This window comes from Alcanivorax hongdengensis A-11-3 (assembly GCF_000300995.1).
Lineage (GTDB): Bacteria > Pseudomonadota > Gammaproteobacteria > Pseudomonadales > Alcanivoracaceae > Alcanivorax > Alcanivorax hongdengensis.
The window spans coordinates 1-57357 of sequence record NZ_AMRJ01000006.1 but is presented as its reverse complement, the minus strand read 5'-3'; the positions used below and the strand labels follow the sequence as shown (position 1 = coordinate 57357).

Annotated in this window: 52 protein-coding genes and 1 tRNA gene (1 of these 53 only partly in view); 23 read left to right on the top strand and 30 right to left on the bottom strand. The window is 61.1% G+C overall.

All coding sequences use genetic code 11. The features are described from left to right. From A11A3_RS05935 to A11A3_RS05925, 3 genes are all read left to right on the top strand, one after another. Positions 1 to 266, top strand: partial view of a roadblock/LC7 domain-containing protein gene (locus A11A3_RS05935; protein ID WP_008928368.1) — the 3' portion only. It extends 139 nt beyond the left edge of the window; the window shows 266 of its 405 coding nt (coding positions 140-405); the start codon falls outside the window, past its left edge; the stop codon is at positions 264 to 266. A 73-nt stretch (positions 267 to 339) separates the two neighbouring features. Then, entirely contained in the window at positions 340 to 699 is a 360-nt protein-coding gene (locus A11A3_RS05930; protein WP_008928367.1) for a hypothetical protein, read from the top strand. A gap of 195 nt (positions 700 to 894) precedes the next feature. After that, positions 895 to 2358: a DUF3336 domain-containing protein gene (locus tag A11A3_RS05925; RefSeq protein WP_008928366.1), complete on the top strand. Its 1464-nt coding sequence runs from the start codon at positions 895 to 897 to the stop codon at positions 2356 to 2358. A 332-nt stretch (positions 2359 to 2690) separates the two neighbouring features. On the opposite strand, the gene A11A3_RS05920 is transcribed toward A11A3_RS05925, so the two are convergent. The 4 genes from A11A3_RS05920 to A11A3_RS05905 all read right to left on the bottom strand — a co-directional run bounded on the left by A11A3_RS05920 (position 2691) and on the right by A11A3_RS05905 (position 6225). After that, positions 2691 to 3119 (bottom strand): organic hydroperoxide resistance protein, encoded by a 429-nt coding sequence (locus tag A11A3_RS05920; protein WP_008928365.1) that lies wholly within the window; start codon positions 3117 to 3119, stop codon positions 2691 to 2693. A gap of 89 nt (positions 3120 to 3208) precedes the next feature. Next, a complete protein-coding gene (locus tag A11A3_RS05915; protein ID WP_008928364.1) occupies positions 3209 to 3667 on the bottom strand; it encodes a MarR family winged helix-turn-helix transcriptional regulator in 459 nt (152 codons plus the stop codon). 87 nt (positions 3668 to 3754) lie between these two features. Further along, positions 3755 to 4924, bottom strand: a complete 1170-nt coding sequence (locus A11A3_RS05910) for an acyl-CoA dehydrogenase (RefSeq protein ID WP_008928363.1) — start codon at positions 4922 to 4924, stop codon at positions 3755 to 3757. Positions 4925 to 5022: 98 nt separating this feature from the next. After that, positions 5023 to 6225 (bottom strand): 3-oxoadipyl-CoA thiolase, encoded by a 1203-nt coding sequence (locus A11A3_RS05905; RefSeq protein ID WP_008928362.1) that lies wholly within the window; start codon positions 6223 to 6225, stop codon positions 5023 to 5025. 190 nt (positions 6226 to 6415) lie between these two features. On the opposite strand from A11A3_RS05905, the gene A11A3_RS05900 reads away from it, so the two are divergent. After that, positions 6416 to 7573, top strand: a complete 1158-nt coding sequence (locus tag A11A3_RS05900; protein ID WP_008928361.1) for an acyl-CoA dehydrogenase family protein — start codon at positions 6416 to 6418, stop codon at positions 7571 to 7573. A 102-nt stretch (positions 7574 to 7675) separates the two neighbouring features. Further along, the gene (locus A11A3_RS05895) at positions 7676 to 9073 is read left to right on the top strand and encodes a hypothetical protein (RefSeq protein WP_237738832.1); all 1398 of its coding nucleotides are present in this window, start codon (positions 7676 to 7678) and stop codon (positions 9071 to 9073) included. Here A11A3_RS05895 and A11A3_RS05890 read toward each other — a convergent pair. Further along, positions 9070 to 10089: an MBL fold metallo-hydrolase gene (locus A11A3_RS05890; RefSeq protein WP_008928359.1), complete on the bottom strand. Its 1020-nt coding sequence runs from the start codon at positions 10087 to 10089 to the stop codon at positions 9070 to 9072. The two genes, A11A3_RS05895 and A11A3_RS05890, sit on opposite strands and share 4 nt — an antisense overlap. 157 nt (positions 10090 to 10246) lie before the next feature. On the opposite strand from A11A3_RS05890, the gene A11A3_RS05885 reads away from it, so the two are divergent. Further along, positions 10247 to 11227, top strand: coding sequence for an NAD(P)H-quinone oxidoreductase (locus tag A11A3_RS05885; protein WP_008928358.1), 981 nt, complete (start codon positions 10247 to 10249; stop codon positions 11225 to 11227). 109 nt (positions 11228 to 11336) lie between these two features. On the opposite strand, the gene A11A3_RS05880 is transcribed toward A11A3_RS05885, so the two are convergent. The 13 genes from A11A3_RS05880 to A11A3_RS05820 form a co-directional block, all read right to left on the bottom strand. Continuing rightward, the gene (locus tag A11A3_RS05880) at positions 11337 to 12257 is read right to left on the bottom strand and encodes a ketopantoate reductase family protein (protein ID WP_008928357.1); all 921 of its coding nucleotides are present in this window, start codon (positions 12255 to 12257) and stop codon (positions 11337 to 11339) included. Beyond that, the gene (locus A11A3_RS05875; protein ID WP_008928356.1) at positions 12250 to 13704 is read right to left on the bottom strand and encodes a DHA2 family efflux MFS transporter permease subunit; all 1455 of its coding nucleotides are present in this window, start codon (positions 13702 to 13704) and stop codon (positions 12250 to 12252) included. Before A11A3_RS05875 ends, A11A3_RS05880 begins: the two co-directional genes overlap by 8 nt. After that, positions 13704 to 14732 carry an NADPH-dependent curcumin/dihydrocurcumin reductase gene (gene curA / locus A11A3_RS05870; protein ID WP_008928355.1) on the bottom strand — a complete coding sequence of 343 codons (1029 nt, stop codon included), beginning with the start codon at positions 14730 to 14732 and terminating at the stop codon, positions 13704 to 13706. The genes A11A3_RS05875 and curA overlap by 1 nt, the downstream gene beginning before the upstream one ends. 167 nt (positions 14733 to 14899) lie before the next feature. Beyond that, entirely contained in the window at positions 14900 to 16042 is a 1143-nt protein-coding gene (locus tag A11A3_RS05865; protein ID WP_008928354.1) for an acyl-CoA dehydrogenase family protein, read from the bottom strand. 10 nt (positions 16043 to 16052) lie between these two features. Further along, on the bottom strand, positions 16053 to 17249 hold the full coding sequence (locus tag A11A3_RS05860; RefSeq protein WP_008928353.1) for an acyl-CoA dehydrogenase family protein: 1197 nt from the start codon (positions 17247 to 17249) through the stop codon (positions 16053 to 16055). 11 nt (positions 17250 to 17260) lie between these two features. Continuing rightward, positions 17261 to 19351, bottom strand: coding sequence for a 3-hydroxyacyl-CoA dehydrogenase NAD-binding domain-containing protein (locus A11A3_RS05855; protein WP_008928352.1), 2091 nt, complete (start codon positions 19349 to 19351; stop codon positions 17261 to 17263). Positions 19352 to 19552: 201 nt separating this feature from the next. Beyond that, positions 19553 to 20734, bottom strand: a complete 1182-nt coding sequence (locus tag A11A3_RS05850; RefSeq protein ID WP_008928351.1) for an ABC transporter substrate-binding protein — start codon at positions 20732 to 20734, stop codon at positions 19553 to 19555. A gap of 60 nt (positions 20735 to 20794) precedes the next feature. Beyond that, positions 20795 to 21502 carry an ABC transporter ATP-binding protein gene (locus A11A3_RS05845; RefSeq protein WP_008928350.1) on the bottom strand — a complete coding sequence of 236 codons (708 nt, stop codon included), beginning with the start codon at positions 21500 to 21502 and terminating at the stop codon, positions 20795 to 20797. Further along, positions 21489 to 22256, bottom strand: a complete 768-nt coding sequence (locus A11A3_RS05840) for an ABC transporter ATP-binding protein (protein ID WP_008928349.1) — start codon at positions 22254 to 22256, stop codon at positions 21489 to 21491. The genes A11A3_RS05845 and A11A3_RS05840 overlap by 14 nt, the downstream gene beginning before the upstream one ends. Further along, complete coding sequence (locus A11A3_RS05835; RefSeq protein ID WP_008928348.1) at positions 22249 to 23310, bottom strand: branched-chain amino acid ABC transporter permease; 1062 nt, start codon at positions 23308 to 23310, stop codon at positions 22249 to 22251. Before A11A3_RS05835 ends, A11A3_RS05840 begins: the two co-directional genes overlap by 8 nt. After that, complete coding sequence (locus A11A3_RS05830) at positions 23310 to 24173, bottom strand: branched-chain amino acid ABC transporter permease (RefSeq protein ID WP_008928347.1); 864 nt, start codon at positions 24171 to 24173, stop codon at positions 23310 to 23312. The genes A11A3_RS05835 and A11A3_RS05830 overlap by 1 nt, the downstream gene beginning before the upstream one ends. Positions 24174 to 24306: 133 nt before the next feature. Then, positions 24307 to 25983 (bottom strand): long-chain fatty acid--CoA ligase, encoded by a 1677-nt coding sequence (locus A11A3_RS05825; RefSeq protein WP_008928346.1) that lies wholly within the window; start codon positions 25981 to 25983, stop codon positions 24307 to 24309. 321 nt (positions 25984 to 26304) lie between these two features. After that, on the bottom strand, positions 26305 to 26943 hold the full coding sequence (locus A11A3_RS05820; protein ID WP_008928345.1) for a TetR family transcriptional regulator: 639 nt from the start codon (positions 26941 to 26943) through the stop codon (positions 26305 to 26307). A gap of 183 nt (positions 26944 to 27126) precedes the next feature. Between A11A3_RS05820 and A11A3_RS05815 the strand changes: the two genes are divergently transcribed. Beyond that, positions 27127 to 28317 (top strand): efflux RND transporter periplasmic adaptor subunit, encoded by a 1191-nt coding sequence (locus A11A3_RS05815; protein WP_008928344.1) that lies wholly within the window; start codon positions 27127 to 27129, stop codon positions 28315 to 28317. A gap of 12 nt (positions 28318 to 28329) precedes the next feature. Next, the gene (locus A11A3_RS05810; protein ID WP_008928343.1) at positions 28330 to 31458 is read left to right on the top strand and encodes an efflux RND transporter permease subunit; all 3129 of its coding nucleotides are present in this window, start codon (positions 28330 to 28332) and stop codon (positions 31456 to 31458) included. Between the two features lie 81 nt (positions 31459 to 31539). Here the strand turns inward: A11A3_RS05810 and A11A3_RS05805 are convergent, their stop codons facing one another. Then, a complete protein-coding gene (locus A11A3_RS05805) occupies positions 31540 to 32004 on the bottom strand; it encodes a PaaI family thioesterase (protein WP_008928342.1) in 465 nt (154 codons plus the stop codon). Between the two features lie 25 nt (positions 32005 to 32029). After that, a complete protein-coding gene (locus A11A3_RS05800; RefSeq protein ID WP_008928341.1) occupies positions 32030 to 32833 on the bottom strand; it encodes an IclR family transcriptional regulator in 804 nt (267 codons plus the stop codon). Between the two features lie 276 nt (positions 32834 to 33109). On the opposite strand from A11A3_RS05800, the gene A11A3_RS05795 reads away from it, so the two are divergent. Next, the gene (locus A11A3_RS05795; RefSeq protein WP_008928340.1) at positions 33110 to 34525 is read left to right on the top strand and encodes an aldehyde dehydrogenase family protein; all 1416 of its coding nucleotides are present in this window, start codon (positions 33110 to 33112) and stop codon (positions 34523 to 34525) included. Positions 34526 to 34697: 172 nt separating this feature from the next. Continuing rightward, positions 34698 to 35633, top strand: coding sequence for a metal-dependent hydrolase (locus tag A11A3_RS05790; protein WP_008928339.1), 936 nt, complete (start codon positions 34698 to 34700; stop codon positions 35631 to 35633). Between the two features lie 74 nt (positions 35634 to 35707). Here the strand turns inward: A11A3_RS05790 and A11A3_RS05785 are convergent, their stop codons facing one another. From A11A3_RS05785 to A11A3_RS05765, 5 genes are all read right to left on the bottom strand, one after another. Next, positions 35708 to 36478, bottom strand: coding sequence for an SDR family NAD(P)-dependent oxidoreductase (locus A11A3_RS05785; RefSeq protein WP_008928338.1), 771 nt, complete (start codon positions 36476 to 36478; stop codon positions 35708 to 35710). A 22-nt stretch (positions 36479 to 36500) separates the two neighbouring features. After that, positions 36501 to 37265, bottom strand: a complete 765-nt coding sequence (locus A11A3_RS05780) for an SDR family oxidoreductase (RefSeq protein WP_008928337.1) — start codon at positions 37263 to 37265, stop codon at positions 36501 to 36503. Positions 37266 to 37349: 84 nt separating this feature from the next. Further along, positions 37350 to 38396: a phosphotransferase family protein gene (locus A11A3_RS05775; RefSeq protein WP_008928336.1), complete on the bottom strand. Its 1047-nt coding sequence runs from the start codon at positions 38394 to 38396 to the stop codon at positions 37350 to 37352. Positions 38397 to 38480: 84 nt separating this feature from the next. Next, complete coding sequence (locus A11A3_RS05770) at positions 38481 to 39689, bottom strand: acyl-CoA dehydrogenase family protein (RefSeq protein WP_008928335.1); 1209 nt, start codon at positions 39687 to 39689, stop codon at positions 38481 to 38483. Positions 39690 to 39743: 54 nt separating this feature from the next. Beyond that, positions 39744 to 40421: a histidine phosphatase family protein gene (locus tag A11A3_RS05765; protein ID WP_008928334.1), complete on the bottom strand. Its 678-nt coding sequence runs from the start codon at positions 40419 to 40421 to the stop codon at positions 39744 to 39746. Positions 40422 to 40597: 176 nt separating this feature from the next. Between A11A3_RS05765 and A11A3_RS05760 the strand changes: the two genes are divergently transcribed. Further along, positions 40598 to 41368 carry an enoyl-CoA hydratase/isomerase family protein gene (locus A11A3_RS05760; protein ID WP_008928333.1) on the top strand — a complete coding sequence of 257 codons (771 nt, stop codon included), beginning with the start codon at positions 40598 to 40600 and terminating at the stop codon, positions 41366 to 41368. A gap of 88 nt (positions 41369 to 41456) precedes the next feature. Here A11A3_RS05760 and A11A3_RS05755 read toward each other — a convergent pair whose 3' ends face one another. Next, positions 41457 to 42080 carry a TetR/AcrR family transcriptional regulator gene (locus A11A3_RS05755; RefSeq protein ID WP_008928332.1) on the bottom strand — a complete coding sequence of 208 codons (624 nt, stop codon included), beginning with the start codon at positions 42078 to 42080 and terminating at the stop codon, positions 41457 to 41459. Between the two features lie 226 nt (positions 42081 to 42306). Between A11A3_RS05755 and A11A3_RS05750 the strand changes: the two genes are divergently transcribed. The 11 genes from A11A3_RS05750 (at position 42307) to A11A3_RS05700 (ending at position 53672) form a co-directional block, all read left to right on the top strand. Further along, complete coding sequence (locus A11A3_RS05750; protein WP_008928331.1) at positions 42307 to 42777, top strand: MaoC family dehydratase; 471 nt, start codon at positions 42307 to 42309, stop codon at positions 42775 to 42777. Between the two features lie 52 nt (positions 42778 to 42829). Continuing rightward, positions 42830 to 43750 (top strand): SDR family oxidoreductase, encoded by a 921-nt coding sequence (locus A11A3_RS05745; RefSeq protein ID WP_008928330.1) that lies wholly within the window; start codon positions 42830 to 42832, stop codon positions 43748 to 43750. Positions 43751 to 43875: 125 nt separating this feature from the next. Beyond that, a complete protein-coding gene (locus tag A11A3_RS05740; RefSeq protein WP_008928329.1) occupies positions 43876 to 45078 on the top strand; it encodes an acetyl-CoA C-acyltransferase in 1203 nt (400 codons plus the stop codon). Positions 45079 to 45520: 442 nt separating this feature from the next. Next, complete coding sequence (locus tag A11A3_RS05735; protein ID WP_008928328.1) at positions 45521 to 47263, top strand: DUF1302 domain-containing protein; 1743 nt, start codon at positions 45521 to 45523, stop codon at positions 47261 to 47263. A gap of 55 nt (positions 47264 to 47318) precedes the next feature. After that, positions 47319 to 47939 carry a hypothetical protein gene (locus A11A3_RS05730; RefSeq protein ID WP_008928327.1) on the top strand — a complete coding sequence of 207 codons (621 nt, stop codon included), beginning with the start codon at positions 47319 to 47321 and terminating at the stop codon, positions 47937 to 47939. Positions 47940 to 48200: 261 nt separating this feature from the next. Further along, on the top strand, positions 48201 to 48392 hold the full coding sequence (gene cydP / locus A11A3_RS05725; protein ID WP_008928326.1) for a cytochrome oxidase putative small subunit CydP: 192 nt from the start codon (positions 48201 to 48203) through the stop codon (positions 48390 to 48392). Continuing rightward, positions 48382 to 49947, top strand: coding sequence for a cytochrome ubiquinol oxidase subunit I (locus A11A3_RS05720; RefSeq protein WP_008928325.1), 1566 nt, complete (start codon positions 48382 to 48384; stop codon positions 49945 to 49947). The genes cydP and A11A3_RS05720 overlap by 11 nt, the downstream gene beginning before the upstream one ends. Beyond that, a complete protein-coding gene (gene cydB / locus A11A3_RS05715) occupies positions 49944 to 51092 on the top strand; it encodes a cytochrome d ubiquinol oxidase subunit II (RefSeq protein ID WP_008928324.1) in 1149 nt (382 codons plus the stop codon). The genes A11A3_RS05720 and cydB overlap by 4 nt, the downstream gene beginning before the upstream one ends. A gap of 11 nt (positions 51093 to 51103) precedes the next feature. Next, a complete protein-coding gene (gene cydX, locus A11A3_RS05710) occupies positions 51104 to 51211 on the top strand; it encodes a cytochrome bd-I oxidase subunit CydX (RefSeq protein ID WP_008928323.1) in 108 nt (35 codons plus the stop codon). Between the two features lie 411 nt (positions 51212 to 51622). Continuing rightward, positions 51623 to 52678 carry a 3-deoxy-7-phosphoheptulonate synthase gene (locus A11A3_RS05705; RefSeq protein WP_008928322.1) on the top strand — a complete coding sequence of 352 codons (1056 nt, stop codon included), beginning with the start codon at positions 51623 to 51625 and terminating at the stop codon, positions 52676 to 52678. 28 nt (positions 52679 to 52706) lie between these two features. After that, positions 52707 to 53672: a quinone oxidoreductase family protein gene (locus A11A3_RS05700; protein WP_008928321.1), complete on the top strand. Its 966-nt coding sequence runs from the start codon at positions 52707 to 52709 to the stop codon at positions 53670 to 53672. Positions 53673 to 53937: 265 nt separating this feature from the next. Here A11A3_RS05700 and A11A3_RS05695 read toward each other — a convergent pair. From A11A3_RS05695 to A11A3_RS05680, 4 genes are all read right to left on the bottom strand, one after another. Then, positions 53938 to 54025 (bottom strand) — tRNA-Ser (locus A11A3_RS05695). Between the two features lie 113 nt (positions 54026 to 54138). Further along, positions 54139 to 54561, bottom strand: coding sequence for an MAPEG family protein (locus A11A3_RS05690; protein ID WP_008928319.1), 423 nt, complete (start codon positions 54559 to 54561; stop codon positions 54139 to 54141). Beyond that, positions 54551 to 55015 carry a YiiD C-terminal domain-containing protein gene (locus tag A11A3_RS05685; protein ID WP_008928318.1) on the bottom strand — a complete coding sequence of 155 codons (465 nt, stop codon included), beginning with the start codon at positions 55013 to 55015 and terminating at the stop codon, positions 54551 to 54553. Before A11A3_RS05685 ends, A11A3_RS05690 begins: the two co-directional genes overlap by 11 nt. Further along, positions 55012 to 55569, bottom strand: coding sequence for a nitroreductase family protein (locus A11A3_RS05680; RefSeq protein ID WP_008928317.1), 558 nt, complete (start codon positions 55567 to 55569; stop codon positions 55012 to 55014). The genes A11A3_RS05685 and A11A3_RS05680 overlap by 4 nt, the downstream gene beginning before the upstream one ends. A 149-nt stretch (positions 55570 to 55718) precedes the next feature. On the opposite strand from A11A3_RS05680, the gene A11A3_RS05675 reads away from it, so the two are divergent. Next, the gene (locus tag A11A3_RS05675) at positions 55719 to 57260 is read left to right on the top strand and encodes an adenylate/guanylate cyclase domain-containing protein (RefSeq protein ID WP_008928316.1); all 1542 of its coding nucleotides are present in this window, start codon (positions 55719 to 55721) and stop codon (positions 57258 to 57260) included. The last annotated feature ends 97 nt before the right edge of the window (positions 57261 to 57357 follow it).

Genomic DNA, 57357 nt, shown 5'->3' with positions numbered 1-57357 from the left:
TGGACAAGGAAAGTGCCAGCAAACTGGCAGCAATGGGCAGCTCCCTGGCGGCCATCGGCTCCGCCATCGCCAAGGAAGCCAGCCTCAAGGAATGCAGTCGCCTGATTGTGGAATCGGAGCAAGGCGTGGTCGCGGTGATGGAGGTGCCCAATGTCTCCCCACCAATGTCACTGGCGGTGGTCGCCAACGACGCGTCCATTCTCGGGCAACTGTTGTGGGCAGCCAAGAACTGCTGTTTGAGCCTGGAAAAACAACTGAAGAAATAAACAACCACTCGATGCGTTTTGCATCACTTACTGAACCTGAACGTTAAAGAAGTTATTCCCAAGGAGAATTACCATGGCTAATGTCAAAGAAAGTCTTTCCGCCCTGCTGCAACCCGACGGTGCCATGTGTACCGCTATTGTCGATGCCAATAGCGGCATGGTGCTGGGTCAGGAAGGCACCGGTCTGGATCTGGAGCTGGCCGCCGCCGGCAACACCGAGGTGGTCCGCGCCAAACTCAAGACCATGAAATCACTGGGCCTTAATGAACAGATTGAGGACATTCTCATTACTCTCGGTTCCCAGTATCACATCATCCGCCCTGTGGCCTCCAAAGAAGGACTGTTCGTCTATCTGGTGCTGGACAAGGGCAAGTCCAATCTGGCCCTGGCCCGCCGTGCCTGCCAGGAAGTGGAGTCCACGCTGACCGTCTGACGCCCACTCCTCGCTCCGGCGGGTCTGTCAGGCCCGCCGCCTTTTCCCCGTGCATGAATGCAAATATTTACGTAAAAATTACTAGCTGAACCGCTCGAACGGGGACATTTGTCCGACAAAGTACTCTGCCTTACCCTCTCCCGTGGCTATACTGACATCCAACGATGACAACAAAAGACCCCGGGGAGTGTTTGCATGAAGGCAACCCTCAAGCAGCTGGAACGGGATATCGAGCACGCCACCACCTATGAACAGTGGTACGAGGCCAGTGCCGAGCATGATCGCCTGTCCGGCGCGGATGAGTGGAAGGAAATCGACCGCTCACCCCATTACGACTACGAACTGATCCGTAACCGGCTCTGGCAGATCCGCCAGGCCCGTGAACGCAATGACGTGAACAAGCTGGTCTTTCACCTGCATGAAGGCCTGCATGGCAACCTGGGTAATATTTCCAACCCGCGTCTTTATCAGCAGAGCCGGGTGGGCACCAAACGCCTGATCGAGAATTATCTCACCGAGGTGTGTACCGCACTGGAATTCCTCTGTGATGTAAAAACCCCGGATTTCGGTCTCAAGGAAAAGCTCGATTTCTTTTCCACCACCGGTGACGCCTTTGGCCGCAGCTGCCTGATGCTGTCCGGCGGCGCCGCTCTCGGACTCTTCCATATCGGCGTGGCCCGCTGCCTGTGGGAACAGGGCCTGCTGCCTTCGGTGATTTCCGGCTCCAGCGCCGGCAGCATCATCGCCAGCGTGCTCGGCACCCACAATGACGAAGAGCTACGGCGCAAGCTGGAACCGGAAAACATTTACCTGGAAGCCTTCAAGGTGATCGGCTGGAAAGGCCTGCTGCGCGGCACGCCGGTGCTGGATGGCGACCATCTGGAAGCCTGTCTGGAAGAAAACATCCACGACATGACCTTCGAAGAGGCCTACCGCCATACCGGCCGGGAAATCAATATCACCGTCAGCCCCTATGACCGCAACCAGCATGCCCGGCTGCTGAACCACCGCACTTCACCGAACGTACTAATTCGCAAGGCGTCTCTGGCGTCCTGTGCGATTCCCGGCATCTACCCGCCGGTATCCCTGTGGGCCAAGAATATGGACGGCGAACGGGTTCCCTATATTCCCGGGCGCAAATTCGTGGACGGTTCCATTTACGATGATCTGCCGATTCGCCGGCTGGCCCGACTGTATGGCGTCAACCACTCCATCGTCAGCCAGACCAACCCCCATGTGGTGCCTTTCCTGTCCCGCACCGATAACAGCAGCAGCATGAGCCTGGTGGCGGACTGGGGCCTGCGCAATGTATCCATGAACCTGCGCTACGGGCTAAACCTGGTGCAACGGCGTGTGGAGTCCAACGACCTGGGCCTGATGATCGAAAAGGCCAAGAGCATGGTGACCCAGAAATACGTGGGCGATATCAACATGATTCCGCCGCGCCAGCCCATGAACGTACTGCGTACCCTGGCCAACCCGACCCTGGAAGACGTGAGCAACTTTATCCAGCGTGGCGAACAGGCCACCTGGCCGAAGATCAGCATGGTGGCCAACACCACCTGCATCAGCCGCACCTTCCAGACCTGCCTGGCACGGCTGGATCAGCAGGAAGAGCGCATGCTGGACCGCGCCCAGATTTCCGCCGTGGCCAACTAGGGCCTGTTCACACTACTGAGACGGCTCCTGCTGAATGCATTTTTTCGTCCAGTGGTGTCAGGCGATGTGTCATGTAGTCATTCTACATAAATAGCGCGTGGCGCTGCTGGGCGGAAAAAGGGATCAGCCCTTCGGGTTGAGCCCCAAAACCCGCCACTCGTTGTTATTCGTCACTTATTTGGAGTCACCAAACTGCGCTCCTCATGCCTAGATTGGCGGGGTTTGGGACTCAACAGGTGCCTTCTCGGTAGTGTGAACAGGCCCTAAAGGCCCGACGGAATAAAAAAGGCAGCGCCTTGCGCTGCCTTTTTTGTGGCCGGATTATTCTACTCTCAGACCGTCACCACCAGATGCACATCAATGTTGTTGCGCGTGGCGTTGGAGTACGGGCAAACCTGGTGAGCCTTGTCCACCAGTGTTTCCGCCTGGGACTGCTCCAGACCCGGGACATGGACATTGAGTGTCGCCTGGATGCCGAAGCCGGCGCCCTGCGGGCCAATGCCCACCTGGCCGGTAATGGCGGTATCTTCGGGCAAGGTAACCTTCGCCTTGCCCGCCACCAGTTTCAGCGCCCCCAGAAAACAGGCGGAATAGCCCGCGGCAAACAGCTGCTCGGGGTTGGTCCCATCGCCTCCGGCACCGCCCAGGGCCTTGGGGGTTGCCAGTTTCACTGTCAGCTGCCCATCGTCACTGTGGGCGCGGCCGTCACGGCCACCGGTGGCGGTTGCCTTGGCTTCATAAAGCACTTTTTCCAGTTTCATGATCGACTCCTTCTTTAATTCTGCGCTATTAAATAGCGCACTATTTAAATAATCCATAAAAAGGCAGGGCACGCCCTGCCGGATATTAATCAGGACGGCGCATTGTCCAGACGCTGACGCAAGCTGTGCAACTCATCGCGCAATTGCACAAGCTCTTCCGGGCGGCAATGACTGGCGCAGAGCACCGCCTCCGGCACGCCTTCAGCCTTTTGCCGCAGTGCCCGCCCTGTCGCTGTCAATGTCACCTCCACCTGACGCTCATCCGGGCGACTGCGCTGCCGGCCTATCAGGCCAGCGTTTTCCAGCCGTTTGAGCAAAGGGGTCAGTGTTGCCGAATCCAGAAACAACCGCTCACCAATTTCAGAGACGGACTGGCGATCCCGCTCCCACAGCACCAGCATCACCAGATACTGGGGATAGGTCAGGCCAAGCTCCTTGAGGAGCTTGCGATAGACCTTGCTCATGGCCAACTGGGCGGAATACAGCGCAAAGCAGACCTGCAGGTCCAGCTTTAACCAGGAGTCCGCAGTGGAATCATCATCATTCATGACGGCATATTACATAGCGCACTATTTAATAGCAAGCGACACTCCATGCCGCCCGACTGATCGCCAGGGCTCAGTGGCTCGCCCCGGCTAACCGGCAAAAGCCTGCAAGCCGGTCTGGGCCCGGCCCAGGATCAGCGCGTGCACATCATGCGTTCCTTCATAGGTGTTCACCGCTTCCAGGTTCATCACGTGGCGGATCACGTGATACTCGTCGCTGATGCCGTTGCCGCCATGCATGTCACGGGCCTGGCGGGCAATGTCGATGGCCTTGCCACAGTTGTTGCGCTTCATCAGGGACACCATCTCCGGGGCCCACTGGCCGCTATCCATCAGGCGGCCCAGCTGCAGGGCGCCCTGCAGGCCCAGGGTGATTTCGGTCTGCATGTCCGCCAGTTTCTTCTGGATCAGCTGGGTAGCGGCCAGGGGCCGGCCGAACTGCTTGCGGTCCAGGGTGTACTGACGGGCGGCATGCCAGCAGAACTCCGCCGCGCCCATGGCGCCCCAGCTGATACCGTAGCGGGCCTTGTTCAGGCAGCTGAACGGGCCCTTCAGGCCTTCCACGTCCAGACGGTTTTCGTCCGGCACGAAACAGTCGTCCAACATGATCTGCCCGGTGATGGAGGCACGCAGGGAAAACTTGCCTTCAATTTTGGGGGTGGTAAAACCCTCGAAACCGCGCTCCACCACAAAGCCGTTGATCTTGCCGTCCAGGTTGGCCCACACCACAGCCACATCGGCAATGGGCGAATTGGTAATCCAGGTCTTCGCGCCATTGAGCAGATAGCCGCCATCCACCTTTTTGGCGCGGGTGCTCATGGAACCCGGGTCGGAGCCATGGTCCGGCTCGGTAAGCCCGAAACAGCCCACCCATTCGCCGCTGGCCAGTTTCGGCAGGTATTGCTGGCGCACGGTTTCACTGCCAAAGGCATGGATGGGAAACATCACCAGCGACGACTGCACGCTCATGGCCGAGCGGTAACCGGAATCCACCCGCTCCACTTCCCGGGCCACCAGCCCGTAGCTCACGTGATTCACGCCGGCGCCACCATACTGCTCGGGAATGGTCGGGCCAAGGAACCCCAGCGCGCCCATTTCGTTCATGATCTCGCGATGAAAAATCTCGTGCCGGTTGGCTTCCAGCACCCGGGTCATCAACTTGCTCTGACAGTAATCCCGGGCCGCATCGCGGATCATGCGCTCGTCTTCACTGAGCAGGGATTCCAGCAACAGCGGGTCTTTCCAGTCGAATGTCTGCATCGTCAATCCTGTTCGATTCATTCCCGCAGGGTGGACATTGCTTTCAGGCAATCTTCACCCTATGGGGTTTTCGTTATTAACTATCCACGATTAATTATTCACTGCTTCTCAATCACCATGGCGACGCCCTGCCCCACGCCAATACACAGGCTCACCAGGGCATAACGGCCATCCGTACGCTCCAGCTGGCGCAGCGCCGTCAATGCCAGGCGAGTCCCGGAGGCACCCAGCGGGTGACCCACGGCAATGGCACCGCCATTGGGGTTGAGGCGCGCATCATCACCGGCCAGCCCCAGCTGCTGGCAACAGCCCAATACCTGGGCGGCAAATGCTTCATTGATTTCGATTACATCCATCTGCGCCAGGGTCAGGCCGGCCCGGGCCAGCGCCTTGCGCGAGGCCTCCACCGGGCCCAGGCCCATGACCCGCGGCGCCACGCCGGCCACGGCACCGGCCACAATGCGGGCACGGGGCGCCAGTCCGGCAGTCTCGCCGGCGGCCCGTGAACCGATGATAAGGGCTGCCGCACCATCATTCACACCGGAGGCATTACCGGCGGTGATGATGCCATCTTCGACGATGGCCGGCAGACGTGCCAGCGCCTCCACGGTGGTACCGGCACGGGGGTGTTCATCACTGGCCACGGTCAGCGGCGCCTTCTTGCGGCCCTGGGGCACTGTCACCGGCAGGATTTCCTTGTCAAAGAAACCGCGCTCAAGTGCAGCCTGATAACGCTGCTGGGATTGCGCCGCGTAGGCATCCGCCTGCTCCCGGCTGATGCCCAGCTCATCGGCCACGTTCTGGGCCGTTTCCGGCATGCTGTCACCGCCGAACTGCTGCAGGATCGCCGGGTTGGGAAAGCGGGCGCCGATGGTGCTGTCGAATACGCGCAGATCACGGCTATAGGCCTTGTCCGCCTTGGCCATGACAAAGGGCGCCCGGCTCATGGATTCGGTGCCGCCCGCGACAATCAGCTCGCCCTCGCCCACGGTGACCATGCGGGCGGCGTCCAGAGTGGCGGCCAGGCCACTGCCACACAGGCGGTTGACGGTAATACCCGCCACCGATTCCGGCAGCCCGGCCAGCAGGCCGGCATGGCGGGCCACGTTACGGGCATCTTCACCGGCCTGATTGGTATTGCCGATTACCACGTCCTCATAAAGGCCGGGCTCGAAAGGATTGCGCTGTACCAGCTCGCGAATCACGCCGGCCAGCAGGTCGTCCGGGCGCACCGGCGCCAGGGCACCGCCATGGCGACCGAAGGGTGTGCGCAGTCCATCATAGATATAGGCATCAAGCATGACAGGTCTCCGGAACCGGGCCACCTCATCACGAGGGTGCCCCTTTTCATGGTTTGTCCGCTGTGCGGAATGTTATTTTGAAACTTGACGGGCAGCATAGGCCGTGACAGAGTGCGATGCAAGCAAGGCGCCCTTGTCCAGAGGCTTGCCACCGTGTCCTTACCGCTTACCAAGACCGCCGGACCCGACCATGATTCGTGATGCCGAAACCCTCCAGCAGCTGATTGATACCCTGTCGCGCTTCGTGCGCGAACGCCTGGTGCCCGCCGAGCAGCAGGTGGCCGAGAATGATGCCATCCCCGACGATATTATCGCCGAAATGAAGGCCATGGGGCTGTTCGGCCTGTCGATTCCCGAGCAATACGGCGGCCTGGGCCTGACCATGGAAGAGGAGGTACTGGTGGCCTTTGAACTGGGCCGCACCTCCCCGGCCTTCCGCTCGCTGATGGGCACCAACAACGGCATCGGTGCCCAGGGCATTCTCATTGATGGCACCGAAGAACAGAAACAGCGGTATGTGCCCCAACTGGCCACCGGCGACGTGATCGGCGCTTTCTGCCTGACCGAACCGGATGTGGGCTCCGATTCCGGCGCGGTAAAGACCCGCGCCCGCAGGGATGGCGAGCACTATATCCTCAACGGCACCAAACGCTTTATTACCAATGGCCCCCATGCCGGGCTGTTCACCGTGATGGCTCGCACCAATGCGGACATCCCGGGCGGCGGCGGTGTCAGTGCCTTTATCGTGGAAGGCGATACCCCGGGTATTACCCGCGGCAAGGCCGATGTGAAGATGGGTCAGAAAGGCGCCCACACCTGCGACATCATTTTCGACAACTGCCGGGTGCCGGCCGCCAATATCATCGGTGGCCAGGAAGGGCTCGGTTTCAAGACCGCCATGAAGGTGCTGGACCGGGGGCGGCTGCATATTTCCGCTGTCTGTGTGGGCGTGGCCATGCGCCTGATCGACGATGCGGTGGCCTTCGCCATGGAACGTCAGCAGTTTGGCAAACCCATCATCGAGCACCAGCTGATCCAGGCCATGCTGGCCGATTCCCGGGCCGAGGCCTTTGCCGGCCGGTCCATGGTACTGGAAGCCGCGCGCAGCAAGGACCGTGGCGAACGGGTGAGCCTGGATGCCTCCTGCTGTAAACTGTTCTGCTCGGAGATGGTGGGGCGTGTGGCCGACCGGGCGGTGCAGATTCATGGCGGCGCCGGTTACATGGCCGAGTATCCGGTGGAACGTTTCTATCGGGACGTGCGCCTGTTCCGCATTTATGAAGGCACCACCCAGATTCAACAGATCGTCATTGCCCGGGAGCTGGCCCGGCAGGCCGCCTCGGCCTGAAGTGACAGAGAGCCACACCGACAACAGATTGAAACCCGCCATCCATGACCGACGGGGTCTGGATGGCAATGACGACAACAAAGGCCGCCCTTGCCGACGTTATTGCCACCTCTGAAACGCTGGCCCGACTACAGCCTGCCGCTTTGCATGCTGGCCACCCTGCTGTTTCTGCTGCTGGATATCGGCACCGCCGCCTGGGTTGCCCGCTTTGCCCTGTTGAGCTACCTGCTGGTGCAGTGGCCCCGCCAGGCGCCCATGGCAAAGGGGATTCTGCTGGTCACGTCCGGCCTTGCCGCCACCGTCTTATTGAGTCAGGCCCATCCCCTGCCCCTTCTGCTACACGGGCTGGATCGCTTCTGCTTCTTTGCCACCTTCGTCTCGTCACTGGGCCTGCTGCGGGTCTCGGCCATGCGCTCGCGACTGGTGCGGGAAGCGGGCCAGACATTGATACGCCAGAAACCGGCCCTGCGCTATCCGACCCTGTCACTGGGCACCGCCCTGTTCGGCCTGATCATCAATATTGGTGTACTCAACCTGTTCGCCACCATGGTCATGCGCAGCAACACCCTCAAGGCCGCCGGCGGTCACCGGGACATCCAGCAGGCCCGCGAACGGCGCATGATGCTGTCGATCCTGCGCGGCTTTGCGCTGGCACCGCTGGTCTCGCCACTGGGCATTACCATGGCGGTGATTCTGGCCAATATGCCCAGCCTTACCTGGGCAACACTGGCGCCGGTGGCCCTGCCCACCGCCGCGCTGTTCTTCCTGCTCGGCTGGTGGCTGGACTGGCAGCGGCGCCCCAGTCAGCTGGCCAGCCGGGTGCCGGCCACCGCGCCGCCCGCGCTGACACCATTGTGGCGCTTCAGTCTGTTGGCCCTGGCCATCACCCTGAGTGTGTTTGCCGTGGCCCAGGCCGGCCAGATGCGCCTGCCACTGGCGGTGCTGGTAGCCTGCCCGCTGTCGGCCATTGTCTGGATGGCCAGCCAGCGACAACGCCTGGGCGGCGGCACTGGCCTGCGCCGGGCGGTGACCCAGGTGGCCCGACATTCACGGCTGATTTTCGGCGCCAACCGTGGCGAGATTGCCGTGCTGGGTGGCTCAGCCTGCCTTGGCGCCCTGCTCACTCCCCTGGTGGATGGCCAGGCCCTGCACCACCTGCTGCTGGCCAGCCATCTGCACGGCGCGGCCATGGCGATTGCCGCCATGCTGCTGGTAGTCGTACTGGCCCAACTGGGGCTCAACCCGATTGTTTCGGTGACCCTGCTGGCATCACTGCTGGGTGACGGCAATATTGTGGATCCACGCCTGCTGGCAGTGGCGTTGATGTGCTCCTGGAGCCTGTCGATGATTTCCTCACCCTTCACCGCCTCCATGCTGGTGCTCAGCCAGTTGATCCAGCGCCCCGCCCGGCAGATTGCCTGGCGCTGGAATGGCCTGTTCTTTGTACTGGTAGTGCCGCTGCTGGCCGGTTGGTTATGGATGCTGTCTGTGCTGCTCTAGGCCGCAAACAGCCACAGGCCATCGCGCTGCTCACGGTGCACCCGGCCCTGGCCGGCCAGACAATTGAGGTGGGCAATGCTTTCACCCATGGCGAACATGAGCTGCTGAACATCCAGCGTGCGGTCAAACAACACAGGGAGGATATCGTGGGCATTGCATGGCTGATGACGACAAGCGTCCAGCACCTGCTCCAGCTGGCTGTCATGGTGTGCTGCCAGGTCATTGATGCGCTCATGCAGGCCGCGAAACGGCAGACCGTGGGCCGGCAGCACCAGGGTCTGCGCCGGCAGCGCCTCGCGGATCGCCAACAGGCTATCAACAAAGGCCGTCACCGGGTCGGCCTGTGGGTCGGTGGGCCGAACCATCAGGTTGCTGGAAATGGTCGGCAACACCTGATCACCACTGATCAGCACTTGGTCATGCTCCCGGTACAGGCAAAGATGCTCCGGCGCGTGACCGCGACCGATGTGGATACGCCAGTTTTCGCCATTGATGCTCAGGCGGTCACCGGCACCGACAAACTCCGGCGCCTGTGGCATCGGCATGACCACCCGACGAAAGCCATTGCCCTTGCCCGCCACCTTGTCCAGCTTGTCGCCCCGCAGCCCATGGCTGCCAAGAAAACCCTTGAACCGCTCGATGGTCTGGCTGTCGGAGGCTTCACAGATGGCGGTAGCCAGCTGCCACTCACCCTGGCTGAGAATGACCGGCGCCTGGCAATGCTGCTGCAGCCAGCCGGCCATGCCAAGATGATCCGGGTGGTAATGGGTGACGATGATGCGCGTGACCGGCTTGCCGTCCAGCTGGTCGCTGAGCAACTGTTGCCAGATCTCCCGGCTGCGACGAACGCCAAGCCCGGTATCCACGATCACCCAGCCATGGAGGTCTTCCAGCAACCAGAGGTTGATATGATCGAGCGCGAACGGCAGCGGAAACCGCAACCAGTAAACCCCGTCGGCGACCTTGAAGCGCTGACCGGCCGGCGGTAGATCAGTGAACGGATAGTGCAAAGACATAACAAACCCTTTTTCACCACAGGGGTCACCGAGTACACAGAGAAACATCCATCGCAAATTTCAGCGTCGCGAGTCGCCAGCGCCTTTGGCCCTGCGTCCGGACAAATGGCCTTCTCTATGACCTCTGTTGTGAACCATGATTGTAAGGAGTACAGACATGCGCGCCTGGTGTATTGAAAACGGACAACTGCAACTGGACACCCTGCCCGATCCGAGTCCCGGCCCGGAGGAAATCCTGGTGCAGGTCAGAGCCATCGGTGTGAACCGGGCGGACCTGCTGCAAGTGCAGGGCCGCTACCCGGCACCGCCGGGCACCAGCAGCCGGGTACCGGGGCTGGAATATGCCGGCGTGGTCACCGCCGTGGGCGAGCGAGTCCAGCAACGCCGGGTCGGCGATGCGGTCATGGGCCTGGTGCCGGGTTGCGCCTATGCCGAACAGATCATCACCCATGAGCGGGAAGCGCTGATCATTCCTGATGGCCTGGATTTTACCCGCGCCGCCACCCTGCCGGAGGCCTTTCTGACGGCCTACCGGGCCCTTTTTCTGGAGGGCGGTCTGCAAGCGGGCCAATGGTGTCTGATTCGCCCGGCCACCGCCGGCGTGGGCCTGGCCGCCACGCAGCTGGCCCATGCGCTGGGCGCCCGCCCCATTGGCAGCAGCCGCGACCTGGCCAAACTGGAAACCGCCAACGACATGGGACTGACGGCGCAGGTGCGCGAAGACGACACCCTGGCCGAGCAACTCCAGGCGCTGACCGACAATCAGGGCGTGGCCGTCATGCTGGATATGGTGGGCCCGGACTGGAGCACCCTGCTGGATGGCCTGCGCCCGGAAGGCACCCTGGTCATGATCGGCATGCTCGGCGGGCTGACCACGCAACTGAACCTGGGCACCCTGCTGATGCGCCGCCAGACCCTGAAGACCATGACCATGCGCAGCCAACCGCTGGAAAACCGCATCCGCATCGCACAGTACTTCAACGACCGGCTGGCACCGCTGTTTGCCAGTGGCCGACTGCTGCCATTGCCGCTGGAGCGCTTTGCCTTTGACCAGGCGCCGGCGGCCCATGCGCACATGGCAGCGGACAGCTTCAGCGGCAAACGCATCATTGAAGTGGGCGAGGCAACGCATCGGTGACAGCCTGAAACAGTATTTGGAATACTATTTCACGTTTTTCACGGATCGCTCAATGACCAAAACCACCAGCCCCTCTGCGCCGGTCAATGGGAAGAAGGGCCGGGGTTGGCTACTGCTGACGGATACGAAGCGCCGTCAATACCGTATTCAGATGCGGCACCGGCACGGCAAGTCGTTCGGCAATGGCCACCGCATTGCCGAGAATGGCATCCAGCTCGATGGGGCGGCCGTGCAGGTAATCCAGTGCCATGGAGTTCTTGTAGGCCCCCATGGCGCGGGTACCGGCGATATTCTTGTCCACCAGCTCCGCGGGCAGTGGGTAGCCGTCGGCCTTGGCCACGGCCATGACCTCCTGCATCATGGCGCGTACCAGCGCTTCACCGCCCGGGGCATTGAGTATCGTCAGGGTATCCGCGCCGTCTGCGAGAACACTGAGGGGGTTGAATGGCGCGTTCCAGACACATTTACGCCATCGCTCACCCACCACCGCCTCGGTCTCGTTGACCTCGATGCCGCCGTCACGCAAGCGCCCGGCGAGCTGCTGGCAGTGCGCGTCGAAACCGGTCGGGAAATTGCCCATCACCAACTGCCCGTAGGCCTGATGATGAATCTGGCCGGGGCCGATGCGACTCACGGCAATAAAGGCCAGGCAGCTGATCAGCGCATGGGTCGGAAAGGCCACGGCCAGCTCCCGCTCGATATCCAGCCCGTTTTCTATCAGCACGATTACCGTCTCGTCACCCAACCAGGGACGCACCAGGGCGGCACGATCCACACCCGGCAGGACCTTCACGCACAGCAGCACATAATCCGGTGTTTCCTGGGGAACATCGTCATCGCGATAGATATGGTCCGGCATCCAGGACAGCTCGCCCAGCACGCTCTCAAAGCGGAAACCATGGCCCTTGACCGCATCGTAATCCGAGCGCAGCACCACGCTGACCCGGCACCCTGCCCGTTTGAGAATGGCCCCGTAAAAACTGCCGATGGCACCCGCACCGACAATCAGGACATGCGGTTGATCACTCATTACTGACTCTCCCTTTCTTTTGCCCCCGGGCCATTGCCATCAACGGCAAGCAGGCCAACAGGAACACAAGCAACAAAAAACAAAATGCATTATCAAAACCTGCTTCATAGGCCAGCGCAGAGGATGCCAGCGGGTCAGCATGCCGATAACGGTCACTGAAAAATTGTATGCAAAGAGCACACAGGTTCACGCCCAGTGCCCCTCCGATCTGACGGCCGAAATTGAAAATACCGGCGCCCTGGGGGATCAGGGCGGGGGGTAACAACCCCAGGGCCCCGGTGGACGATGGCGGCATCATCAGCCCCAGCCCGATTCGTCCCAGCAAGGTCCACAGCACCAGCCAGACAGCGGCACTGGACAGGGAAGCTCCGGCCATCAGCGCCATGTTCAAGACGAACAGCACCATACCCGCCGCCATCAGGGCGATTTCAGACATGCGGTCGGTGAGGTGGCCGGCCAGCGGGAAGGTAAAGGCCATGGCCAGCCCCGCCGGCATCAACATTAACCCGGCACGGGCGGCACTTTCTCCCAGCACCTGTTGAAAATACAGCGGCGTGATATAGGTGGACGCAAACACCCCGGCACCAATCACCATGGACATGAGGAAACTGCCGGCGAAGCCGGGGTGACGAAACACCGCCAGATTCATCAGCGGGTAGCGACAATGACGCTGGCGCAGAATGAACCCCACGGCGGCCAGCAAACCGGCGGCCAGCGCGACCCGCCAGGGGCCATCCTGCCAGCCACGGCGGTAGCCGCTGGCCATCACCCACAGTATGGCCGTCACCGCCACGGACAAGAGCAACAAACCGGCCACGTCCAGTCTCGGCGCGTTGCCTTGTGCATCCTTGCCGGGCAGAAAACGGCCCGCCATCAGCATGCCGATGCCGCAGGCCGGCAATACCACCAGAAACACGGCACGCCAGCTCACGGAATCCACCAGTACACCACCAATGGCGGGCGCGATGGCAGGCCCCAACACCACACCCAGCCCATAGATACCCATGGCCTGGCCACGGCGATTGAGCGGGAAGACCTGGAAGATGGTGATCATGGCCAACGGCTGTATCAGACCCGCCAACACGCCCTGCGCAACCCGGGTTGCGACCAGCAGGGAAAAATGCTGGCTCAATGCCCCGGCCAGTGACACCACGATAAACAGGGCCATGGCCACCAGGTAGCAGCGCCGGGCCCCGAAGCAATGGATACACCAGGCATTAAGCAGCATTCCCACCGTCATGGCCGCCAGAAATCCGGTAGCCAGCCAGTGCACCTGGTCCTGGGCCAGCCGGAATTCGGCCATGATGGCGGGGATCGCCACATTGATAATGGTGGAGGCCAGCACCACGGACATGGTGCCAAGCATCACCGTGGTGGTGACCAGCCAGCGATAGCCCGGACCATGACGTGCGAACAACGCCTCGACCTGGGCCTCCACCGAGGCCATTACCGGGTGGGATCCTCACTGACACGCACCAGCAACTTGCCGCGGTTACGCCCCTGCAACAGCCCCTGAAAGGCGTCCACGGTATTTTCCAGCCCGTCGACAATATCTTCCTGATAGCGGATCTTGCCCTGCTGCATCCAGCTGCCCATGTCACGGACAAAGTCCTTCATCAGGTAGGCATAGTCGAACTGGATAAAGCCCTTGATCAACACGCGCTTGACCAGCAGCTTGGTAAGAAACGCGGGCAGCTGATCCGGCCCCGCCGGCGCTTCAGTATCGTTATAGTGGGCAATGCGCCCGCACAGAGGAATGCGCGCGAAGTCGTTGACCCGTTTCATCACTGCCTCAAACACCTTGCCGCCCACGTTCTCGAAATAGATATCGATGCCATCCGGGCAGGCAGCCTCGAGCTGGGCTTCGAAATCATCGTCCTTGTAGTTCACGCAAGCATCAAAGCCGTAGGCCTGGACCACGTGTTGGCACTTGTCCGCTGCCCCGGCCACGCCCACCACCCGGCAGCCTTTGAGTTTGGCGATCTGACCGACCACCTGCCCCACCGCGCCGCTGGCGGCGGACACCACCACGGTCTCGCCTTCTTCCGGCTGGCCGATTTCCAGCAGCCCGGCATAGGCGGTAAAGCCCGGCATGCCCAGTACCCCCACGGCGGTGCTGATGGGGGCCTGCTTCGGGTCCAGCTTGCGCAGCATGTCCTTGCCCTGCACGGAGTACTCCTGCCAGCCACCGAAGGCCAGCACGTAGTCACCGACGTCATAACCGTCAAGGCGCGACTCGATCACCTGGCCCACGGTAGCGCCCTGCATCACCTCTCCGGGTTGCACACCGGCGGCGTAGGACTTGGCCGGGCTCATGCGGCCGCGCATGTAGGGGTCCAGGGACAGGTAAATGGTACGGATCAGCACCTCACCCTCGCCCGGGCTCGGCATCTCACCCTGGCGCAGAGGAAGGTCATCGCTGGTGGGCATGCCGACAGGATGCTGCGCCAGAATAATGTGGCGGTTTACACTCATGGTTCTCTCCCGAAAAGATTCAATGCCCCGAGCCTGGGGCAAAGCGGCCCGCAGGCAAATAGCCGGGGGCGGAGTTTGTCGCTTCAGGTAGCAACGGTGTCGTAACCGGCAATAGCGCGGTTAGCCACCATCAAAAAAGGCGGCCGAAGCCGCCTTGCTGTCATGTTTTATGCTGCGTCGTCATCCACATCCAGCAAGCCTTCCAGCTGCTGCATGTGATAACCCAGATCACCGAGCTGGTGATCAATCATGACGATACGCTTGGCGTAATGGGACACTGCGGTTTCTTCCATCATGCCCATGCCGCCGTGCAGCTGAATCGCTTCCTCGGCCACCTTGCGACCGGACTTGCCGATCAGGGCCTTGGCCGCGGCCACGCGCTTGGCACGCAATGCCGGCGCCGCTTCCAGCGAGCAGGCTGCCAGGATGGTCATGGAGCGGGCTTTTTCCAGTTCCATGCGCATTTCCACCATACGGTGCTGCAACGCCTGGAACTTGCCAATCGGCACACCGAACTGCTGGCGCTCCTTGATATACGCCAGAGTCTGGTCGCAAGCGACTTCCATGGCGCCGGTGGCTTCCGCACACAGGGCCACGATACCCAGAGCCAGGGTTTTCTCCAGCGCGTCAATGGCCTTGCCTTCCTCGCCCAGCCGTTCACCGGCGGCCTTGTCGAAGGTGATTTCCGCTGCATGCAGGCCATCAATGGTCGGGTAACCGCGGCGGCTGACGCCCTCGGCGCCGGCATCCACCACAAAGGCGGACAGGCCATCACGATCATTGTCACCGCCACTGGTGCGGGCAATCACCACCAGCTTGTCGGCGCTGTCGCCGTGCAGCACGACCGCTTTCTGGCCGCTGATGACATAACCATCGCCCTGCTTGTCGGCGCGGGTCGCCACCTGGGTGTGGTCATAACGCCCTTGCGGTTCGTAGGCAGCCAACGCCAGGCGCAGCTCGCCACCGATGATGGCGCTGATCAGGGTTTCCTTCTGCGCGTCACTGGCCAGCGCATTGATCAGAGTACCGCCAAGCACCACGGTGGCCAGGTAGGGTTCGAGCACCAGGCCACGGCCGAAGCCTTCGGCCACCACCATCAGCTCCGGGCCACCACCGTTGAAGCCACCGAAATCCTCGGCAAAGGGCACGCCCAGCAGGCCCAGCTCGGCGAATTGCTGCCACATGTCAGTGGAATAGCCCAGCTCGCTGGTGCGGGCCTTTTCGCGTACATCGAAGGGGTAACCATCGCGGACCAGACGGCCCACGGTTTCTTCGAGCATGCGTTGTTCGTCGCTCAGTTTGAAGTCCATGCTCGTCTCCTTATAGTCCCAGAATCATCTTGGCGATGATGTTCTTCTGAATTTCGTTGGAGCCGCCGAAGATCGACAGCTTGCGCATATTGAAGTACTTGGCGGATACCGTGTTGGCAAAATCGGGGCCCACCATGTCGCCGCCGTAGTCCGCCTCGAAGGTTTCCGGCAGGAACGGCTGCGCGTAGGGGCCCGCCGCCCGGCGGAACAGGTCAGTGATTTCCTGGCGCAGTTCGGTGCCCATGATTTTCAAAAAGGAGCTTTCCGCCCCCGGCACGCCGCCGGCCTGGGCCGCAGCCACAGTACGCAGGTTGGTCATTTCCAGCGCCATCAGTTCCATTTCCACATCCGCCAGGCGGTTGCGGAACAGCGGGTCCTCGATCAGCGGCTTGCCGTTCTGCTGGACCTTGGCAGCCACTTCCTTGAGATGCTTGAGCGCCGCCTTGGACTGGCCAACACCGGCAATGCCGGTACGCTCGAAGGTGAGCAGGTACTTGGCGCAGGTCCAGCCCTTGTTTTCTTCACCGACCAGGTTTTCCACCGGCACTTTCACGTCATCGAAGAACACTTCGTTGACTTCATGCTCGCCGTCCAGGGTGATCAGCGGGCGCACGGTGATGCCCGGGGTCTGCATGTCGATCAGCAGGAAGGAAATGCCTTCCTGTTTCTTGGCGTTGGGGTCGGTGCGTACCAGACAGAAGATCCAGTCGGCATGCTGGCCCAGGGTGGTCCAGGTTTTCTGACCGTTTACCACGTAGTGGTCACCCTCACGCACGGCCTTGGTTTTCAGGCCGGCCAGGTCGGAACCGGCACCCGGCTCGGAATAGCCCTGGCACCACCACACATCGCTGTTGAGAATGGACGGCAGATAGGTCTTTTTCTGCTCTTCGGTGCCGAATTTGATGATCACCGGTGCCACCATGTTGACGCCAAACGGCAACACCGTGGGGGCGCCGTACTCGGCACACTCTTCTTCAAAGATATGCTTCTGAATCGGCGACCAGCCGGTGCCGCCATACTCCTTGGGCCAATGCAGCGCCATCCAGCCCTGTTCGTTGAGAATCTTCTGCCAGCGGATGGTGTCTTCCTTGCCCAGATGCTGGCTGTTCTTCACCTTGCTGGCGATATCCTTGGGCAGTTTTTCGTCCAGAAAGGCGCGCACTTCATTGCGGAACGCCAGTTCTTCCGGGGTGTAGTTAATATCCATGTCAGTCCTCGTTATTTACTGTAGAAGCCCTTGTTCTGCTCGGCCAGATCCGTGAGCAGTTGGGCGGGCTTCCAGACATCGGAGCCGGTTTGCTGGTAAATCTCGTTAACCTTGTCGAAAATCGTTTTCACGCCGACCTGGTCGGCCCAGAACAGCACGCCGCCGCGGTAAACCGGGAAGCCATAACCGTAGATCCAGATCACGTCCACATCCAGCGGCCGGGCGGCAATGCCCTCTTCGAGAATTTTCGCCCCTTCATTAACCATCACGTACATGCAGCGCTCGAGGATTTCCTGGTCGCTGATGTGGCGGGGGGTAATACCGTTGTCACGACGATATTTTTCAATAATCGCGTCCACATCCGGTGAAGGGATCGGGGTGCGGTCGCCTTCCTGGTAGTCGAACACGCCGGCACGGGTTTTCTGGCCCAGGCGGCCGGCTTCCACCAGCTCGTCGGTCCAGTTACGCGGCGGTGCGTTGTCCGGGTCGTCCTTGCGCAGCTCTTCGCGGATGCGGTAGCCCACATCCATGCCCGCCAGGTCCGACATGGCAAAGGGCCCCATGGGGAAGCCCAGGTCGAACAGCACCTTGTCTACCTGCTGGGGGCTGGCGCCTTCATTGACCAGCTGAACGGCCTCCGCCTGGCGTTTGTGCAGCATGCGGTTGCCGACAAAACCGTGGCAGACGCCCACCAGCACACCGACCTTGCCGATACGGCGACTCAGGTCCATCACCGTGGCAATGACGTCATCGGCGGTCTTGTCACCGCGCACGTTCTCCAGCAGCCGCATGACGTTGGCCGGGCTGAAAAAATGCATGCCCATGACATCCTGGGGGCGCCCGGTGAAGGCGGCAATGCGGTTCACGTCCAGGGTGGAGGTATTGGTGGCAAGAATGGCACCGGGTTTGCAGACCCGGTCCAGCTCGGTGAACACGGCCTTTTTCACGTCCATGTTCTCGAACACCGCCTCGATTACCAGATCCACATCACCCAGCTCATCATAGCTCAGGGTGGGCTGGATCAGCGCCATGCGCTGTTCCACCTGCTCGGCGCTGATACGCCCTTTTTTGGCGGTGTTTTGGTAATTTCTGCGGATAATAGCCAGGCCCTTGTCCAGCGCGTCCTGCTTCACTTCCAGCAGTTTTACCGGGATACCGGCGTTGGCGAAGTTCATGGCAATGCCACCGCCCATGGTGCCGGCACCGATGACCGCCACGGTCTGGATGTCCCGCTTCGGGGTGGTCTTGTCCAGGCCCGGCACCTTGGCCACTTCCCTCTCGGCGAAGAATACGTGGCGCTGGGCCGCGGATTCCGGTGAGATCAGCAGCTTGAAGAACAGCTCGCGCTCGCGCTCGATACCCTGGTCGAAGGGTAGCTCCACCGCCGCCTGCACCGCCTTGATGCAGCTGAAGGGCGCCTTGAAACCGCGTTGCTTGCGGGCAATGGATTGCTCGAATTCGCTGAACAACTCGGCACCGGTATCGCCGGGCACGTCCATCTCTCGAATCCTGCGCCGCGGTGCCCGGTCCGCCAGCAACCGGCGGGTAAAGGCCAGCGCCCCGTCCAGCAGGTCACCACTGACCACGTCATCCACCAGCCCCAGTTCCCGGGCCTGGGCGGCTTTCACCGGCTTGCCCCCGACAATCATGTCGAGCGCCTGCCGGGCGCCGACCAGACGCGGCAGACGCTGGGTACCGCCGGCGCCGGGCAGCAGGCCCAGGTTCACTTCCGGCAGGCCCAGGCGGGCGCTGTCCAGCGCCACCCGGTAATCGCAGCCCAGCGCCACTTCCAGGCCACCGCCCAGGGCGGTGCCGTGGATGGCCGCTACCACCAGCTTGTCGCTGGCCTCATACTCATTGATCACTTCCGGTAGAGACGGCGGCTGTGGCGGTTTGCCGAATTCGCGGATGTCGGCGCCGGCCGGGAAGGTCTTGCCTTCGCCGATCACGATCACCGCCTGCAAGCTGTCATCCGCCATTGCTTCGCGCAGGCAGGATTGCAGGCCGGTGCGGACACCGTGGCCCAGGGCATTCACGGGGGGATAATCGATACGGATGATGCCGATGTCACCGTCACGACTGAGGCTGACAGGGTCACTCATTACCACTCTCCTGATTACAGCACCGCTCTCGGGCGGCGTCCGGCCCGGTTTACCGGGTCTGGGTAGGATGAAACAGCCCCCAGTATAAGCAAAGGGAAGCGACTTTCAATTATTTTGGAATTAAATTTCATTTATTGAAATGACAGCCCAAACGACAGCGGGGCACCCTCTGGCGCCCCTCTGTTGCGAACCGGGTTGGCGTCAGTCCGCCATCACCTCGGAAAGGCTCTCGATCTTGATCTTGCCGTTCTCCACCACGGCGATATTGGGGTCGACCACCATGCCGCCCTTGTCGTCGATGGTTTCCACGCCGTAGGGATTGTGCTCGGCGCTGAGCGTGGTCAGGCCCTTGGCCATGGCCGCGCGGATCTTGCCCGCATCGTCCACACTGCCGGCGGCCTGCATGGCGGCCACGGTGGCGTAAAGGCCGAAGTAGTTGAATGCCACCTCGGAGGTGGGCGCGGCGCCGTCGTTGGCCTTTTCATACTTGGCCACGAAAGCATCGGAACCCGGGGTGTGATAGTCCACCAGCGGCACGACGCCCACCGAGCCCTCCAGCGCCTTGAGACCACCGGCCACCTTGGCCATTTCACCGATCTTGGCCTGGTCCATGATCACGAAGCCACCCTTGAATCCCAGCTCCCGGGCCTGCCGGGCCACCAGCCCGGTGGGCTCGGAGGCGCCGCCGATGAACAGCACATCGGGCTTGGCAGCCAGTACCTTGCTGACACCGGTATAGAAGTCCGCAGACTTGTTGTAGTCCATCGGGTTATCGGCCACCACGGTGCCGCCGGCCGCTTCCCACACCGGCACAAAGGTCTTGGTCCAGTACTTGGCATAATCGTGGGTGGCGTTGGCGATGCCCAGTTTCTTGCCGAAGCGGTCCATGGCGATCTTGGTGAACGGCTTCAGGTAACCGGTGAAGGTGGGCGGAATACGCACGGTGAGCTTGTTGCCCTTCTCGGTCACGGTGGGCACCGAGGTATAGGACATGAGCAGGAAGTTGTCGCGCTCATTGAAAGCCTGCAGGGCAAAGGTGCCGCCGGAATGGGGGGTGAAGATCACCGGCGTGCGGTACTGCTGCACCAGGCGCTTGCCGTTCACCGCCGCCAGGCTGGGCGAATACTTGTCGTCCAGGGAGACGATCTTGATGTCGTAGGTTTCATTGCCGACGGCAAACCCGCCGTTATCGTTGATTTCATCGGCGGCCATCTGCAGGCCGTGCAGGGTATTCTCCCCGTACAGGGCCGCGCCGCCACTGAGCGGCCCGGTGAAACCGATATTGAGGGTCTCGTTGGCCAGTGCCTGGCCCGCAGCCAGGGCGATGGCGCCGGCACAGGCCAGGCGTCGGAACAAGCCCTTGATGGTGGTGTTGCTCGTCATGTTGCTCTCCCGTTATTTTTTTGGGGTCTCAAGCCCCTGCTGTAGCGCACACGTGCCGGGTCAGGCGCCGATATAGGCCCTGCGAATCTCTTCGTTCCCCAGCATCGTGTCCTTGTCGCCCTCCATCACCAGGCGACCGTTTTCGATCACGTAGGCGCGGTGGGCAATCTTTAATGCGGCGAAGGCGTTCTGCTCCGCCAGCAATACCGTGGTGCCCTGCTCGTTGATGCCCTTGATGGTCTCGAACATCTGCTTGACCACCAGTGGCGCCAGGCCCAGTGAAGGCTCATCCAGCAGCAGCAGTGTCGGCCTTCCCATCATGGCCCGGCCGATGGCCACCATCTGCTGCTGGCCGCCGCTCAGGGAACCGGCGGCCTCGTCCTTCTTCTCATCCAGAATCGGAAACAGACTCAGCACCTGCTCCAGGGTCTGGCGAATGCCGGCCTTGTCGCGCCGGTGTACATAGGCACCCAGCATCAGATTCTTGAGTACCGACATTTCCGGGAACAGCTTGCGCCCTTCCGGGCACTGCACCACGCCGGCGGCTACCAGCGCCGACGGTTTGAGGCCGGTCACGTCGCGGCCGTTAAGGGCAATCTTTCCCGCCGACGGTTTCAGTAAGCCGCTGAGGGTATTGAACAGGGTGCTCTTGCCGGCGCCGTTGGCGCCCAGCAGCACCACCAGTTCGCCCTGCTCCACGGACATGGACACCTCTTCCAGGGCCTTGAAGCTGCCATAGCGGGCTTCCACATGATCAAGCTGCAGCATCGTCATCACTCCCCAGGTAGGCTTCGATCACCACCGGATTCTGCTTGATCTGATCCGGGGTGCCTTCGGCAATCTTTTCACCGTGATCGAGCACCATGATCTTGTGCGCCAGGCTCATGATCATGTCCATCTTGTGCTCGATCAGACAGACGGTGACGCCGTGGTCCACCATCTTGCGGATCAGCGCCGCCAGCTTGATGGTCTCTTCCGGGTTGATGCCGCCGGCGGGTTCGTCCAGCAGTACCAGTTCCGGGTCCGTGGCCAGCGCCAGGGCAAAAGCCACCCGTTTTTTCTCTTCCTGGCTGATATCGGCGGTGAGGCGATGACCAATATGCGACAGGCCGACAAAATCCAGCACGTCCTCGGCGCGAGCCCGGCATTTCTTTTCCTCGTCGCGCAGACGTTTGGAGTTGATCAGCACATCCCAGAGCCGTGACTGGGTGCGCAGCCGGTGGCCGACGATCAGGTTGTCGAGCACGGTGGATTCTTCAAACAACATGGTGGACTGGAAGGTCCGCGCGATCCCCAGCCGGGCAATGCGATCACAGGCCATGCCGGTGATATCCATGCCCTGGAACTGGATGCGCCCCTCGGTGGGCGCAATGGCGCCGGCCACCAGATTGAAAAAGGTACTCTTGCCGGCCCCGTTGGGGCCGATGATGGCGTTGATCTTGCCGGCCTCGAAATCGACGCTGACGTTGCTCACCGCCGCCAGCCCGCCGAAACGTTTGGTCAGGTTCTCGATCTTAAGCATGGTTACCGGCCCCCTTCTTGATGCTCGATGCGCCGGCTTGCGGCGGCACTTTTTCCGACGCGGTCTGGCGGGCCTGCTGCTCCCGGGCTGCGGCACGGCGACGGGCCCGCCAGGCGGTAAAGGACCCCACCACACCGCGGGGCGAGAAGATCACCAGCAGCACCAGCAACGGGCCGAACACGATCATGCGGTACTCTTCCAGCGACTGCAGCGACTGGGTCAGCCAGGTAATCACCAGGGTGCCCACCAGCGGCCCCATCAAGGTGCCGATACCGCCCACCAGCAGGTAGGTGATCATGTCGAAGGTATGGGCCACGTCCGCTTCCGCCGGGCCGATAAAGCGCACCATGCCGGCGTACAGCGCACCGGCCACCGCCGCGTAGGTGGTCGACAGCACGAAGGCCAGCACCTTGTTACGCATCAGGTTGATGCCCAGGGAGGCGGCCAGGTCATCACTGATACGGATGGCCAGAAAGGTGCGCCCCAGCAGCGAATGACTGATGCGACTGGCGAAGAACACCGACAGCACCAGAAACACCAGCGCCAGGTAATAAAACGGTGTGGTCTCGGTGAAATCCACCAGACCAAAACCGTGCGGCGCCGGAATATTGATGATGCCCAGGGTGCCGTGGGTCAGTGACTCCCACTTGTCCATCAGCAGATAGATGATGAAGCCCACACAGAGGGTAAAGATGGCGAAGTGGTGCTCCTTGAGGCGCAGCGACACCACCCCCACCAGAAAGCCCAGCAAGGCCCCCATGGCACCGGCGGCCACAAACGCCGGCCAGAATGGCCAGCCGTTATCCACGGTAAGAATCGCCAGGGTATAGGCGCCGATGGCAAAAAAGGCACCATGGGCCAGGTTCAGCTGGCCGCACAGGCCGGTGACGATATTCATGCCGTAAACGGCAATGGCCCAGACAAAGGCCAGCGCCATCACATAGATCTGGTATTCGTTACCGGCCGCCAGCGGGAACAACACCGCCAGCAGGATCAGTAACATCTTCATGGCCGGGCTCATGATGAAACCGGAGACTTTCTGCAAGGCACCCATCAGCGCACCCCCTTGGTAAACAGGCCGGTCGGTTTCACCGAGAGGATCACCACCAGCAACGCAAAGGCGATGATGTCCTTGTAATCGGTGGAGATATAAAAGCCGCCAAAGGCTTCGGTGAAGCCGATGATCAGGCCGCCGACAATGGCGCCGGGGATCGAGCCCATGCCACCGAGGATGATGATCACGAAGGCCTTCATGATCAGCAGGTGCCCCATGGACGGATAGACCAGATTAATGGGCGCGAACAGGGTCGCCCCCACCGCGGCCAGGGCACCGGAGATGGCAAAGGTCATCATCGCCACCCGGTTGGCATCAATGCCTACCAGGAAGGCCCCTTCCCGGTTCTGGGCCATGGCCACGATGGTGGCGCCGGTCATGGTTTTCTTGAGGAACAGATGCAGCACTGCCATCAGTGAGAAGGCACCCATGATGATCAGCACCCGCTGGGCCGGAATGGTCAGGCCGGCGATGTTGAAGATATCGGTATAGGGCGTGGGCATGCGGCGGAACTCAGCGCCCCACTGCATCTGCACCGCCGCTTCCAGAAACATCATGATGCCGATGGCAGCAATCTTGTCGTGGATCGGCGGCGCATCGCGCAGCGGGTTGAACACCAGCCGTTCGCACAGCACTGACAGCGCCGCCACCGCAGCGGCGGCACAGGCCATGGCCACCCAGTAGTTGTAGCCCAGGTCCACCATGGTCAGGTAGGACACATAGGCCCCCACCATATAGATGGCACCATGGGCGAAGTTGGGAACATGAAGAATGCCGTACACCAGCGTCAGCCCCAGGGCCACCAGCCCGTAGATGCTGCCCAGTGTCAGGCCGTTGAGTACTTGTTGAAAGAACAGGTCCAAGGCCGTGCCTCCTGCGTTGGGGAAACGGTCGGCCCTGCCGTCCGTTTCACTTTTTTCCGTTGTTATCACCGGCCCGGCGGGGTAGCGCTCCCACCTGTTTTTGTCGGGTCGGGCCGGGGTTGTCTTCAGCCGTTCAGCATGCCTGCCGGGCCTGACCGGCCCACTCCTGCTCCTGCAGGGCCCGCCACATCACCTTGCCGGTGGGTGAACGGGGCAGTTCATCGCGAAACTCCACCACCTGCGGCACCTTGTAGGCCGCCATTTCGTCACGGCACCAGTCGATGATCTGTTGCTCGCTGACCTGGCCACGCTGATCAGCGGCCAGCACCACGCAGGCCTTGACGGTTTCGCCGCGACGGGCATGGGGCGTGGAAATCACGCAGCTTTCCTGGATGGCCGGGTGGCGGTACATCAGGCTTTCCACCTCCGCCGGCCAGACCTTGAAACCGGAAGCGTTAATCATGCGTTTCACCCGGTCAACGATGAAGAAATAGCCTTCCTCATCGTAATAGCCCAGGTCACCGGTACGGAAAAAACGCTTGCCGTCCAGTTCGATGAAAGCCTTTTGTGTCTCCTGCGGGCGTTTCCAGTAACCCTGGAACACCTGCGGCCCGTGGGTGATGATTTCGCCCACTTCACCCACCGCCATTTCCTCACCGGTTTCCACATTGATGATGCGCGAATCGATATCGAACACCGGGATCCCCAGGCACTGGGCCTTGGGTTTGTCGGTGGGGTTGATGTGCGTGCCGGCGATGGTTTCCGACAGGCCGTAGCCTTCCATGTAACGCAGGCCGGTAAGCTGGAACAGTTTGTCCGAGACCGCCGCCGGCATGGCGGCACCACCGCCGCCGATGTTTTCCAGTGACGACAGGTCGAAATCCTCCACCTGCGGATCGGACAGCAGGTCGATGGCCATGGTGACGATGTTCACCCAGCGGCTGACCCGGTAACGCTCAATCAGGGTCGCCGCCACCCGCCGGTCCCAGCGGGTCATCAGCACGATCAGCGAGCCGCCATAGATGGGCGAGTTCATGGAGCCCTGCATACCGGTGACATGGAAATACGGCAGGGTCGCCAGGGTTACCGACTCGGTGGTGCCATGGCTCCACACCGCCCCCTGCACACAGGTGGCCATCACCGAACGATGGGTATGCATGCAGCCCTTGGGCGCCCCGGTGGTGCCGGAACTGTAAGGAAACACCGCCAGATCATCCGGCCCCACCAGTAACGGGCCAAGCGGTTCACCGGCGGCCAGCGCCTGCTGCCAGCTGACCAGGCCCTCCCCTTTCACCGGCGCCGCCGGCGCCTGCACTTCCTCGGGCAACGGCAGATCCGTGTCACGGGTGAGGTAATCGCTGTAGGCGGCCACCACCACCCGGCGCAGGTTGCCATGGCCCACCAGTGGCGCGATGAAACCAGCCAGTTCCTGGCCACAAATGGCCACCGCCGCATCGGTGTCATCTAGGTAATGCTCCAGTTCCGCGGTGCGGTTCATGGGGTTGACCGGCACCACGATGGCATTGGCCCGCAGGATGGCGTAATAACCGATGATGAACTGGGGGGCGTTCTGCATGAACAGCAGCACCCGGTCGCCCCTTTCCACGCCCTGGGCCTGCAGGTAACCGGCCAGGGCATCCACCTGGGCCTTGAGCTCGGCAAAGGTGATAGGGCTGTCGTAGTAATTGATGGCATCACGGTCCGGGTAACGGAGCGCGGATACCTCCAGGTTGGTGTAAAGGCTGGTCTGCGGCAGGCTCAGATGCCGGGGCATATTCTCCGGCCACACCGCATGGTGCCGATCAAACATATTGTACTCTCCCGAAACTGCTGGCGGCGTTTGCCGCCTTTATATATGGCCAGGGGCCGGCCCCCGCGGGCTGTTGACCATCTGGTCACAAACGCACACACGGGGGCATACAAAGTGTTGACTCGCCGGTCAATCTGACACGGTCACGGGGGGCCGTCAATACTATTTTGGAATCTAATTCCATTTTTTGGAACGATTAATGAATGAGCGGAAAGGGCACGAAATGCAGGCAGGCGAAGAAAAACATACCACTGAGTATGTAGGCTGCCCACACCGGCCATCGGAAAGCCAATGGCATGCGCTGAGGCGAAGAGTCGGGAGCTATGGCGAATGACGCAGGAATGGCGTGGCGCTGAGCCCGTGCAGGTAGGTATCCACATATTCACCGGCGCAAGCCTCCAGATCAAAGGCCTGCGGGTCGAACAACCAGTACATCACCAGCCCGGTCAACAGACTGTGGAACAGCGTCACGGCCTTGCCGATATCCAGATTCAGTGGCAGCTGACCACGGGCCACGGCATTGCGAAAGGTGGTACTGAGTCCTTGCACCGCCTCACGGCAGGCCTCGCGCTGGCGCACCAGAAGCGCTTCATTCTCACCGGTAAATTCGCATTTCTGGAACATGATCTCGAAAACCCGACGCTGATGCGGGTCCCGTGCCACTTGTTGTAACAGATAGACCATAAACTCGCGCAATCGACCCAGCGGATCAGGCTCGTTGCTGTCTTCACCGCGCTGGGCCAGGGCTTCCATGGGCAGGCGCCGACGATCGGCCATGGCCATGAAGACATCGTGCTTGTTCTTGAAGTGCCAGTAGATGGCTCCACGGGTCACGCCGGCTTCACTGGCGATATCGTTTAAAGAAGCAGATAGTACCCCTTTGCGGTAAAAAACCTGTTCGGCCGCATCGAGGATTTGCGCGCGGGTTTCCTGTGCTTCAGCCTTGGTTCGACGGGCCATGATCAGGCCTCCAGGGAAGGACAAAAAAGCGGTGGAGAACGCCCCATGCCCCCTATACATACATGGATGAATGTATATATACTGAACCCCATTCAGAATTCATGCAACCCTCGCCCGCGTGGTGAGCGGCAGCGCCCTTACGCAGTCGTAAAGACAGAAAAATCCGGTACCGACGAGGTGACTATGCGCAGTGGCTTTTCTCTTCCCTTGCTGGCTGGCCTGCTGGCCATGCAACTGACAGCCTGTGGTGACGGCGGGCAAGGGGCCGCACAGGGAGGTCAGCAACAGGCTCCCCAGGCCGGCTACATTACCGTGCAGGCAAAGACCCTGACGCTGGACCGGGAGCTGCCCGGGCGCACCACTGCCCACCAGATCGCCGAGGTTCGCCCACAGGTCAGTGGCGTGATCGAGAAGCGGTTGTTCGAGGAAGGCGCCAAGGTCAAGGCCGGACAGCCGCTCTACCAGATCGACGACCGTACCTACAAAGCAGATCTGGCCAGTGCCCAGGCCAGCGAAGCCCAGGCCAGGGCCACACTGGAGTCAAAGCGCTTGCTGGCCGAACGCTACAAGTCCCTGCTGGCCAAGAAATCCATCAGCCAGCAAACCTATGACGAAGCCCAGGCGGCTCTGGAGGAAAACCGTGCCGCGGTGGCCGCAGCCCGCGCCAAGGTCCAGGCCGCCCGTATCAACCTGGATTACGCCACCATCAAGGCGCCCATCAGTGGTCGCATTGGACGCTCCACGGTAACTGCTGGCGCACTGGTCACCGCCAACCAGGCGCAGGCACTGGCCACCATCCGCCAGCTGGACCCAATCTATGTGGACCTGACCCAGTCCAGCACCGAGATGCAGAACCTGCGCCGCGCCATGGAGAGCGGCCAGCTGCAGCAGGTCAGCGATGACCAGGCCAAGGTTACGCTGATGCTGGAGGATGGCAGCCCCTATGATCACAGCGGCACCCTGCAGTTTTCCGAATATGCCGTGGACGAAAGCACCGGTTCGGTGACCCTGCGCGCCCTGTTCCCCAACCCGCAAGGCAACCTGCTGCCGGGCATGTTCGTGCGTGCCAAGCTGCCCGAAGGACAACGTAGCCAGGCCATCCTGGTGCCGCAAAAAGGCATTACCCACGACCCCACCGGCCAGGCCAGCGCCATGGTTATCGGCGACAACAACATGGTGGAGAAAGTGGACGTCTCCACGGTACGCGCCGTGGGCAACCAGTGGCTGATCGCAAGCGGACTGAAAGCCGGTGACCGTCTGATCGTCGACGGCCTGCAGAAAATCCGCCCGGGCTCACCGGTGACGCCGGTGGACATGAGCAGCCCGGACAGCCAGAAGGCGAACGCCGCCAACCAGAACAACGCAGCGCAGTAACGCGGGGACATCATGGCCAGATTTTTTATCGACCGACCCATCTTTGCCTGGGTAATCGCGATCATCCTGATGATCGCCGGCGCCCTGGCAATCTATACCCTGCCGGTGGAGCAGTACCCCACCGTGGCGCCACCTTCGGTGTCCATCGCCGGTAACTACCCCGGTGCCTCGGCAAAGGTGGTGGAAGACTCGGTGACCCAGGTGATCGAGCAGCAAATGAACGGCATCGACAACCTGATCTACATGAGCTCCAGCAGCGATGCCTTCGGTAATGCCCAGGTGACGCTGACCTTCGCACCGGGCACCGATCCGGACATTGCCCAGGTACAGGTGCAGAACAAACTGCAGCTGGCCACGCCGCTACTGCCACAGGAAGTGCAGCAGCAGGGCCTGTCGGTGACCAAGTCCTCCGCCGGCTTCCTGATGGTGGTGGGTTTCACCTCCGAAGACGGCAGCCTCAGCCGGGCGGACATCGCCGACTACATTGCTTCCAACATTCAGGACCCGCTCAGCCGGGTGGCCGGTGTCGGGCAGATCCGTCTATTCGGCGCGCCCTACGCCATGCGCGTCTGGCTGGACCCCAACAAGCTCAACAAGTACAACCTGACGCCCCTGGATGTGACCAACACCATTCAGGTACAGAACAACCAGGTGGCCGCCGGCCAGCTGGGTGGCGCCCCGGCGGTGGAAGGCCAGCAACTCAATGCCACCATCATTGCCCAGACCCGGCTGTCCACGCCCAAGGAATTCGCCAACATCCTGCTGAAAGTGAATCCGGATGGCTCGCAGGTCTATCTCAAGGATGTGGCCAAGGTGGAACTGGCGGCACAGAGCTTTGACGTGGCCGGCCGCTACAATGGCAAGCCGGCGGCGGGCCTGGCCATCAGCCTGGCATCCGGCGCCAATGCGCTGGATACCGCCGATGCCGTCCGCGCCCGTCTGGATGAGCTCAAGCCCTACTTCCCGGACAAGATGCAGATGGTGTTCCCCTACGACACCACGCCCTTTGTGCGCATTTCCATTGAAGAAGTGGTGCATACCCTGTTCGAGGCCATCATCCTGGTATTCCTGGTGATGTACCTGTTCCTGCAGAACTTCCGCGCCACCCTGATCCCCACCATTGCGGTGCCGGTGGTCTTGCTGGGCACTTTTGGGGTACTGGCGGTGTGCGGTTTTTCCATCAATACCCTGACCATGTTCGGGCTGGTGCTGGCCATCGGCCTGCTGGTGGATGATGCCATCGTGGTGGTGGAAAACGTGGAACGGGTGATGCACGAAGATGGCTTGCCGCCCAAGGAAGCCACCCGTAAATCCATGGGCCAGATCACCGGCGCCCTGGTGGGCATCGCGCTGGTGCTGTCGGCGGTGTTCGTGCCCATGGCCTTCTTCCCCGGCTCCACCGGCGCCATCTACCGGCAGTTCTCCATCACCATTGTGTCGGCCATGGTGCTGTCAGTGATGGTGGCGTTGATCCTGACCCCCGCCCTGTGTGCCACCATGCTCAAGGCCAAGGATGCCGAGCACCAGACCAAAAAGGGGTTCTTCGGCTGGTTTAACCGTACCTTTGACAGGGGTAGCCAGCGTTACCAGAACCGGGTGGAGAAGATTCTCGGCAAGAGCGGTCGCTACTTCCTGATCTATGCGGTGATCGTCGGGGTACTGGGCTTTGCCTTTGTGCGCCTGCCCACCAGCTTCCTGCCCGATGAGGACCAGGGCATTCTGTTTGCGCTGGTCACCCTGCCCACCGGTTCCACCCAGGAACAGACGGTGGATGTGCTCAAGAAGATGGAAGGCTACTACCTCAACAAGGAAAAGAGCGCCGTGGATGGCCTGTTCACCGTGGCCGGCTTTAGTTTCACCGGTCAGGGTCAGAACGCGGGCATGGCCTTCGTCAACCTGAAGGACTGGGATGAACGGGACCTGTCCAAGGACGGCATCAACCAGATCATTGGCCGCTCCATGGGCTTTTTCTCCACCATCCGTGAAGCCATGATCTTTGCGCTCAACCTGCCGGCGATCCCCGAACTGGGCACCGCCAATGGTTTTGACTTCCAGCTGCAGGATCGCGCCGGTCTTGGCCATGACGCCCTGATCCAGGCCCGTAATCAGATGCTGGGCATGGCCAGCCAGGAACCCAGCCTGGTGGGCGTGCGTCCCAATGGCCTGGAAGACGGGCCACAATACAAGATCGAGATCGACCAGCAAAAAGCCAAGGCGCTGGGTGTGGGCCTGAACGACATCAACAAGACCCTGCAGATTGCCTGGGGCTCCAGCTACGTGAACAACTTCGTGGACCGGGGCCGGGTGAAGCGGGTGTATGTGCAGGCCGAAGCGCCCTACCGCATGCTGCCCGGCGATATCGATAACTGGTACGTGCGTAACGACCAGGGCAAGATGGTGCCGTTCTCGGCCTTCTCCACCGGCCACTGGATTTACGGTTCGCCCAAGCTGGAGCGCTACAACGGCGTGTCTTCGGTAAATATCCAGGGCAACGCCGCACCGGGTTTCAGCTCCGGTGATGCCATGGCCACCATGGAGCGTCTCGCCGCCAAACTGCCCAAGGGCTTTGGCTATGAATGGACCGGCCTGTCCTATCAGGAACGCCAGTCCGGCAACCAGGCACCGGCGCTCTATGCCCTGTCACTGATCGTGGTATTCCTGTGTCTGGCCGCGCTCTATGAGAGCTGGTCCATTCCGTTCGCAGTGATGCTGGTGGTACCGCTGGGTGTGGTTGGCGCCATTCTGGCGGCCACCTTCCGCGGGCTGAACAATGATGTGTTCTTCCAGGTGGGGCTGTTGACCACCATCGGCCTGTCGGCCAAGAACGCCATTCTGATCGCGGAATTCGCCCTGGAACAGGAACTGGATGGCGTGCCCCTGTGGAAGGCCACCCTGGAAGCGGTAAGGATGCGGCTACGCCCCATCCTGATGACTTCCATGGCCTTCATGCTGGGGGTGACCCCGTTGATGCTCAGCACCGGCGCCGGCGCCGGCGCCCGTAATGCCATCGGCACCGGGGTGTTCGGCGGCATGCTGACAGCCACCGTGCTGGCCATCTTCTTCATCCCGCTGTTCTACGTGACGGTGCGCAAGCTTTCCGGCGTACCACTTCACGGCGAAGACGGCCGCAAACGCTCCTGACACAAAAACGCCACCTCCCCGGGAGGGAGGTGGCGTTTTTTTCTGCCTGCCATTATTGCCCGAGCCGGTCTGCTCGGCGATTCAGCCTTCCACGATCGCAACCCCGTCCGCCGACTCACTGCCGCTGCGCAGGCGGAATGTGCCCTCGCCAATGGCCAGCAGATGGTTGTCGGCGTCAAACACTTCCATGGTGCTGTTGTAGATACGGCTGCCACCGGCCCGGCGAATACCCACGGCACGGATCTCGCCCGCGCTGCACTGGCCGGTAAAGGTCGTGGTCATGGACAGGGTTACCGCCTTGCGTATCCGCCCCGGGTAAGGGCACCAGGTACCGGCACAGGCGCCGGCCACATCCATCAGGGTGGCCAGCACCCCACCATGGATCACGCCTCCCAGGTTAAGCAACTCCGGGCGGATGGTTACCGCCAGTTCCACCCGGCCTTCCTGCCAGTGCAGAAAACGCAGGCCCACCAGGGCGGGAAACCCTTCAGCAAAACGGGCATCCGCCTCGGCCAGTGCCATGGCGGTACTGTCGGCATCCGACATACATCACTCCACTGTCATGGCAGGATCAGGACGCCCGGCCCTGTACCATCTGCCCGACCTGGCCCACCACTTCCTTGAGTCGTGGACCCAGGTTTTCAATCAGGGTACGGCGGCTCAATCGCAGGGATGAGCCACCACAATTGAACGGCACCACCTGGGCACCGCCATCCAGAATCAGGGGCACGGCCACGCCGCTCACATCCCGGTTCCATTCGCCATCGGAGGTACAGAAACCGTATTCGTCGTATTCCTCGTAGGCTCGCTGCAGCCCCTTCTCAATGGCCGCCCAGTCATCCGGGTGATGGGCCCGGATCATCTCGTAATAGGGTTCACGCTCGGCCGCCGGCAGGGCCGCCAGAAAGGCCCGGCCCAGGGCCGAGGTGCCCATTGGCACCCGCGACCCCACATTCAGACGCAGCACCAGCGGCCCATTGCCCTGGCACACCTGAATATAGGTCACCTGGGCGCCGTCCGGGGCGCCAATGGCCACCATGCAATCGGTGGCATCCGCCAGCTCCTGCATGAAGGGCCGTGCCAGATCCCGCACGCCCTCACTGGCCAGATACCGATAGCCAAGATCCAGGACGCCCGGGCCCAGACGGTATTTCTCCAGCTGCGGCACATAACGCAGATAGCCCAGCTGGGTCAGTGTGGCGGTCATGCGTGACACGGTGGGCCGGGGGATATTGGTGCGTTTGGCCAGCTCCGCGTTGCCCAGATATTCATCGGAGGGACCAAAGCAGCGCAGGATATCCAGCCCGCGAGCCAGCGCGGTTACAAAGTTGCGGTCCTTGTCTTGGCTACCGGCTTCAGCAACGGCACGTCGCATTCTTATCGTTCCTGTTCAGGCTTCGGGATGCAGGGTCCGTCATGTCCATGGACATGGGCCCTGTTTATAGTTGTTTATAAACGCCGCAAATATAACAAAAAGCGGTTTTACTGCATAAAGGATGGCCATGGCCAAATCCCGGCGGGGCATGCCCAATGGTTTGCTCCCATCAAGTCTCAACCTTGTCACGGTTCGCTTGTGATGGTCAATATTTTAAAATAACGTTTCACTATTGTAGCTCGAACGTTACCGCCAACCGGATAAAAGGACAGCCCCATGGAATCGCTGCAACAGTTCTACATCAACGGCCAGTGGGTGCCGACTCGCCACAATGCCAGCCATGACATTATCAACCCGGCCACGGAGGAGCCCCTCGGCCAGTTGTCCCTGGCTGGACCGGAAGATGTGGAGGCGGCCATTGCCGCCGCCAGTGCGGCCTTTGCGGACTTCAGCGCCCTGCCCCTGGAGACCCGGCTCGACTACCTGACCCGCATCCTGGAAGGTTATCAGGCACGCCTGCCGGACATGGCGCGGGCCATCAGCCAGGAAATGGGCGCCCCCATTACCCTGGCCAGCAAGGTGCAGGCCCCCATGGGGCTGGCACACCTGAAAACCACACTGGAGGTGGCACGGCAGTTTCCGTTCGAAAGCCAGGTGGGCAATAGCATCATCCGCCGTGAAGCGGCCGGGGTCTGTGCCCTGATCACGCCCTGGAACTGGCCCATGAATCAGGTCATGTGCAAGGTGGCCCCGGCGCTGGCGGCGGGCTGCACCCTGGTGCTCAAGCCCAGCGAGTTTGCGCCGCTGTCCGCCCACCTGCTTGCCGAGATCATCCATGAAGCGGGCCTGCCCGCCGGCGTCTTCAATATGCTTTATGGCGATGGCGCCGAGATCGGCCCGCTGCTGTCTTCCGACCCGCGCATCGATCTGGTGTCACTCACCGGCTCCACCCGTGCCGGTGTTTCAGTCAGCCAGCAAGCGGCGCCCACAGTCAAACGGGTATCGCTGGAGCTGGGCGGCAAATCCGCCAATATTCTGCTGCCCGGTTGTGATCTGCAGAAGGCCGTCACCCACGGGGTACGGGCCATGATGAACAATACCGGCCAGAGCTGTAATGCCCCCTCCCGCATGCTGGTGCCGGCGGAGCAGCTGGAAGAGGCGGAAAAAATTGCCGCCGCGGTCTGTGAGGGCATACAGGTGGGAGACCCGGAGGATGCAGGCACCGTGATGGGCCCCATTGCCAACCAGCGCCAGTATCAGCGAGTACAAAGCCTGATTGAACAGGGTATCAAGGAAGGCGCCCGCCTGGTGGCCGGCGGACCGGGGCAGCCGGATGGCATCCGTCGCGGTTACTTTGCCCGGCCCACCGTCTTCAGCGGCGCCAATAACCATATGACCATCGCCCGGGAGGAAATTTTCGGGCCGGTACTGACCATGATTCCCTACCGGGATCTGGACGAGGCGGTTGCCATTGCCAATGACTCCATCTACGGCCTGTCCGGTTATGTGTATGGTGATCCGCAACAGGCGCGGAGCGTGGCGGAACGGCTGCGCACCGGCACCGTGCATATCAACGGCGCCAGCCCGGATTTACAGGCGGCCTTCGGCGGTTACAAACAGTCAGGCATTGGCCGTGAATGGGGGCATTTCGGCCTGGAGGAATTCCTGGAAACCCAATCCCTGTTGCTCTAGCCGGTCATTAACGGACACAAATACCCGTACTTTGTGTACTGGCACTAGCGCCCCGGGCGGGGCGCAAAAGTGCCATTTACGATCTTGTTGCTAACCCTGACCATGGTGACATTGATGAATGTCACAGTTTGTCCTTGAGCGGCAATGTGCCGATCGGACCAGGAGAGCAACCATGACAACAACCGCTACCGACACCATCCAGACCCACCAGCCGCAGGCCCAGAAAGTGCCGCTGGGCGCCACCGTGAACATTCCGCCGCGCCGTCTGGACTTCCAGTTCGATGACAAGACCACCACCCGTTATTTCTATGATAACGACCCGTTTCTCAGCGCCTTCTGGCTGAGCCTGTCGGCCCTGTTCCCGGAAGGCGAGGCCTTCTTCGTGGATGCCGTGCGCCACTACCGCAAGGCCATTACCGATCCCAAGCTGAAGGCCCAGGTGGCCGGCTTCATCGGCCAGGAAGCCATGCACAGCAAGGAGCATGAAGCCTGGAACGAGATGGGCCTGAAATTCGGTTACCCCACCGACAAGCTGGACAAGTCCCTGGGCAAGTTGCTGGGACTGGTACAAAAGCGCACACCGAAGATCTTCCAGCTGGCGGCCACCGTGTGCCTGGAACACTACACCGCCATCATCGCCGAGCAACTGCTGCGTGAAGACGAGCACCAGGAGAAAATCCTCGACGACGCCACCGCCAAGCTGTGGCTGTGGCACGCGCTGGAGGAGAACGAGCACAAGACCGTGGCCTATGATGTCTATGAAAAGGTCAGTGGCAGCTATGCCATCCGTGCCGGCGCCATGATTCCGACCACGGTCATTTTCTTTGCGGTACTGGCCGTATTCCAGACGCGCATGCTGGCCTCCGACGGTCGCCTGTTCGAACTGAAGAACAACTGGAAGGGCGTGAAATTCCTGTTCGGGCGCAAGGGCCTGTTCACCAAACTGGCACCGCAATACCTGGATTTCTTCAAGCGCGACTTCCACCCCTCCCAGCATGATACCGATGCCCTGCTGGACGAGTGGCGCGAAAAGCTCTTCGGCGAAAACGGCATGCTCACCGAGCAGCATGCCCAGGCGTCCCAACGCAAGGGCAAGAAAGCCCACTAAGTGGACACACGGCCCCATTACAAAGCCCCGCAGATGCGGGGCTTTTTAATGGCCAAATGCAGACGCAGACGCTATCAGAAAGCGGAAACGCCCCCATCCACGGCAATGGCCTGACCATTCATGTAGGTATTGCCCGGCGACAGCATCATCAGCATCACCGTGACAATTTCCTGCGGCTGGCCCAGCCGCTTCATCGGGCAACCGGACGCCAGCATGGCGTGTACCGTGTCCTTGTTCTCGGACAGGTTACCTTCGTCCACCATGGGCGTATGGGTGTAGAAGGGGCAAACCGCATTGACGCGAATATTGCGCTTGGCATATTCCACCGCAGCGGTGCGCGTCAGGCCGATCACCGCATGCTTGGCCGCAGAATAGGCGCCGATCTTGGGTGCCCCACCCAGGCCCGCCATGGAGCTGACATTGACGATGGCGCCGCCGCTCTCCTTCATGGCGGCAATCTGGTATTTCATTCCGAACATCACCCCTTTGACGTTCACATTGACCTGCTGATCCAGCACCTCTGCGGTGAGCTGGTCAAAGGGAATGAAACCGTGGGCGATACCGGCATTGTTGACGGCCATATCCAGGTGACCGAACTGGGCCAGGGCGGTATCGACCATGGCCTTGCAGTCCGTCTCGCTGGAGACATCGCAGCGTAATGCCGCCACCTTGATGCCCTGCTCGGCCAACGTATCGGCCAGCGGATTCAGGGCATCCATGTTCACGTCACCCAGCACCAGGGCCGCACCGCGTTTGCCCAATTCCTCGGCCAGCAATTTACCAAAACCACTGGCCGCACCGGTGATCAGGGCCGTCTTGCCGGTAAAATCCAGTAATGGATCCATGCCTGCTCTCCTGGTTAGCTGGTTAGATAGTGAAGCCGCCATCCACAACGATGCATTCACCGGTCACATAACTGGAGGCATCAGAAACCAGATACAGCACGGTACCGGCCATTTCCTTGGGCTCCGCATGACGGCGCATGGGAATCTGGGCGATGGCACTCTTGTAGATATCATCGTTGGTGAACAGGGCACCGGCGAACTTGGTCTTGGTCAGGCCCGGCAACAACGCATTGACGCGGACATTAAAGCGGGCACATTCCTGGGCGAAGGATTTGGTCATGTTGATCACCGCCGCCTTGGAAATGGAGTAGACGCCCTGCCCGTCCCCCGGATGCAGACCATTGATGGATGCCGTATTGACGATGGCACCGCCACCGTGTTCGCGCATCAGCTTGGCCCCTTCCACGGACATGTAGAAATAGCCGCGCAGGTTCACATCCACGGTCTTGTCGAAGGCATCCACCGGCGTATCAAGAATATGGCCGAAATAGGGGTTGGCAGCCGCATTGTTGACCAGAATATCCAGTCGACCATGCTCGCTGCGGATATGCTCGAAAATAGCCTGAATCTGCGCCATCTCGCCAATGTGGCAAGCTACCGCTTCAGCGCTGCCGCCACCCGCATTGATGGCATCCGCCACCGCCTGGCAGCCATCAATCTTGCGGCTGGAGACAATCACGTGGGCGCCCTGCTCGGCCAGCAACTTGGCGATTTCCTCGCCGATGCCGCGGCTGGCGCCAGTGACCAGGGCGATCTTTCCTTCCAGGTTGAACAGATTGGTACTCATTAACACTCTCCCGAAAAAATCAAACACAATGCCAGCGACCCACCAAAGCGGGTCGCTGGCAGGCAAACGCCTACCCAGGTGGCGTCAAGCGCCCTCTTTGATGATTTGCACGGCCATGGACGCCAGGGGTTCTACCAGGGCTCCCACCTGGGCGGCTTCCTTGCTGGAAGCGTTGCCATCCACCGCTCGCTTGGCCACCCCCTGACAGATTGCCGCCAGGCGGAAGAAACTGAAGGCCAGATAGAATTCCCAGTTGTCGATGCTGTCGATGCCACGGCGCTGACAATACATGGCCACGTATTCTTTCTCGGTGGGGATGCCAAGCGCCTGGCGATCAACGCCCTGCAGGCCGGCCATCTTGGCACCACGCTGGGGCATGCGCATGCCCATGCACTGATAGGCCAGGTCTGCCAGCGGATGGCCCAGGGTGGACAATTCCCAATCGAGCACCGCGATCACACGAGGCTCGGAGGGGTGCCACATCATGTTGTCCAGACGGAAATCACCATGCACCAGGGAGACCTGACCATCGTCCGCCGGCTGGTTGGCTTCCAGCCAGGCGATCAGCTCGTCCATGGCGGGAATATCCTGCAGCTTGGAGGCCTTGTACTGCTGGCTCCAGCGGCCCAGCTGCCGTTCGAAATAATTGCCCGGTTTGCCGTAATCGGTCAGCCCGGTGGCCTCCAGGTCCACGCTGTGCAGGGCCGCCAGCACCCGGTTCATTTCGTCATACATGCGGGTCCGCACGGCATTGCCTGACTCACCCTCGCCGGCTTCCGGCAGGGACGCACCCCACAGGATGCGCCCCTCACAAAATTCCATCACATAGAACATGGAGCCGATCACATCCCGGTCTTCACACAGGTGCAGGACATTGGGTACCGGCACATCGGTATCTTTCAGGGCCGCCATGACGCGGTACTCGCGGTCCACCGCGTGGGCGGATTTGAGCAGCTTGCCCGGCGGCTGACGACGCAACACGTACTGACCGGAGGCGGCGGTAATCTTGAACGTGGGGTTGGATTGCCCGCCCTCGAATTTGTCCGCCTGAATCGGCCCCTGGAAGCCATCAATGTGCTGCTCTAGGTATTCAGCGAGTTTGACGGTATCCAGCGTATCCACCTGGGACATGATGTTCTCCTGTTGTTCTCTGTCTGCTGCGCAATGACAAAACCCGGAGCCCGCACTGCGGGCTCCGGGCAGATTGTCTTCTTCTCAGGCGAATTGCTTGGCCAGGGTGCGACCCAGCTGCATCATGTGCACCTGGTCCGGCCCGTCGGCCAGACGCAGGGTGCGGGCATAACTGAAGAAGTTGACCAGCGGGGTATCCTGGCTCAGACCCACGGCACCGTGGACCTGGATCGCCCGATCGATGACATTTAACGCCATATTGGGCGCAATCACCTTGATCATAGCGATCAAATCCTTGGCAACTTTGTTCCCTTCGCGATCCATGGTGTCCGCCGCTTTCAGTGTCAGCAGCCGGGCCTGTTCGATTTCGCACCAGGATTTGGCCAGATCTTCGCGCACCGAGCCCTGTTTGCTCATGGGCTGGCCGAACACCACCCGCTGGTTGACCCGCCGAGCCATCAGCTCAAAGGCTTCCTGGGCGGCACCAATCAGGCGCATGCAATGGTGAATGCGGCCCGGCCCCAGGCGCCCCTGGGCAATTTCAAAGCCCCGGCCTTCGCCGAGAATCATGTTTTCCTTGGGCACGCGCACATTGTCGAAGATCACTTCCGCATGGCCCTCCGGTGCATCGTTGTAACCAAACACCTGCATGGGGCGCACGATATTGACGCCCGGGGTATTGGTTGGCACCAGAATCTGTGACTGTTGCTGATGACGGTTGGGGTTGTCCGGGTCGGTCTTGCCCATCACGATCATGATGTCGCAGGTCTTGCGCATGGCCCCGCTGATGTAGAACTTGCGGCCATTGATGACATAGTCATCGCCATCACGGGTAATGCGGGTTTCGATATTGGTGGCATCGGAAGACGCCACTTCCGGCTCGGTCATGGCGAAGGCGCTGCGAATACGCCCGTCCAGCAGCGGTTCCAGCCATTGTTTCTTTTGCGCTTCACTACCGTACTTGGCCAGCACTTCCATGTTGCCGGTATCCGGCGCCGCACAGTTGAAGGCTTCGGAGGCGATGCGACAACGGCCCATTTCCTCGGCCAGCGGTGCGTATTCCAGATTACTGAGCCCGGCGCTGTACTCGCCGTATTCGCTGGGCAGAAAGAGATTCCACAACCCTTTTGCCTTGGCTTTTTCTTTCAGCTCATCCATCACCGCCGGTGTTTCCCAGGGGCTTTTCGCCAGCTGCTCGTGATAGAGGTCTTCCACCGGGCGGATTTCGGTATCGATGAAATCCCGCACCTGGGCGATCAGGGTCTGCATTTTGTCGCTGTACTGAAAATCCATGACGCTCTCCCTTGTTGTTCCTGGCAGTCTGTTGCTGCGTTGAAACCGGTTTGATCAAAAATAGGTAATCGCTTCGAAACGATCCGGGCGGTCCAGGTGTGGCACATTGTTGAAACTGGCCATACGCACCACCTTGCGGTTGAAAAAGCCGTGGGTCACGCTGCTGTTGCGGATCTGCAGATTCAGTTCCACCACGGTGTCATCGGATGCATCGAGAATGTGTTTGAGGAACATGGCCATGGCACCGCCGGAGCTGACGATGACAATGCGGTCCTTGTCGCTGTACTGCTGCTGGATATGGTCGCGGGCGGCGGCCACCCGGTCGGAAAAGCCCTGCCAGGTTTCCGGCAGATTGCCGGTCAGCGTTTCCAGGCGCCAGTGCTGCATGGCAGTCTTCAGGGCCTTGTAAAAGGCCGCCACCGGCGCGCCTTCACCCGGTACCTGATCGGGATGCTGGGTCAGATAGGCATCCACCAGGGACTGGAAATCGAACTCGTTGAGACCGGGCTGAATATCCTCCGGCAACCGCATGCCGAGCCCCTCGCAGATACCGGCCCCGGTTTCCCGATGACGGACCAGGTCACCGCAGACCAGTGCATCAAAACCCAGATCCCGTTCGGCAAAATACTCGCCCAGCCAGCGGGCCTGCTGATGACCCAGTTGCGACAGGCGATCGTAGTTATCAGAGCCAAACGACGCTTGCCCGTGACGGACAAGGTAAAACTGGGCCATCTGCACATCCTCGTGACGATTAAAGCAATGCCAGTCAGCCTAGAGCAGCCCTCTCAGTTAGTGAAATTGATATTTTGCATCCCTTGTAATTCATTTCATGCATGGTTAAACGGCTGTTATTCAAAATAGTGTTCCGATATTGTGAAGTGCCTTACCACTCTCAACGGAGCACCGCCATGCCCTCTCCCGCCCTTTCCAGCGGCCATGTCCGTGCTGAAGAGCACGGCCCGGTACTGCACGCCATCCTCGACCGGGCCGACAAACTGAACGCCCTGACCCACGCCATGTACCAGGACCTGACCCGGCTGGTGGAGCATGTTGGTGAACGCCAGGATCTGCATGTACTGCTGATCCGCGCCCGGGGACGGGCCTTCTGCGCGGGCAATGATATCAGTGACTTTATCAATGCCGACCCGGCCAGCCGCCGTGATGGCACACTGAGCCCGGCCATGGTGCTGGTGCATGCCCTGATGGCGCTGGACAAGCCGGTGGTGATGGCCGTGCAGGGCAACGCCACCGGCATTGGCACCACCATGCTGCTGCATGCGGACCTGGTCGTGGCCGCCGAGGATGCCCGTTTCCACACCGCCTTCATCAATCTGGGGTTGGTGCCCGAGGCGGGCTCGAGCCTGCTGTTACCGGCCCTGATCGGCCGCCAGAATGCCGCCCGCCTGCTGCTGGCCGGCGATACGTTCAATGCCGAAGAGGCACAGCAAATGGGACTGGTTGCCTACCGGGAGCCGGTTGCGGCGCTGGAGGAGACAGCCGCGGCTCTGGCCAGCCGGCTGGCGGAGAAACCGCCGGCCGCCATGGCCATGACCAAGCAGCTGATGCGCTTGAGCGAGCAGGCCATCAAAGCGCAGATCGAACGGGAAAGCGCCATGTTTGCTGAGCGCATGTTCAGTGACGACACCCGCGCCCGGTTTGCCCGGTTTCTCAAGCAGTAAGGTACGGCTCTCTCAGGGCACGCTCGCCAACACGCTCTGACGAAAAAATGAACGCCGGCGCGGCTGTGTATAGAGGGAAAACAGGCTCTCAGGCCATGACACCGCGCAAGGCGATCTGCACCACCTCGTCCACCACCGCCGAGACCTGTTGCTCGGTTTCACCGTCACGGGGGTGATACCACTGGATCACGGAATTCATGGCGCCAAATACCGGTTTGATCGACATACGCGGCCGGCCGGCGCGCATGGACCCCTCGGCAATGCCCTCTTCCAGCACCGCCAGAAACAGTTTTTCACAGCGGTCGCGGCGGGCCTGTAGCTGCTCCAGACGCACCCGCTGCTCATCGGTGGTGCTGCTGCGCAGCAGCATGTGCACAGCTTCGGATACCGTGCGCTGGTAGGGCTGGGTACGAATCAGGGTACGCACGTAGCGGCGGGCCATCTCGGTAAAGCGTGCCGGCGGCGCCAGGTCCGAGGCCAGTACCGGCTCCAGCTCCTCGAACAACGCATCCATGGCACGGTGATGGATATCGAAGAACAGTTCCGCCTTGGAAGAAAAGTAGTGGTAAACCATGCCCTTGGTGGCTGACAGCTGGCGGGCGATGTCATCGATGCTGGTGGCATTGAAGCCCCGGTTCATAAAACACTGGGCCGCCGCATCGAGAATGGCGTCACGGGGGTCGATTGCCAATGCTTCACTCTGATCCGCCATGGAAATCCTCTGTCAGACTTGTTCGTTGAAATCCGCCGGGCACAAAACGCACCGATAGTGACACAAGTCGCCAGCATCACCATTGACCGCTCCGCAAGCCAATGACGGAATTCTCGCCCTCCATGGCGCTTTTCACCCTTTACGGTCAATTACGCCACTCACATACTGCTATTTTAAAATATTATTCTGATATAGGGCGTTGCCGCGCCCGAACCGGGAGAGCACCATGAATCGAGAATCCATCAGTATCCAGGCCCTGCAGGCCACGGTCGGCGAGTCCCTGGGTGAGTCCCGCTGGCGCGTGGTGGACCAGCAACGCATCGACGGCTTTGCCGATCTCACCGAGGATCCCCAGTGGATCCACACCGACCCGGAGCGAGCAGCCCGGGAGAGCCCCTTCGGCGCCACCATCGCCCATGGTTTCCTGTCCCTGTCGTTGCTGTCAGCCATGGCCATGGACGTACTACCCACCCTTGAGGGCCAGGTGATGGGTATCAACTACGGTTTCGACAAGGTGCGCTTCATGAACCCGGTGCGCGAGGGCAGCAAGGTCCGCGGCCGCTTCACGCTGCTGGAAGTGAAACAACGCTCGAATAACGAATGGCAACTGCGTCATGGCGTGGAGGTGGAGATCGAAGGTCAGGACAAACCGGCGCTGATCGCCGAGTGGCTGAGTCTGGCCATCGTACCCGCCTGAGCGGATACCCGTCGCAGCAGCCTTTGATGAGAATGATTGGGAGAGACAACCGATGACAATTCGTTTTGATAACCAGGTGGCCATCGTCACCGGGGCCGGCAACGGCCTGGGCAAATCCCACGCCCTGGAGCTGGCCCGACTGGGCGCCCGGGTGGTGGTGAACGACTTTGGTGGTGCCCGCGATGGCAGCGGTGGTTCCAGTGAGGCCGCCGAGCAGGTGGTGGCACAGATTCAGGCCGCCGGCGGCGAGGCCATCGCCAATGGCGCCGATGTCTCCAACCCCGAGCAGGTGGATGCCATGGTCAAACAGGCCATGGAAACCTGGGGCCGGGTGGATGTGCTGATCAACAACGCCGGCATTTTACGTGACAAGAGCTTCGCCAAGATGACCCAGGACGACTGGGACAAAGTGGTCGCCGTGCACCTGACCGGCTCGCAGATCTGCAGCCACGCGGTCTGGCCGATCATGCGCGAACAGGGCTATGGTCGCATTGTCATGACCACCTCCACCTCCGGCCTTTACGGCAACTTCGGCCAGGCCAATTACGGTGCCGCCAAGATGGCCGTGGCCGGCCTGATGAACACCCTCTGCATTGAAGGCGAGAAATACGACATCAAGGTCAACTGTATCGCCCCCACCGCCGCCACCCGCATGACCGAAGACCTGATGCCCGCGCCGGTACTGGCCATGCTCGAGCCGAAGGAAATCACCCCGGCAGTGCTGTTTCTGGCCAGCCAGCAGGCCCCCACCCATCGCATTGTGCTGGCCGGCGCCGGCTGCTACGCCATGGTTCGACTGATGGAGAGTGAAGGGGTATACCTCGACGATGGCGAGCGCACCGTGGACGGCGTCGCCGCCCACTTCGAACAGATCGGCAACATGGACAACGCCCGGGAAATGCTCACCGGCGGCGACCATGTCACCAAGATTCTTACCAAGGCCGCCCAGGCCAAGGGCATCAAGCTGGGTTAACCGGCATCGCCCACCAACAGGCCGTAGGCGCCAGACTGCTGGCGATGGCACCCGACCCATGCCATCGCCTGCTGGCAAGCGCCGACAAAGAGACAACCACCGAATTACCTATCTGGAGAGGCATCATGAGAGAAGCCGTTATCGTTTCCACCGCCCGTACCCCCATCGGCAAGGCCTACCGGGGCGCGTTCAACGACACCCAGGCCCAGGCCCTGGGCGGCCACGCCATCAAGCATGCCGTGGAGCGTGCCGGGGTAGACCCGGAAAGCATTCAGGACGTGATCATGGGCGCCGCCCTGCAACAGGGCAGCACCGGCGGCAATGTGGCCCGCCAATGCGCCCTGCGTGCCGGCCTGCCCACCAGCGTGTCCGGCATGAGCATGGACCGTCAATGCGCCTCCGGCCTGATGGCCATCGCCACCGCCGCCAAGGAAATCATCGTCGACAACATGGACGTGGCCGTGGCCGGTGGCCTGGAATCCATTTCCCTGGTGCAGAACGACAAAATGAACACCTTCCGCGCCGGCGACCCCTGGCTCAAGCAGCATCGTCCGGACATCTACATGAGCATGCTGGAAACCGCGGAAATCGTCGCCGACCGCTACAACGTCACCCGCGAGGCCCAGGACGAGTATGCCTTTCAGTCACAGCAGCGTACCGCCGCCGCCCAGGCCGCCGGCAAGTTCGATGACGAAATCGTGCCGATGACCAGCATCATGAAAGTGATGAACAAGGAGACAAAGGAAATCTCCGATATGGAAGTGACGCTGGACAAGGACGAAGGCAACCGCCCGCAGACCACCCTGGAAGGGCTGCAAAGCCTGCAGCCGGTCTTCCAGGGCGGGCAGCAGGTGCAGCAAGGCGGCTTCATCACCGCCGGTAACGCCTCGCAACTGTCCGACGGCGCCAGCGCCTGCGTGCTGATGGAAGCCGGGGAAGCCGAGCGCCTGGGCCTGCAACCGCTGGGCGCTTACCGCGGCATGGCGGTAGCCGGCTGCGACCCGGACGAGATGGGTATCGGCCCGGTATTCGCCGTGCCCAAGCTGCTCAAGCGCTTCGGCCTGAGCATCAATGATATCGGCCTGTGGGAGCTCAACGAGGCGTTTGCCAGCCAGTGCCTGTACAGCCGGGATCGACTGGGTATTGACCCGGAAAAATACAACGTTAACGGTGGTGCCATCTCCATCGGTCACCCTTACGGCATGTCCGGTGCCCGTATGACCGGCCACGCCCTGATCGAAGGCAAGCGCCGTGGCGTCAAGTATGTCGTGGTCACCATGTGCATTGGTGGCGGCATGGGCGCCGCCGGCCTGTTTGAAGTGTTCTGATTCCCCCTTGGTGTTTGCCAGAACGGGCCTTCGGGCCCGTTTTTTTTATGCCGTTCGTCATCTCGTCATAAAGTGAAACACCTTTTTATTCCGTTACTGCCAGTAACATCTCAACGGAAGAATAAACAAACCTTGCCCATTGGTTTCCTTTTTAGCCGCCAAAAGAAACAAAACGTCTGGTTTTATCACTCTCATAACCCGCAGTATCACGGTTTTCCCGGAATTGCCCGCCTTGACCACATACTCACCGGTATGTATGAATTGGCGTCCACGGAGTTATTTTTTAAAACGGTGGTTCAAAAAAAACACCACGAGAATAACGCCGGAAGACACCGCCTGAATGGGACCAGGTGGTGGTGGTAATGCGCTACAACCTTTTTGCACAACAACAAACGGAATGGCTGTGAGCGGCCCCTGGCCGACACAGTGGGAGAGCAAAAACATGAGAAGCAAACTCACCGCCGCGGGCGGTGGCGTCCTGTTGCTGGGCGCCCTGTCCGCGCCGGCTTTTGCCGGCGGTCAGTACACGTTCAACGAAGACTTCAGCGCCAAGTGGAACCTGAAAGCCACGGTCGGTGCCATCTCGCGGATGGAATCCCCCGACAATGATCACCTGTTTGCCGGTGACACCCCCGGCGGCACGGCGCAGTCCGCCGTATCCGACGATGGCAACCTCAACTACGATGCCGGTGAAGTGGTCTCTTCTGTGGCCAAGGCCGTTGGCGATCTGAACCTGCAGTACCGTAACTATGGCCTCTTTGTCCGTGCCAAGACCTGGTACAACTACACCAAGGACAAGAAGGATGTGCCGCACGGCAACTACCCGAACGGCTTCATCCCGGACACACCACTCAGTGATGATGGCTTTGCCCGCAACTCCAAATTCCAGGGCGCGACCTTCCAGGACGTTTATGCCTACGGCAAATTCCAGGTCAATGATCAGCCGCTGACCCTGAAAGCCGGTCGGCAGACCCTGCTGTGGGGCCGCAGCGTCTACTCCCGTGGTTCCCTGGCATCACTCAACGCCGTGGATCTGGCAGCCCTGCACCGCCCGGGGGCCGAATACACCGAATACCTGATCCCCGCCGGCATGGTGACCGCCGACTACAACTTCACCGACCGCCTGGCGATGAAGTCTTTCTATCAGTATGAATGGCGCCCGGCCACGCTGGACGGCTGTGGTACCTTCTTCTCCAACCTGGACAACACGGCGCTGGGTTGTGATGCCACCTTCCTGAGTTCACAGACGTCACTGACCAACCAGCAGGCGCTGGACAACGGCGTTTACATTGCCCGCAGCGACGAGCGCGAGCCCAAGGATGGCGGCCAGTACGGTCTCAAATTCGACTACGCCTTCCCGAAGAGCAAGGCCAAGGTAGGCGCCTACTACCTGAACTACCACAGCCGTCTGCCAATCTACTCCATGACCAAGGAAGCGGCGCCGGTGAGCCCCACGCCCCTGCCCAACACCTACTTCTATGAATATCCGGAAGACATTCAGGTGTTCGGCCTGACCGCCGACAAGACCTTCGCCGGTATCGGCAACCTGGCCATGAACCTGACCTACCTGCCGGACATGCCGATCCAGATCAACACCTCGGATCTGAGCACCGCGGTACTGGGGGCCACCACCAGCGCCAATGGCGGGGTCGTTCCGCAAGGCACCGTGGACTATGCCAACAGCTTCAGCGCCGGCGATGAAGTCACCGGTTACCAGGAGTTCGACATCCAGCGCGCCGAATTCACCTTTACCACCATCGTGCCGCAGCTGCTGGGCGCCAAGAAAACCATTGTCTCACTGCAGATGGCATCCGAATTCATTCCGGACCTGCCGGACCAGAAAGACATGCGCTTCCGCCGCCATACCAACTACGGTGTGGGTACGCTCAGTGATGACGGCTATGTCACTGACTTCAGCTGGGGCTATCAGCTGACCCTGCAGTCCACCTACGCCAATGTCATCGGCCCGTTAACGCTGACACCGTCACTGACCATGCGTCAGGGCGTGGAAGGCTACTCCAGCGATGACGCCTTCCATGAGGACGAGCGCAGCCTGGGCCTGGGCGTCGGCATGGCCTACAAGAAACTCAGCGCTGACCTGTCCTACACCACCTACAACAACACCGAATACAGCATTGTCAGCGACCGGGATTACCTGTCCCTGAGCACGACCTACGCATTCTGATCAACGGCAACAGCATTCGGGGCTTCGGCCCCGACACGCTAAAGAGGAAGGAATCATGAAACGATTGCAATACGCCATGATGGCAGCGCTGGTTCTGATGCTGGCTGCCTGTGCAACCGGTTATCACAACACCAAACTGCTGGACAGCAAGAGCCCGGTGGAGAAGGCCCCCAAAGCGCCCTACCATTCGCTGGTAGTCGGCGTGCTGGTGGACCATGAACTGCGCCCGCTGCTGGAAGACACCATTGTCCAGAAACTCAATGCCATGGGCATCAAGGCCACTGCCGCCCACACCGTCTATGGTGACAAGGGCATCAAGGGCAAGAGCCGTGACTACCTGGCCGAGAAGATGAAAGAGCAAGGCTTTGACAGTGCCCTGGCCATCCATCTGGAAAACAAGGAAACCGAGAACATGCAGGCAGGCGGCGGCGCCTCGGCGGCCGCACCGGTCAATGCCGGCCTGACCATGCAGCCGGAGGTATTCAGCCCGGACTTCTATGTTTCCCAGGATATGTACATGGTTCGTGAGGACTTCTGGGATGTGGCCCAGCAGGCGATCGTCTGGCAGGCCCATACTGTCAGCGTCAACACCGGAGGCATGGCCGGCCTGGAAAAAGGCGCCGACGCCTTTGCCACCACCATTGCCAACAGCATCAAGCAGGCCAATCTCTACTAACGGTTAAACTCCTCACTCTGGCGGCTCTCCTGGGTCGCCTTTTTTTGCCTCCCTGCCGCCCCCGGCAAACCCTTTTAAAGCCATGGCCGGCAACTCATCACCAATAGATTGACACGGATCAAGCTGCGCCTGCTCCCAACGGCTACCCTTTGCCCATCTATGACCCCGTACCCCATTTGCGGATTTTGCGTCTTGCCTGGCGTTGATATGTGCCTACACTGGGGATAGCACGTCAGCCAGGCAATGTTGCAAGGAGGCCTCATGCCACGGTTACAGCGTGAAATTTCCCTGACCCTGCTGTTCAAGCTGGTCGCCCTGTTTCTGTTGTGGCTGCTGTTCTTCCGATCAGACCTTCGCCTGCATCCGGATGCGCAGACCATAGAGCAATCCATTTTCTCTTCATCCACTACCAGCCCAACCGCCAACCAGGGGGGATCGACCCATGGACCTTGATCCGGTACTGCTCTCGCGTATGCAGTTCGGCCTCACGGCCCTTTACCACTTTATCTTCGTACCGCTGACACTGGGCCTTTCCATCCTGCTTGCCATGATGGAAAGCGTCTATGTGATGACCGGCAAGGAGATCTGGAAAGAGATGACCCAGTTCTGGGGCAAGCTCTTCGGTATCAACTTTGCCATGGGGGTCGCCACCGGCATCACCATGGAATTCCAGTTCGGCACCAACTGGGCCTACTACTCCCACTACGTGGGAGATATCTTCGGTGTGCCCCTGGCCATTGAGGGCCTGATGGCGTTCTTCCTGGAATCCTCTTTTGTTGGGCTGTTTTTCTTTGGCTGGAATCGCCTGAGCAAACTGCAGCACCTGAGCGTGACCTGGCTGGTAGCCATCGGCTCCAATCTGTCGGCGTTGTGGATTCTGATCGCCAACGGCTGGATGCAGAACCCGGTGGGGGCCGAATTCAACTTTGAGACCATGCGCATGGAGGTCACCGATATCACCCAGGTGATCTTCAACCCGGTGGCCCAGGCCAAGTTCGTCCATACCGTAGCCGCCGGCTACGTCACTGGCGCCGTGTTCGTGCTGGCCATCTCCTGCTGGTACCTGCTCAAGGGGCGGCACACCGCCTTTGCCAAGCGCTCCTTCGCCATTGCCGCCAGCTTCGGGCTCGCCTCATCCCTGTCCGTGGTGGTGCTGGGCGATGAAAGCGGCTACGTGGCCACGGAGCATCAGAAAATGAAAATTGCCGCCATTGAAGCCATGTGGGACACGGAGGAAGCTCCCGCCAGCTTTACCCTGGTGGGCTGGCCGGACGTGGAGAACCGTACCACCCATTACGGCATTCATATTCCCGCCGTGCTGGGTCTGATCGGTACCCGCTCGATCAGCCAGCAACTGCCTGGCATCAATGAGCTGGTGCAGCATGCCGAACAACGCATCCGCAGCGGCCTGGTGGCCTACCGGGTGCTGCAGGATCTGCGCAAGAACCCGGATGACCTGGCGCAGAAGGAGATCTTCCTCAATCATCGCCAGGATCTGGGCTATGCCCTGCTGCTGAAAGTGTTCATGGATGATCCGCTGCAGGCCACCGACGCGGACATCAAGCGGGCCGCGGAGAATACCATCCCCAATGTGCCCTTCCTGTTCTGGTCATTCCGCATCATGGTCGGGCTGGGCTTCTTCTTCATCCTGCTGTTCGGCAGTGCCTTCCTGCTGTCGGCCACCCAGCGTTTCACCCGTTATCCCTGGTTCCTGCGCATCGGTCTGCTGGCACTGCCACTGCCCTGGGTCGCCGCAGAGTTGGGCTGGTGCGTGGCCGAACTGGGTCGCCAACCCTGGGTCATCGAAGGGGTACTGCCCACCAATCTGGCCGCCTCGGCCCTGAGCGGCGGCACCGTACTCGGCAGCCTGCTCGGCTTCGTGGTGTTCTACTCCACGCTGGCCGTGGTGGATGCCTGGCTAATGGTCAAATACGCCCGCCTCGGGCCCGGTGAACACCACCCGCAGACCGGGCAAAGCAGCGCCCAAGCACAGGAGAGCGCGTCATGATGGAACTCCTCAACTACGAAAACCTGCGTCTGATCTGGTGGCTGTTTATCGGCGTGTTGCTGATCGGCTTCGCCGTGATGGACGGCTTTGATCTGGGGGTAGCCGCCATGCTGCCCTTCGTGGCCCGCACTGATAACGAGCGCCGGGTGGCCATCAACAGCATCGGCCCCACCTGGGAGGGCAACCAGGTCTGGTTCATCCTGGGCGGGGGTGCCGTTTTTGCCGCCTTCCCGCTGCTCTATGCCACTGCCTTCTCCGGTTTCTACTTCGCCATGTTCCTGGTACTGGTGGCACTGATCGTGCGCCCGGTGGGCTTTGACTTCCGCCACAAGATTGATGATTCGCGCTGGCGCGCGGCCTGGGACACCTGCCTGTTCATCGGTGGCGTGGTGCCCGCCGTGGTATTTGGCGTGGCCATCGGCAATCTGTTCCTGGGCGTGCCCTTCACCTTCGATGAAGACATGCGCCTGTTCTACACCGGCGGCTTCTGGGCACTGCTCAATCCATTCGCCCTGCTGGTGGGCGTGGTCAGCCTGAGCATGCTGGTCATGCAGGGTGCCACCTTCCTGAGCCTGAAAACCGAGGGTGATGTGGCTCGCCGGGCCGGTCAGGTCATGACTATCGCCTGTGCGGTATTCGTGGTGACCTTCATCATTGCCGGCATCTGGGTCAGCTATGGCATGGACGGCTATGTGATCACTTCCGAGGTCAACCCGCTGGCACCGTCCAATCCGCTGGCCAAGACCGTGTCCACCGAAAGCGGCGCCTGGCTGGCCAACTACACGGCCAACCCGCTGCTGTTCGTGTTCCCGGTGATAGCCCTGGCCGGCGCCCTGGGCGCAAGGGTGCTGGTCAAGGCACAGGCCCATGTACTGGCCTTCATCAGCTCCTCGCTGACCGTGGCCGGTACCATTGCCACCGCCGGTGCCAGCCTGTTCCCGTTCTTCATGCCGTCATCCCAGAATCTGGATGCCAGCCTGACGCTCTGGGACGCCTCCTCCAGCCACACCACGCTGATGATCATGTTCTTCGCGACCCTGATCTTCCTGCCGCTGATCATCATCTATACCAGCTGGATCTACCGGGTGATGCGCGGCAAGGTCACCGAGGACTACGTCAAATCCAATTCCGGCTCACTGTATTAAGGAGAACACACATGTGGTACTTCACCTGGGTACTCGGCCTCGGCCTCGCCTGCTCCGTGGGGATTCTCAATGCCATGTGGCTGGAATTTCGCATCAGCGAAACCGAACGGGAGGAGTAAACTTGCGAACCCTGTTCAGCAACGCTACTCTCTGATCATTGATATTTTATTGATGGAATCAAACGCAATGGAAACGGCACAGGCACATCGGCACCCCATCACTGACGTCAGTGCGTCGGGCCTGTGCCTGTCCGTTGTCAGCTATTACGGGTTCTGGTTTAGCCGCTGGCGCGCCTGACCCGTTCCCAGGCGCCCACACGGGACGCCTGCCGAACCCTGAAACCCCGGTCGGAGTCCCCGCCCGGGGTTTTTTATTGTCAGCCGATTGGCGATCACGAACACGACACAGGAGCACACCACCATGTTTTATTGGCGCTGCCATCGATTTTGCCACCGGGGCAAGGCCCGAACCGTATTCCCTTTATCGACATCTTTGCGGCGTTGATGCCGCCAGCGAAACAAGGAACCACCATGAACCATCCCGCACAGACCACAGACTTGCCACTAGACCGGGACAATCGCCGCCGCACCCTGCCATTACCTTCGCCGGCCACCCTGCGTGAACGCTTGCCTCTCACTCCACAATTGCAGGCTCGCATTGCCGAACACCGTGACACCGTGCGCGCCATTCTCGATGGCCGGGACTCTCGCCTGCTGGTGGTCACCGGGCCCTGTTCCCTCCATGACCCCAAGGCAGCCCTGGAATATGGACACCGGCTGGCGGCCCTGGCCGAGCAACTCGGCGACCGGCTGTTCCTGGTGATGCGCAGCTACGTGGAAAAACCCCGTACCACCGTGGGCTGGAAAGGTCTGCTCTACGATCCGCATCTGGACGGCAGCCACGACATGGCCACCGGCCTGACTGTTTCCCGTCACCTGATGCTGGATCTGGCCAGAATGGGGTTGCCGCTGGCCACGGAACTGCTGCATCCCCAGGCCGCCGACTACCTGGGCGATCTGCTTAGCTGGGCCGCCATCGGTGCACGCACCACCGAATCACAGGTTCACCGGGAAATGGTCAGTGGCCTGCCGATGCCGGTGGGCTTCAAGAACGGTACCGATGGCGGCATCGCTGTAGCCTGCGATGCCATGGGCGCTGCCGCGCATGGCCACCGCCATCTGGGCATGGATGCTCAGGGCCAGATGGCACTGGTGGAAACCGCCGGCAATGCGGATACCCACCTGGTACTCCGTGGTGGCAAACACGGCCCCAACTACCACGTGGACAGCATTGCCCAGGCGGTGAACACCCTGGAACAAAAGGGGCTACGCCCCCGTCTCATGGTGGACTGCAGCCATGCCAACAGTGGCAAGGACCCGCAGCGCCAGCCGGATATCCTGGCGCAGCTGCTTGAGCAACGTCGTAACGGTCAACACGCCATCGCCGCCGTGATGCTGGAAAGTCATCTGCACGGCGGCAACCAGGCCCTGGAAAAACCGCTCCAATATGGCGTTTCCATTACCGATGCCTGCCTGGGATGGGATGATACCGCCCGGGCCCTGCAGGCTGTCTACGACCGCCTCTGACACCCGTCGATCTGGAAGGGAGAAAACCTTGAAAGCACTACGCTTCAACACTCTGGGAAACCTTGATGCCCTGCGACTGGAGGAGTGCCCCATACCCGCCTGCGAGGTGGATCAGGCCCGCATCCGCGTGCATGCCGCCGGCCTCAACCCCAGCGATGTGAAAAACGTGCAGGGACGCTTCCCCTACACCACCCTGCCCCGGACCCCGGGCCGGGACTTTGCCGGCGTGGTGGAAGACGGCCCCGACGCCTGGCTGGGTCGGGCGGTTTGGGGCACCGGCCGGGACCTGGGTTTTGACCGCGATGGCAGCCATGCCCAATACCTGACCCTGCCGGTGTCGGCCCTGGCCGGGAAACCCGCCACCCTGAGTTTCAGTCAGGCCGCCAGCTGCGGCGTCCCCTGGACCACCGCCTGGGATGCCCTTGAGCGTAGCCAGGTGCGGGCCGATACCCGCCTGGTAATCCTTGGTGCCAACGGCGCCGTGGGTCAGGCCGCCCTGGCACTGGCCCACGCCCGTGATGCCCGGGTGGTGGCCGGCGTGCGCAACCCGGAGCAGGCCCAGCGCCTGCGCGACAATGGCGAGCAAACCCTATTGCTGGATGCCCCGGATGACCTGGCGGAACAGATAAACGCGCATTTTGACGGCGGCGCCGATGTCATCTTCGATACCACCGGTTTCTGGCTGGAAGCCAGCGTCGCCGGCCTCGCCCCCTTTGGTCGTATCGCCATCATCGCCGCCCCCACCGACGGCCATGTGCGCCTCCCCTCACTGAATCTCTACCGCCGTGGCGGCAGCGTCATCGGGATCAATTCGCTGCTTTACAGCAGCAGTGAATGTGCCCGACTCCTGGAGGAGATTGGCGCCCGCTTCCAGGACGGCCAGTTGCCGTTACCGGGCGACCTGACGGAAATCCCTTTCAGTGACGCCCTCCAGGCCTACCGGGCGGTGGACAGCGGCGCCAGTGGCAAGTTTATCTTCCTGATGGACTCATAGAGCGGGCGGCTTGAGCGTAAAACCCGTCACCATGTAAAGAGCCCCGCATTATGCGGGGCTCTTTGATGCCAGGCACTGCCAACGGGCTGGCCGGTCGGGATGATTCGCCCATCGCCTGGCGATGGACTCACCCCTTCGGGGCGCCGCACAGGGCGCGGCGTGCCGTCGCGAGGCAGTGCCTCGCTCGGTCGAACCGGAGGGTTCTCATCATGACCGCCCTGACCGCCAAATAAAAAAGCCCCGCATAATGCGGGGCTCTTTGATTTGGCGGTGAGGGAGGGATTCGAACCCTCGATACGTTTCCGTATACACACTTTCCAGGCGTGCTCCTTCGGCCACTCGGACACCTCACCTAAAACTGCTTGTCTTCCGGCTGCCCGAAGGGCAAGTCCAGAGGGCGCGTAGAGTACCGGAGGGGGCCGGGTTAGGCAAGCCTGCCCCGGCCAATTGCTCAGGCTTTGAACGATTACAACACCTGCACCAGAATATGTGCCACCAGGCACACCACCAGAGCTACCTGCACGAAGAAGAAACTGAAGCGCACCAGCACCAGCCAGTGATTGACGCCCATCAGGTGCACCAGACTCTGGGCTACCCGGGCAGCCACCAGCCAGGGCATCAACTCGGCGGCCAGGTCGGCATAGCCCAGGTACAGGCTGACGCCCACCACCACGATCAGTATGCCCAGCAACTCCAGGGTATTCATGTAGGCCCGGGAAAGCCGGTTCAACGGGCAGGCCGGGTTATAGTGATAAGGGGGGAAGGCATCCGCTTTGGCCTTGCCAGAGAGCACCATCAATCCGCGGGCGGTGAGTAACAGCAGCAGCAGGGCCAGCCCCCAGCCGGCATAGGCCAGCAATGACAGGGCCGCCAGATGTTCATGGGTCATTATCGAGTATCCTCGCCAGATAAAGGCCCTGATACTGGCATATAACCTGCCCGTCTGTACTGACCGCCTGGGCCAAAATACGTAACGGTGCTTTACCTCGTCGTATCAACCGGGCCCGCAGGGCACTGGCCCCGTCATCCTGTTCCGGCCAGGCGCGGATCACCATGTCCTCGTTCAGTGGATGCAGATAGCGCAGTGAGGACTCCACCGCTACCACATCCACTCGCTGGTCACCGGTTTCCGCCAGCAAGGTAGTCAGCGACCAGCCGGCCAGCGTCAACAGCGCGGACTGACTGCCAGCGAAGAAGGTACCCTTGTCGTTACTATTGGGTGCCAACGGGGCGCTGACCACCAGCGACTGGCCGTCAAACTCACGGTAGGAAAAGTGCAGATGCCGGGTTAACGGTATGGCATCCCGGACGCGTGCAGCCAGCAGATCGAGCCGCTCGCTCATGGCAGATCACGCAGATAATCGGCGGGGTTTTCTGCCGGCAGGGGTTTGCCCGGCCCGGATGGCGTGCCCAGGTACAGATAGGCGACCACCTGATCCTTCGCGGCAAAGCCCAGTCGGGCCTTGGCCAGTTCGCTGTTGGCCATATCGCCGGTTCGCCACATGGCACCAATGCCCATGGCATGGGCCGCCACCATCATGTTCTGCACCGCCGCGCCCACGGCCAGTATCTGCTCCCAGGCCGGCACCTTGTGGCCTTCGGTGATTTCGGCCACGGCAATGATCAGGGTCGGAGCACGCAGCGCCTTGCCACGCATGGCCTCGCGGCTGCGTTCATCGGCATCCGGCTGCTTTGCCAGCAACTGCTCGACCATGATATCGCCCAGCTTGTGCCGCGCCTCGCCCTGCAGGACCAGAAACCGCCAGGGTCGCAGGATACCGTGATCCGGCGCGCGGATAGCGGCCTGTAACAGCTGCTCGATATCCTCCCCGGAGGGACCGGGCGCCTCCAGACGTGGGGAGGAAACACGGGTGGTAAGGGCCGTTAATGCATCCATGGAAGACTCCTGTACTGAGCGCGACATTGTAGCCCTGTTTGTGGTCCGACTCCCAACCGGAACGCTGACCCTACCTTTAATCCGCCCCAGTCTTTTTTCTTAGACCACAAGACGATAAGATTCCTCACAACGTTCGTGAAGTCCTTCACATGACCGCTATCAAAAAGAAAGCTCGCCGCCCCCAGCTGGGCCCCATGGAGCGGGCACGCCGACAGGCGGGTTACATTCGTCTTCTTGCCTTCCTGGTCGCTGCCACGATGCTGGTGGTGGGCATGAAGCTGGGCCTCTATCCGCAGATATATCTGCTGGCCATTGCCGCCCTGCTGGCCTACCCGCTGGTGGCGCAGAGCGTGCTGGTGATGCTCTATCGCCAGGAGCAATCCTCCAAAAGCTTGCACAATCTGCTGATGCAGCTGGATGCCATGGTCATTGGCGCCGCCTGTGCCCTGCTGGATTTTGCCCTGGTGCCGTCGCTGGTGCTGTTGATCATCGTCCATGCCAACGCGGTCAGCAGTGGCGGCCTGAAGCCCTGGCTGCTGAATTTGCTGATGACCGGCCTGGGGGCGCTGTTGGGTGGCTGGGCCATGGGTTTCAAGGTGCTGCCGGCGGACCAGACCCCCACCCTGCTATCGGTGATTTCGCTGATTGGTCTGGGCGTTTATGTAGGTGCGTCCTCCGCCTTTGCCCATCTGCAGGCCCGCTACCTCAAGCAGGCCCAACAGGTGGTCCATCGCCAGCAAAAGCAGGCCGCCGAGATGTCGCGCAAACTGGCCAAGTACCTGCCTCCCCAGGTCTGGGGCTCGATTTTTTCCGGCAAGCGTGACGCCAAACTGGAAACCCGTCGCAAGAAACTCACGGTGTTCTTTTCCGACATCAAGGGCTTCAGCGCCATTTCCGAGGAGCTGCCACTCAATACCCTGACGCGCATGCTCAATACCTATTTGAGCGAGATGACCCGTATTGCCCTGCGCCATGGTGGCACCATCGACAAGTTCATTGGCGATGCGGTGATGGTCTTTTTCGGCGATCCGAAAAGCGAAGGGACCAAGGAAGATGCCATGCGCTGCGTGGCCATGGCCATCGAAATGCAGGAGCAGATGAAACTGCTGCGCCAACGCTGGAAGCGCGAAGGCATCGAGCACAAGCTGGAAATCCGCATCGGCATCAACACCGGCTATGCCACCGTGGGCAACTTCGGTACCGACTCACGCATGGACTACACCATTCTCGGCACTGACGTGAACCTGGCCAGCCGGCTGGAATCCGCCTGTCGCCCTGGCGGTGTGCTGATCTCGGAAACCACCCACAAGCTGGTCAGCGACCGGATTCAATGCCGCGCCATTGGTGATATACAGGTCAAGGGGTTCAACCGGCCGATCCCGGTCTATGAAGCTCAGGCCATGAAACGCAATGCCGGGGCCCAAAGCCGCTACGTGTCCGTGGAAACCAGTGGTTTCGGTATTCACATGGACCTGGAGCGCATCCGCAACTTCGACAAGAATCGCATTCTCAAGGCACTGGCCCGCTCTGCCACCGAACTGAAACAGGACAAGCCGGTGGCGCTGGATTTCGAGGCCGAAGGCTTTGCCCTGCATCTGCAAAGCAGCAAGCTGAAAACCAGTGAGCGAAGCAAGATCATCGACATGATGGGCAAGGCCGCCCGCAAGGTGCAGAACCAGGTCAGGATCTGACGTCTGGCCCGCCATCAGCCCACGGATGATAGGGATACTGCTGACTGACGGCAGACCGGCGCCGGCTGGGCGCTACTGCACCAGCCGCAGGGGCAGC

Bases quoted from the DNA above. Each gene is read 5' to 3' on its own strand.
- A11A3_RS05740 (WP_008928329.1), top strand. From the start codon at position 43,876: ATGAGAGAAGCCGTTATCGTTTCCACCGCCCGTACCCCCATCGGCAAG.
- A11A3_RS05890 (WP_008928359.1), bottom strand. From the start codon at position 10,089: ATGTCTTTGCACTATCCGTTCACTGATCTACCGCCGGCCGGTCAGCGC.
- A11A3_RS05815 (WP_008928344.1), top strand. From the start codon at position 27,127: ATGCGCAGTGGCTTTTCTCTTCCCTTGCTGGCTGGCCTGCTGGCCATG.
- A11A3_RS05750 (WP_008928331.1), top strand. From the start codon at position 42,307: ATGAATCGAGAATCCATCAGTATCCAGGCCCTGCAGGCCACGGTCGGC.
- A11A3_RS05805 (WP_008928342.1), bottom strand. From the start codon at position 32,004: ATGTCGGATGCCGACAGTACCGCCATGGCACTGGCCGAGGCGGATGCC.
- A11A3_RS05720 (WP_008928325.1), top strand. From the start codon at position 48,382: ATGGACCTTGATCCGGTACTGCTCTCGCGTATGCAGTTCGGCCTCACG.
- A11A3_RS05930 (WP_008928367.1), top strand. From the start codon at position 340: ATGGCTAATGTCAAAGAAAGTCTTTCCGCCCTGCTGCAACCCGACGGT.
- A11A3_RS05860 (WP_008928353.1), bottom strand. From the start codon at position 17,249: ATGGATATTAACTACACCCCGGAAGAACTGGCGTTCCGCAATGAAGTG.
- curA (WP_008928355.1), bottom strand. From the start codon at position 14,732: ATGAGTGTAAACCGCCACATTATTCTGGCGCAGCATCCTGTCGGCATG.
- A11A3_RS05845 (WP_008928350.1), bottom strand. From the start codon at position 21,502: ATGCTGCAGCTTGATCATGTGGAAGCCCGCTATGGCAGCTTCAAGGCC.
- A11A3_RS05865 (WP_008928354.1), bottom strand. From the start codon at position 16,042: ATGGACTTCAAACTGAGCGACGAACAACGCATGCTCGAAGAAACCGTG.
- A11A3_RS05840 (WP_008928349.1), bottom strand. From the start codon at position 22,256: ATGCTTAAGATCGAGAACCTGACCAAACGTTTCGGCGGGCTGGCGGCG.
- A11A3_RS05885 (WP_008928358.1), top strand. From the start codon at position 10,247: ATGCGCGCCTGGTGTATTGAAAACGGACAACTGCAACTGGACACCCTG.
- A11A3_RS05775 (WP_008928336.1), bottom strand. From the start codon at position 38,396: ATGTCCCAGGTGGATACGCTGGATACCGTCAAACTCGCTGAATACCTA.
- A11A3_RS05705 (WP_008928322.1), top strand. From the start codon at position 51,623: ATGAACCATCCCGCACAGACCACAGACTTGCCACTAGACCGGGACAAT.
- A11A3_RS05735 (WP_008928328.1), top strand. From the start codon at position 45,521: ATGAGAAGCAAACTCACCGCCGCGGGCGGTGGCGTCCTGTTGCTGGGC.
- A11A3_RS05880 (WP_008928357.1), bottom strand. From the start codon at position 12,257: ATGAGTGATCAACCGCATGTCCTGATTGTCGGTGCGGGTGCCATCGGC.
- A11A3_RS05905 (WP_008928362.1), bottom strand. From the start codon at position 6,225: ATGCTTGATGCCTATATCTATGATGGACTGCGCACACCCTTCGGTCGC.
- A11A3_RS05855 (WP_008928352.1), bottom strand. From the start codon at position 19,351: ATGAGTGACCCTGTCAGCCTCAGTCGTGACGGTGACATCGGCATCATC.
- A11A3_RS05690 (WP_008928319.1), bottom strand. From the start codon at position 54,561: ATGACCCATGAACATCTGGCGGCCCTGTCATTGCTGGCCTATGCCGGC.
- A11A3_RS05835 (WP_008928348.1), bottom strand. From the start codon at position 23,310: ATGGGTGCCTTGCAGAAAGTCTCCGGTTTCATCATGAGCCCGGCCATG.
- A11A3_RS05790 (WP_008928339.1), top strand. From the start codon at position 34,698: ATGACAACAACCGCTACCGACACCATCCAGACCCACCAGCCGCAGGCC.
- A11A3_RS05780 (WP_008928337.1), bottom strand. From the start codon at position 37,265: ATGAGTACCAATCTGTTCAACCTGGAAGGAAAGATCGCCCTGGTCACT.
- A11A3_RS05910 (WP_008928363.1), bottom strand. From the start codon at position 4,924: ATGCAGACATTCGACTGGAAAGACCCGCTGTTGCTGGAATCCCTGCTC.
- A11A3_RS05730 (WP_008928327.1), top strand. From the start codon at position 47,319: ATGAAACGATTGCAATACGCCATGATGGCAGCGCTGGTTCTGATGCTG.
- A11A3_RS05915 (WP_008928364.1), bottom strand. From the start codon at position 3,667: ATGAATGATGATGATTCCACTGCGGACTCCTGGTTAAAGCTGGACCTG.
- A11A3_RS05745 (WP_008928330.1), top strand. From the start codon at position 42,830: ATGACAATTCGTTTTGATAACCAGGTGGCCATCGTCACCGGGGCCGGC.
- A11A3_RS05785 (WP_008928338.1), bottom strand. From the start codon at position 36,478: ATGGATCCATTACTGGATTTTACCGGCAAGACGGCCCTGATCACCGGT.
- A11A3_RS05675 (WP_008928316.1), top strand. From the start codon at position 55,719: ATGACCGCTATCAAAAAGAAAGCTCGCCGCCCCCAGCTGGGCCCCATG.
- cydB (WP_008928324.1), top strand. From the start codon at position 49,944: ATGATGGAACTCCTCAACTACGAAAACCTGCGTCTGATCTGGTGGCTG.
- A11A3_RS05770 (WP_008928335.1), bottom strand. From the start codon at position 39,689: ATGGATTTTCAGTACAGCGACAAAATGCAGACCCTGATCGCCCAGGTG.
- A11A3_RS05685 (WP_008928318.1), bottom strand. From the start codon at position 55,015: ATGAGCGAGCGGCTCGATCTGCTGGCTGCACGCGTCCGGGATGCCATA.
- A11A3_RS05810 (WP_008928343.1), top strand. From the start codon at position 28,330: ATGGCCAGATTTTTTATCGACCGACCCATCTTTGCCTGGGTAATCGCG.
- A11A3_RS05755 (WP_008928332.1), bottom strand. From the start codon at position 42,080: ATGGCGGATCAGAGTGAAGCATTGGCAATCGACCCCCGTGACGCCATT.
- A11A3_RS05920 (WP_008928365.1), bottom strand. From the start codon at position 3,119: ATGAAACTGGAAAAAGTGCTTTATGAAGCCAAGGCAACCGCCACCGGT.
- A11A3_RS05760 (WP_008928333.1), top strand. From the start codon at position 40,598: ATGCCCTCTCCCGCCCTTTCCAGCGGCCATGTCCGTGCTGAAGAGCAC.
- A11A3_RS05680 (WP_008928317.1), bottom strand. From the start codon at position 55,569: ATGGATGCATTAACGGCCCTTACCACCCGTGTTTCCTCCCCACGTCTG.
- cydP (WP_008928326.1), top strand. From the start codon at position 48,201: ATGCCACGGTTACAGCGTGAAATTTCCCTGACCCTGCTGTTCAAGCTG.
- A11A3_RS05875 (WP_008928356.1), bottom strand. From the start codon at position 13,704: ATGGCCTCGGTGGAGGCCCAGGTCGAGGCGTTGTTCGCACGTCATGGT.
- A11A3_RS05900 (WP_008928361.1), top strand. From the start codon at position 6,416: ATGATTCGTGATGCCGAAACCCTCCAGCAGCTGATTGATACCCTGTCG.
- cydX (WP_008928323.1), top strand. From the start codon at position 51,104: ATGTGGTACTTCACCTGGGTACTCGGCCTCGGCCTCGCCTGCTCCGTG.
- A11A3_RS05800 (WP_008928341.1), bottom strand. From the start codon at position 32,833: ATGCGACGTGCCGTTGCTGAAGCCGGTAGCCAAGACAAGGACCGCAAC.
- A11A3_RS05795 (WP_008928340.1), top strand. From the start codon at position 33,110: ATGGAATCGCTGCAACAGTTCTACATCAACGGCCAGTGGGTGCCGACT.
- A11A3_RS05820 (WP_008928345.1), bottom strand. From the start codon at position 26,943: ATGGCCCGTCGAACCAAGGCTGAAGCACAGGAAACCCGCGCGCAAATC.
- A11A3_RS05765 (WP_008928334.1), bottom strand. From the start codon at position 40,421: ATGGCCCAGTTTTACCTTGTCCGTCACGGGCAAGCGTCGTTTGGCTCT.
- A11A3_RS05825 (WP_008928346.1), bottom strand. From the start codon at position 25,983: ATGTTTGATCGGCACCATGCGGTGTGGCCGGAGAATATGCCCCGGCAT.
- A11A3_RS05925 (WP_008928366.1), top strand. From the start codon at position 895: ATGAAGGCAACCCTCAAGCAGCTGGAACGGGATATCGAGCACGCCACC.
- A11A3_RS05850 (WP_008928351.1), bottom strand. From the start codon at position 20,734: ATGACGAGCAACACCACCATCAAGGGCTTGTTCCGACGCCTGGCCTGT.